The sequence below is a fragment of the Mesorhizobium sp. M0751 genome (assembly GCF_040320265.1).
GTDB lineage: Bacteria > Pseudomonadota > Alphaproteobacteria > Rhizobiales > Rhizobiaceae > Mesorhizobium.
In genome coordinates, this window is sequence record NZ_JAMYPH010000026.1 from 1 (window position 1) to 56,305 (window position 56,305).

The window sequence follows — 56,305 nt, forward strand, 5'->3', positions numbered from 1 at the left end:
GTTTGGTTAAAACCCCCCCCCCCCCCCCGGGGGGCCCCCCCCCGCCGCGCGGGGGGGTCGGGGGGGCCGCCACGCGCCCGGAGAGGGGGCCTTTTGTAGGGCGCAGTCCCCCTCTCCGTCTCGGCTTCGCCGAGCCACCTCTCCCCCACTCTCGTGGGGGCGAGGAACCCAAGATGGAATAAAGCCGCGATTCTTCGCCGAAGGAGCAATTTTGTTCTTGCTTTGTGCCGGCAGCTATGCTATTAACTTCGGTATGGTGCTAATTGGCTCCAACGACCCGCCGCCTGGCGGGCTTTTTGTTTCCGCTCGATCGCGAGCGCAGGTCACGCCAAGACAACAACCACTGCGACCACCCCGAACAGCGCAATCAGCAGTAAGTCGGCGACGCGGTAGAGTTTCAGCGCCCGCCGGATGTCGGTGCTCTCGACGTCGTCGCGGCGGCCGCCTTCGCCCATCAATGCGTCTTCGACCATGACGCCGTCATAGGAACGGGGGCCGGCGAGCGCCAGGCCGAGCGCACCGGCCATCGCTGCTTCCGGCCAGCCGGCATTGGGCGAGCGGTGCTTTTTCGCATCGCACCGCACGGCGTGCCAGGCGGCTTTGGCGTCGGCGCCCTTGACCAGGAAAGCGGCGAGTACGATCAGCAGCGCCGATAGCCGCGACGCCGGCAGGTTGATCCAGTCGTCGAAGCGCGCCGTCGCCCAGCCGAAGGCTTCGTGGCGCGGGGTGCGGTGGCCGATCATCGAATCGGCGGTGTTGGCGGCCTTGTAGGCGACGCCGCCGGCGAGCCCGCCGATACCGACCCAGAAGGCCGGCGCAACGACGCCGTCGGAGAAATTCTCGGCCAGGCTCTCGATCGCGGCGCGGCAGACAGCGGCCCTGTCGAGCTTTTCCGGGTCGCGGCCGACGATCCTGGAGACGGCAATGCGGCCCATGTCCAGTCCGCCGCTGTCGAGTGCGTCGGCGACCGCTTCGACATGTTCGGCCAGGCTCTTCTGCGACAGCAGCGACGTCGCCAGGATTGCGGTAACCAACAAGCCGAGGGGAATGCTCCAAAGCACGATCTCGAGCCAGAGGGCGACGGCGGCCGGCACCAGCACGATCACCAACAGCGCGACGACGCCCCAGCGGCGACGGTCGGCGTCGGAATCAGTGGCGCGGTTGAGCCTGCGGTCGAGAAAGGATATCAGCCTGCCGAACCAGGTGACGGGATGGCCAATGGCATCGAAGAGCCGGGCCGGGTAGCCGAGTACAAGTTCGATGGCCAGCGACAGGAAAGCGATCAGGATCGACATGAAGTCTCTTGATGGAGTGACGGCGGCAGTGGACCACGGCGGAAGCCTTGGCCGGGCGAGGGCGCTTTTCCCTCACGCGCCACTGCCTTTCGTCGACCTCTCGACCGGGATCAATCCGCACTCCTACCCGCTTTTCGATTTGCCCGCCACCGCCCTGTCACGATTGCCGGAAGCCGCGCGTACCCATGAATTGGCTGCGGTCGCGGCAAGCGCCTATGGCGCGCCGTCGGCGGCGAATGTCGCAGCTGCGCCCGGCACGCAGATCCTGTTGCCGCGCGTCGCTTCGCTGGTCAGCCCGGGCACGGCGCTGGTGCTCGGGCCAACTTATGCCGAGCATCGGCGGGCAGCGGCGATCGCCGGCCATGCGGCGGCTGAAGTCGATGATTTCGAAGCCTTGGCGGCGGCCGACCTTGCCGTCGTCGTCAATCCCAACAACCCGGACGGGCGCGTCGTCGAGCGCGAAAGATTGCTTCGACTTGCCGGGACATTACGCGCCAGAGGCGGGCTGCTGGTCGTCGACGAGGCATTCATGGATGTCAGCCCGCGCAGCGAAAGCCTGGCCGGCGACGTCGACCAGGGCGGCATCGTCGTGCTGCGCTCGTTCGGCAAGTTCTTCGGCCTGGCCGGCCTGCGGCTTGGCTTTGCACTGGCCGATGCGCTGACGGTCGAGCGGCTGGAGGCGCAATTCGGGCCATGGGCGGTTGCCGGGCCAGCGCTCGAATATGGCATAAGGGCGCTTGCCGACAGCGGCTGGCAGACCGCAATGCGGCGCCGTCTGGTCGAGGACGCCGCACGGCTCGATACGTTGTTCGGCCGCTTCGGCGTGCCTGTCGCCGGTGGCACCACGCTGTTCCGCTATCTCAGGCTGGCGAACGCCGCCGGCCTGTTTTCGGCGCTTGGCCAGCGCGGCATCCTGCTTCGGCATTTCGCCGACCGGGCGGATGTGCTGCGCGCCGGCCTGCCGGGAGCCGACGAAGAATGGCGGCGGCTCGAATCGGCGCTTGCCGGCTGGGCCTCGCGGCGCGACGATGATGCCAAGGGAGAAACGACCCAATGATCCACGTCTGTTCGCTGTCCAAAGTCGAGGAAACGGTAACGAGGACCGGGGCCGGGCGGCTGCTTTCGCTGCTCGCCGCCGGAACGGAGGTGGTGCGACCGGCCTCGATCACCAGGGAAAACCATCTGCATCTGGTCATGCACGACATTGCGGTAGCGCAGGAGGGCATGACCATGCCGGGCGAGGAGCACGTTGTGACCCTGCTCGATTTCGCCCGCCAATGGGACCGCTCGCGGCCGCTGGTGGTGCATTGCTATGCCGGCATCAGCCGCTCGACCGCCTCGGCCTATATCATCGCGGCAGCGCTGGCGCCGAAGCGCGACGAAGCCGAATTGGCCGAGACTCTGCGCGCGCTGTCGCCCACCGCGACGCCCAATCCGCGGCTGATTGCAATTGCCGACGCACTGCTCGAGCGCAACGGCCGCATGAGCCGCGCCATCGAGGCGATCGGGCGCGGTGCCGAAGCGTTTGAGGGCACGCCTTTTGCGTTGAAGATCGAGGGGTGATTCCTAGGCGGTAATTGGAGCCATCAAGCCAGCAAACAATCGAGCCGCAATTGCGCTGCGGTGGCGGCAAGGTATTTGCCTACGTCGGCGCTGCCCCTCATCCGCCTGCCGGCACCTTCTCCCCGTCTAGAGACGGGGAGAAGGGACTTGTCGCGACCCTCGGCGCGCCTTTTCTGCAGTGGTGGCGATTGGCGAAAGTTTCAGTGCAGCTTCTTTCTCCCCGTCACTATACGGGGAGAAATGCCCGGCAGGGCAATGAGGGGCGGCGCGGCGCTGCGGATAGCCTCTTACGCCAGCCAGTCCGCCAGCTTTGCCTTGCGCACGTCCCTCAGCAGGCCGATGAAGCCGTCGGCCTGATGTTCGGCGGTGAGCCGGCCCTTTTCGGCGGTGGCAATGCTGGCTTCGCCGACCACGCCATTCGGGTTGAGGTCGCTGGCGATCCAGGCGAAGGCGTGCGTTCCGGTGTGGCGCAGCAGCGAAAATTCCTTTTCGGCGCGCGCGACCTTGGACACGAAATTGTCGGCCTTGCCCATATCGACGAGGTCGGGCCGGAAATGCAGCATCAGCGAGGTCTCGACGTCGCCGCCATGGATGCCGTGACGGTCTTCGAGGTCGGTGTACATGCCGGCCGGCCGGCCAAAGCGCTGCCAGCTGGTCTTTACCGCCAGCATCTTTGCCCGCACGCGCAATTCGCGGGTGACGATGCCCATGATCTCTTCATTGCCGCCATGCGAGTTGACGACGACCAGTTTTCGGATGCCGGCGCGCGCGACCGACAGGCCGAGTTCGGTCCACGCCTCCACCAGGGTCGTTGCCGGCAAAGTGAGGGTGCCGGGCGCATGCAAATGCTCGTTCGACTTGCCTACCGCCTGCACCGGCAGGATGCGGATGTCGAGATCGCCCGGCAGGCGGGCGATCACCGTTTCCAGCATGCCGTTCATGATCGAGGTGTCGGTCGAAACCGGCAGATGCGGACCGTGCTGCTCGATCGCCGCAAGCGGCAGAACGGCAATGGTCGCCTCCGGATCGACGGTCGCGTATTCGGTGGTCCGGTAGTCACCCCACCATGCGCGTTTTTGTGTTGCGGCCATTTGAACCTCGAGGAACTGGATGCGCGTTTGCGCCGCCCCTCACCCTTACCCTCTCCCCGTATAGAGACGGGGAGAGGGGAGATCGCCGGCGTTGCGGCAGTGTCCCTTCTCCCCGTCTCTATACGGGGAGAAGGTGCCGGCAGGCGGATGAGGGGCGGCGCCAACCTTTGTGGTGTAACTTGAGATCATCTGCCTGTCGATTCCGACCCCCTCGATCATCCCGCCGCGATGACCTCGATCTCGACCTTGAATTCCGGCCGGGCAAAACCGGACACGATCATCAGCGTCGAGGCCGGCGCCGGGCTGGCGAACAGCCGGTCGCGAACCTCCATATAGGGCCGCAGGAACGCGCGGTCGGTGACGTAGGCGTTGATGCGGACGATGTCGGACAGGCCGAGGCCGGCCTCACCGAGAATCGCCGCTACGTTCTGGAAACAGAGCTCGGCCTGGGCGCCGGCCTCATCCGGGATCTGGTCGTCTGCTGTGATCGCGACCTGGCCCGAACACAGCACCAGCCGCTTTCCGGGCGGCAATTCGACGCCATGGCTGTAGCGGGCGAAGGGCGGCTTGATCGACTTCGGCGTGAGAAATTTGAACATGGCAATCTCCGGTTCTCGGCAGCGTAAAGCTGGATGTAGGCCGGCATCAAGATGGCGGTGCATGTCACGAGGGCGATTGTGGACAGGCGATCAAAAAATAGGCACGATGCCTTTCGTACAGCATGACCCGTCCGGCCATCGCGCCGCCATTGCACAGGCGGGCATTGCACAAGCGGGCGGTCCCGGGGCAACGCGCCGGTGGCATGTGTCTTGCTTCTTGAAACAATGGTGTCGAGCCCGGCGCGTGACGCGCCGGAGCGAACAAAGGGTGGTGTGGATGTACGGAAAACTCAAGATTTCAGCCAGCGCGATCGTGCTGCTTGGCGCAGGCACGCTTGCCGCGGCGGCGAACGAAAAAGTCACCTTCGGCACCAACTGGCTGGCCGAGCCGGAACATGGCGGTTACTACCAGGCCGTGGTGGATGGCACCTATGCCGCCTGCGGCATCGACGTGACGATCATGCAGGGCGGCCCACAGGTCAGCGGCCGGCCGCTGCTGCTCGCAGGTAAGATCGATTTCTACATGGGCGGCAATCTGCTGTCGGCCTTCGATGCCGTGCAGCAAGGCATACCGATGCGCGTCGTGGCTGCGGACTTCCAGAAGGACCCGCAGGTCATCATGTCCCATCCCGGGCAGGGGCTGGACAAATGGGAAGACCTGAAGAACGCCGACCAGTACATCCTCGGCGACGAAGGTGCGCAGACCTTCTTCCAGTGGATGGTCACCGACCTCGGCTTCGATGCCGCCAAGCGCGTGCCGTACACCTTCAACCCGGCGCCGTTCATCGCCAACAAGAAGTCGATCCAGCAGGGCTACGTCACCTCGGAGCCATTCGCCGTCCAGAAGCAGGGCGGTTTCACGCCGAACCAGTTCCTGCTGGCCGACTATGGCTGGGACACATATGCAACGACGGTCGAGACCATGCAGGAGACGATCGACAAGCGTCCCGAGGTGGTCCAGTGCTTCGTCGATGGCTCGGCCAAGGGCTGGTACAATTATCTCTACGGTGACAACAAGGCCGCCAACGAGATGATCAAAAAGGAAAATCCGGACATGACGGATGAGCAGATCGCCTTCTCGATCGAGCAGCTGAAGAAGTTCGGCGTGGTCGATTCCGGCGACAGCGAAAAGCTCGGCATCGGCGCCATGAGCGACGCACGCGTCCAGAGTTTTTACGACAAGATGGTGAAGGCCAAGGTCGCGCCGGCGGGCGTCGACATCAAGAAGGCCTACACGCTGGCCTTCGTCAACAAGGGCGTCGGGCTCGACCTGAAGAAGTAGGCCGTGAAGCTGGAGAAAGTGGCGCAACAGCCAGGAAGCGTATCGGGGCAGACGCTGTTGGCGCTGCGTGGCGTCGGCAAGGTGTTTTCCAACGGCGTCACCGCGCTCAGCAATGTCGAGCTGACGATCCGGGAAGGCGATTTCCTCAGCCTGCTCGGGCCGTCTGGCTGCGGCAAATCGACGGCGCTGCGGCTGATCGCCGGCCTGTCGACGCCGACTTCCGGCGTGCTCGACTGGCGCGGCAGCGGCGCCCTCGATCGTTCGACTATCGGCGACCGTTCGAATATCGGCTTCGTCTTCCAGGAGCCGACGCTGCTGCCCTGGGCCGATGTCTTCGACAATGTCTGGCTGCCGTTGCGGCTGAAGGGCGTGTCGCGGGCCAAGGCGGCGCCGGCGGTGATGGAGATGCTGGCGCGGGTTCACCTGACCGGCTTCGAGAATGCGGTGCCGCGCGAACTGTCGGGCGGCATGAAGATGCGCGTCTCGATCGCCCGCGCCATGGTAACCAAGCCGCGCATTCTGTTGATGGACGAGCCGTTTGCGGCACTCGATGAGATCACCCGCTTCAAGCTCAACAACGATCTGCTGGAGCTATGGCAGGATGAGCGCTTTACCGTCGTTTTCGTCACCCACAGCGTCTTCGAAAGCGTATTCCTCTCCAACCGCGTCGTCGTCATGGCGGCGCGGCCGGGCCGGGTGTTTGCCGAGCTTGCCGTCGATGCGCCCTATCCGCGCGACGAGGCGTTTCGCACCTCGCGCGACTATGCCGCGCTCTGCCGCCAGGCGTCCGACGTGCTGATCGGCGCCATCAACTCAACTGCCGGACCGCATCATGACGGCCATTGAAGAACCAGTCCTGGCACTCGACCCGGAGGAGGCGCGCCGCGTCCGCCAGGAGCGCTTCGAGCGCATCGGCAGATGGCTGCTGCCGCTGGCCATCATGATCCTGGCGATCTGGCTGTGGGACCGCATCTGTGTCTGGAACGACATCCCGAAATACATCCTGCCGCGTCCCGGCGTGGTGCTGCAGACGCTGCACGACGATGCCGGGCTGCTGTTCTCCTCACTGCTGGTGACGCTCAGGATCACCTTCTTGAGCCTGCTTCTCGCCGTAGTCGGCGGTGTCGGGCTGGCGGTGCTGTTCGCGCAGTCGAAATGGGTGGAGATGTCGTTCTTTCCGTTTGCCATCGTGCTGCAGGTGACGCCGATCGTCGCGATTTTTCCGCTGATCAACATCTATGTCGACAACCAGACGACAAAGCTTTTGCTTTGCGCCTGGATCGTCGCCTTCTTCCCGATCCTCTCCAACACCACGCTCGGCCTCAATTCCGTCGACCGCAATCTGCGCGACATGTTCAAGCTCAATGGCGCGACCCGCTGGCAGCAATTGCGCTACCTGCGGCTGCCGGCGGCGATGCCCTATTTCCTCGGCGGGCTGAAGATCGCCGGCGGCCTGTCGCTGATCGGCGCGGTGGTGGCCGAGTTCGTCGCCGGCGCTACCGGCCAGTCGTCCGGCCTCGCCTCGCGCATCATCGAGGCCGGCTACCGGCTCAACGCACCAAGGCTGTTCGCGGCGCTGATCCTGATCTCGCTCACCGGCATCCTGATCTTCCTGGTGCTGTCGCTGATATCGCATCTCATTTTGCGGCGCTGGCACGAGAGCGCGCTGAGGCAGGAGCGGTGATGGAGTTGTTCTCGCAGGCAGGCGCTGCCCCTCACCCTTACCCTCTCCCCGTGGAGAACGGGGAGAGGGGGGCGCCAGCGTTTCGGCCAATCCCTTCTCCCCGTCACTATACGGGGAGAAGGTGGCGGCAGCCGGATGAGGGGCAGCGATGACCTCAACGATGATCCCTCAGTCCGGTCAATTCGTACTCACCAACGTCCGGCTTCACGCGTCACTGACACCAGGGCTCGCCGCTCCGTTCGACGCCGACGGCTTTGCGCTCGCCGATATCGCCGTCGCAGACGGCAGAATCTCCAATATTGTCAGACAGAGCCGATCCAACGCACCGGCAGACGCAATCGACCTCGGCGGCCGCATCGTCTTGCCCTGCTTCGTCGACTGCCACACCCATATCGACAAGGGCCATATCTGGCCTCGAAAGCCCAACCCGGACGGCACCTTCATGGGCGCGCTGAATGCGACCGGCGCCGACCGGGCGGCGCGCTGGAGCGCCGACGACGTTGCCCGCCGCATGGATTTTTCGCTGCGCTCGGCCTATGCGCACGGCACCAGGGCGCTGCGCACGCATCTCGACAGCGTCGCGCCGCAGGAAGAAATCTCCTGGCCGGTGTTCGAGACGATGCGGGAGAAATGGCGCGGCCGCATTGAGCTGCAGGCGGCCTGCCTGCTCGGCATCGAGGGCGTGCGCGACAGGAAGTGGTTCGAGAGACTGGCCAAGCGGGTGGCTGCCGCCAAGGGCGTGCTCGGCGTCGTCACCTACATGGTGCCAGACCTCGAAGAACTGCTCGACCAGGTGTTTGAGCAGGCGATCAAGCATGGCCTCGACCTCGATTTCCATGCCGACGAGACCGACGATGTCTCGGCGATCTCGCTGAAGAAGATTGCCGAAGCAGCCCTTTGGAACGGTTTTGACGGGAACATCCTTGTCGGCCATTGCTGCTCGCTGGCGCGCCAGCCCGACCTCGACGTGCTCGACACGCTGGACAAGGTCGCCAAGGCCGGCCTGGCGGTGGTGTCGCTGCCGATGTGCAATCTCTATCTGCAGGACCGGCGCGGCGACAACACCACGCCGCGCTGGCGCGGGGTGACGCTGCTGCACGAGATGAAGGCGCGCGGCATTGCCGTCGCTGTCGCCTCCGACAATACCCGCGACCCGTTCTACGCCTATGGCGATCTCGACATGCTGGAGGTCTATCGCATGGCGACGCGGATCCTGCATCTCGACCATCCCGTCGCCGACTGGCCGCAAGCGGTGACCGCGACGCCCGCCAAGGTGATGCGGCTCGATGGTTTCGGCACGCTTGCCGCCGGAGGGGCGGCCGATTTCGTCGTCTTCAGGGGACGGAGCTGGACGGAATTGCTGTCGCGGCCCGAATCGGATCGCATCGTTGTGCGCCACGGCCGGGCGATCGAGCGCCAGCTGCCCGATTATGCCGAACTCGATGATCTGATGGTGGAATGATGGATATTGTGGCGCTCAAGCGCGACCTGGACGGCCTCAAGGTTGACGACCATCCGGCGATCGTCCAGCAGAAGAGCCGCGACTTCTACTGGTACAGTCCGGTGCTGAAGCAGCAGCTCGAGCATGTCACCGGTGACCTGATCGTGACGCCGAAAACCGAAGACGAGGTCGTCCGCATTCTCGCCGCCTGCCATCGGCATGGCGTGCCGGTGACGCCGCGCGGCAGTGGCACCGGCAATTACGGACAGGCGATGCCCCTATCCGGCGGCGTGGTGCTTAATCTCGCCGAGATGAACGCGGTCAAGACGATCGCGCCGGGCCGTGTCGTCAGCGGCCCCGGCGCCGTGCTCGCCGACATCGACAGAGCGACGCGGGCGCATTCCGGCCAGGAGCTCCGCATGTCGCCGTCGACCTACAACACCGCATCGATCGGCGGATTCGTTGCCGGCGGCTCCGGCGGTATCGGCTCGATCCGCTGGGGCGGACTGCGCGACCTCGGCAACGTCATCCGGCTGAGGACCGTGACGATGGAGGCTGAGCCGCGTGTCATGGAACTCACCGGCGAGGATGTGCTGAAGGTGATGCACGCCTATGGCACCAACGGCATCATCACCGAAGTCGAGATGCCGCTGACCGCCAGCTATGACTGGATCGACGTCATCGTCGGCTTCGACGATTTCATGGATGCGGCCGGCTTCGGCAACGACCTCGCCATCCAGGATGGCATATTGGCGAAACTGATCACGCCGATCGCAGCACCCATCCCCTACGATTACTTCAAACGCCACCAGCGGTTCTTCCGGCGCGGCCAAAGCATCGTCGTCCTGATGATCGCGCCGCATGCGATGGATGCTTTCCTTGCCTTCACGGCGCGCAGCAAGGGCGAGATCGTCTTCCGCGCCGACAAGGAGGCCGATCTCAAAGGGTTGCCGCCGGCCTATGAGCTGACCTGGAACCACACCACGCTACGCGCCATCCGGGTCGATCCGACGATCACCTATCTGCAGACCCGCTATCCGTCGCCGGACCACCTCGGCCACGTCAAGGCGATGGTCGACCGCTTCGGCGACGAGGTGCCGGCGCATCTCGAATTCATCCGCTTCGACGGAGCCATCGGCATCGCCGGATTGCCGCTGGTGCGATTCACCACGGCCGAGCGGCTGGACGAGATCATCCGCATCCACGAGGACAATGGCTGCTGGATCTTCAACCCGCACCGCTACACGCTGGAAGAAGGCGGCATGAAGCGGACGGATGAGGTGCAACTGGCCTTCAAGCGCGAGACCGACCCGCAAGGGCTGCTCAATCCCGGCAAGATGATCGCCTGGGAAAACCCAAACTATGATTATCGCTCCGGCAAGTCGTTCCTGTTCAAGGGGCTGGAGAACACGGGTTGAATATCCTCGTCCTCTTCGCTCATCCGGTCGAGACCAGCTTCAATGCCGGTCTGCACCGGACCATCGTCGAGCGGCTGAAAGCGGCCGGCCATGTCGTCGACGACTGCGATCTCTATGCTGAGGGTTTCGATCCCAGGCTGACGCGGGCCGAACGGTTGTCCTATCACGACGAACGCAGCGCCGGCTATCCGGCGTCGACTTATGTCGAGCGCCTGCTGCGAGCCGAGGCGCTGGTGCTGTCGTTTCCGGTGTGGAACTTCGGCTATCCGGCCATTCTGAAAGGCTTTTTCGATCGCGTCTTCCTGCCCGGCGTGTCGTTCAAGCTGGTCGACGGCAAGGTGCGGCCGTCGCTGCACAACATCCGCAAGGTGGCCGCGGTCACCACCTATGGCGGCAGCCGGTTCCGCGCCATGCTGATGGGCGACCCGCCGCGCAAGCTGGTCAAGCGGGTGCTGCGTGCGACCATCAAGCCCGGCGGGTCGGTTTCCTACCTCGCGCATTATTCGATGAACCTATCGACCGACGAGAGTCGGACGAGGTTCGTGGCGAAGGTCGCGGCCAGGATGGACGCGTTCTGATGCGGGAGCTGAGTTGGGAGACTTCCCTTCTCCCCTTGTGGGAGAAGGTGGATCCGCGCGTAGCGCCGAGCCGGATGAGGGGTGCTGGAAGAAACGCGGCGTGGAAAGATCAGGGATGGAGGCGCTAAATTAGCGAGACGGAAGCGCTAGTTTAATCTTCGAGATAGCGATCCTTCCAACACCCCTCATCCGACCGAGCTTCGCTCGGCCACCTTCTCTCACAAGGGAGAAGGGAAGCGCGCTACATTCGCACCCGCTCCGCCTTCGGATCGTACATCGGCTTGAGCGAGGCCTCGGCGACAAAGCGCTCGCCGGCGATCTCGATCTCGTAGGACGACGACAGCACATCCGCCTCGCTCTCGCCCTTGCAAGGCACGTAACCAAGCCCGATCGCTCCGCCGAGATGATGACCGTAATTGCCCGAGGTGATCGGGCCGACGATCTTGCCGTTGCGCAGGATCGCCTCGTTATGGAAGAGCAGGGGTTGCGTGTCTTTCAGACGGAACTGCACCAGCCGCCGGTTCAATCCGCTTTCCTTTTTCCTCAGCACGGCATCGCGGCCAAGAAAATCGCCCTTGGCAGTCTTCACCGCAAAGCCGAGGCCGGCCTCCAGCACATTGTCCTCGTCGGTGATGTCGTGGCCGAAATGCCGGAACGCCTTCTCGATGCGGCAGGAATCCAGCGTGTGCACGCCGCATAGTTTTAGCCCGACATCGGTGCCTGCCTCCGCGATTGCCTCGAAAACATGGGCAGCCTGGTCGGTCGAGACATAAAGCTCCCAGCCGAGCTCGCCGACATAAGTGACGCGGTGGGCGCGGGCCAGGCCCATGCCGATCTCGATCTCCTGAAACGTTCCGAACGGATTGTTGTCATTGGAGAAATCATTCGGGCTGACCTTTTGGATCAGCTTCCTCGAATCCGGGCCCATCAGGCAAAGCACGGCTTCGGCAGCGGTCACATCGGTGATGATGACGAACTCGTCGGCAAGATGTTTTCGCAGCCAGGCCAGGTCGCGCTGCAGCGTGGCACCGGGCACGACGAGGAAGAAGGCGGTTTCGGACAGCCGCGAGACGGTGAGATCGCTCTCGATGCCGCCGCGCTGGTTAAGCATCTGGGTGTAGACGATCTTGCCCGGCGCCACGTCCATGTCGTTGGCGCAGAGCCTTTGCAGGAAGGCGCAGGCGTCGCGGCCTTCGACGCGGATCTTGCCGAACGAGGTCATGTCGAACAGGCTGACGCCGTTCCTGACCGCCAGATGCTCCTCGCGCTGGTTGTCGAACCAGTTCTGCCGTTTCCAGGAATAGCGGTATTCGCGCTCCTGGCCCTCCCGCGCAAACCAGTTGGCCCGCTCCCAGCCGGCGACCTCGCCGAACACCGCGCCGCGCGTCTTCAGATGTTCGTGCAGCGGCGAACGGCGGACGTTTCGCGAGGTTGCCATCTGCCGGTAGGGAAAATGATCGGCATAGAGCAGGCCGAGCGTTTCGGAGACGCGCTCCTTGAGATAGCGGCGGTTCTTCTGGAACGGCTGGGCGCGGCGGATGTCGACCTCCCAGAGGTCGAAAGGCGCTTCGCCATCATTGATCCATTGCGCCAGCGCCATGCCGGCGCCGCCGGAGGACACGATACCGATCGAATTGTAGCCGGTCGCCATCCAGTAGCCGGAAAGCTCCGGCGCCTCGCCGAGATAATAGCGGTCATCGGGGGTAAAACTCTCGGGGCCGTTGAAGAAGGTGTGGATGCCGGCGGTGGCCAGCATCGGCATGCGGTTGACGCCCATTTCCAGGATCGGCTCGAAATGGTCCATGTCCTGCGGCAACTGGTCGAAGCAAAACTCCTCGCTTATGCCGTTCATGCCCCAGGGCCTCGCCACCGGCTCGAAAGCGCCGAGCATCATCTTGCCGGCATCTTCCTTGTAGTAGGCGCACTCGTCCGGCACGCGCAGCACCGGCAACCGGGAAAGCCCGGGGATCGGCTCGGTGACGAGATAGAAATGTTCGCAGGCGTGCAGCGGAATGGTGACGCCGTTCTGGGCGCCAAGTTCGCGTGCCCACATGCCGGCGCAGTTGACGACGACATCGGCTTCAATCGTGCCTTGCTCGTCGCCTTGCGCCCAGGAAACGCCGGTGACGCGGCCGGCCTTGGTATGCACCTTGGTGACCTTGACGTTTTCGACGATCGTCGCACCGCGCTGGCGCGCGCCCTTGGCCAAGGCCATGGCGATGTTGGCCGGGTCGCACTGGCCGTCGAGCGGCAGATGCACGGCGCCGACAACATCGGACACATTGAGATGCGGGTACATCTCCTTGACTTCACTAGGCGAAATCTCGCGTACGTCGACATCGAAGGCGCGGGCGAGAGATGCCTGCCGATAGATCTCGTGCTTGCGCTCCTCCGTCAGCGCCACGGTGATCGAGCCGACCTGCCGCATGCCGGTGCCGACATCGGTCTCTGCCTCCAGCTTGACGTAGAGGTCGGCCGAGTACTTCGCCAGCCGCGTCATGTTCTGCGAGCCGCGCAATTGGCCGATCAGGCCGGCGGCGTGCCATGTCGTGCCCGACGTCAGCTGCTTGCGCTCGAGCAGCACGATATCGGTCCAGCCGAGCTTGGCCAGATGATAGGCGACCGAGCAGCCGGAGACGCCGCCGCCGATGATCACCGCCCTCGCTTTGGTGGGGATGGCTTTCGGGGGCAGGGCGTTCATGCGGCCTCGCGGCGATAGAAGGAGGCGAAGCGGCGCAGGCGCGTGGCAGCTTCCATCAGAACCGGCTCAGGCTGGCAGAGGCTGAAGCGGATGTGGCCGGCTGCAGCCTCGCCGAAGCTCGAGCCGGGCATGACGCCGACCTTCTCCTGGTCGAGGAAAGCCCAGGCGAATTTCTCGTCGTCCGGCTCGATCGCCGATATGTCGAGCATCACGTACATGCCGCCTTCGGAGCCGCGCACGGTGATGTTGTTCATACCGCGCATGGCATCGAGAACGACGGCGCGCCTTGCGGCATAGCGCTCGGCGATTTCCTTGACGCCGTAGCCATTTTCGAGCGCCTCGGCGCAAGCCAGGCTGATGAAGGCCGGCAGGCCGTAGGTCATCACCAGATTGAGGTCAGTCAGCAGCGAGACCATCGGTTCCGGCCCGGTCAGCCAACCCATGCGCCAGCCGGTCATGCCGTGGCTCTTCGACATCGAATTGATGACCAGCGTGCGTTCCGCCATGCCGGGCAGCGAGCGTGGTGAGACGTGTTCGCCGCCGCCAAGCGTCCAGTAGACTTCGTCCGACAGCAGCCAGAGGTCATGCTCGCGGCAGATCTGCGCTAGCTCTTCCAGGCGCTCGCGCGAATAGACGGCACCGGTCGGGTTGTTGGGCGTGTTGATCAGGATGGCGCGGGTGTTCGGCCGAAGTGCGGCGCGAATGTCGGCGGCGCGCGGCTGAAAGCCATCCTCGGCGGGGGTCTCGACGACGCTGAACTCGGCGCCCGCCGCACTGAAGGTATTGGGATAGGTGGCGTAATAGGGTGCGACGACGATGGCATGGTCGCCCTGGTCGAGAACCGCTTGAATGGCCGCGTAGAGAGCGGCCTGCCCGCCCGGCGTGGCGATGACCTGGTCGGGATTTGTCGCAACGCCGGTGCACAGCGTCGAAGCCGCCGCCATCGCCTTGCGCAGGCGCGGAACGCCGGCAAGCGGGGTATAGTGGTGATTGCTGGCGCGAACCGCCGTCACGCAGGCTTCGATCGTCTCGTTCGGCGTGTCGAAATCGTGGTCGCCGACCGACAGCATGATGATGTCCTCGCCGGCCTGCTTGCGCGCCCAGGCAGCGGAATGAACCTCCCAGCCATCCTTGCCCGAAGGCACGATGCCGGAAATGCGCGATGATGGCCTGGGCATTATGCTACTCCCGAAATTTCATAACCGGCCTGTTCGAGCCGGTGGCGCAGCGCGGCGATATGGGCCGGTCCGACTTCGCAGCAGCCGCCGACGATGCCGGCGCCGGCCTCGACCCAGCCGACCGCCTGGCCGGCATAGGCATCCGGATCGAGGTCGTGGCGGGCGTGCAGCACTTCCACTGTGCCGCCATGCTTGAGCGCCTCGACCGAGGTGAAGCCGTTGGCATAGGCGCCGACCGGACCGCCGAGAGCGATCAGTTCGGGCAGCGCTGCAGCGATCGCTTCGGGCCGGCAGCAATTGACCAGCCGGGCCGCGACGGGCAGACCGTCAAGAGCGCCCAACGCCGCCGCAATGGCTTCGCCGCTGCGCAGGCGCGGCGTGCCGTGGTCGGCAAGCGTCCACGACACCCATACGGGCTTGCCGCTTTCCGACGCCGCGGTGACGGCGGCGCGCGCCTCTTCGGCCGACGCCATGGTTTCGCACAGAAACAGATCGACGCCGTCCGCCTGCTCGGCAACGATACGGCGATAGATGTCGAGCGTATCCTGGAAGGATATCGTCAGCGCCGGCGCATAGCTGCCGAACAGCGGCGACAGGCAGCCGGCGATCGCCGCGTCGCCGGCCTGGTCGCGCGCTTGCCTTGCCAGTTCGATGCCGCGCTTCTGCAGCGGCTTGAACAGCTCTTCCGCGCCTTCGCGCGCCAGCCGCTCCGGCGTGGCAGAATAGGTGTTGATGGTGATGACGCGGGCGCCGGCGCGGATGAATTCCGCATGCAGGTCGCGCACCAGATCCGGTTCGTCGATCAGCACCCTGGCCGACCACAGCGGCGTCGGCTCGGAACTGCTGCGGCGGACCAGCTCCTGGCCCATGCCGCCATCGGTGAGGATCACTTTCTTCATGCTCTGAGCCTCTCGTTCTTTGGATCCCATAACGGCTCATCCTTCTGCACGACCGCCTTGAAACGTTCGCCGAAGATCTCGACCTCAACCGCGGTTCCCGGCTCGGTGAGGTCGGCGCGCAGCATGCCGAGCGCGATCGACTTGTCGATGCGATGACCCCAGCCGCCGGACGTTGTCTCGCCGACGATCCGGCCGTCATGCCAAAGCGTCGACATGTAGGGCGCATCGCAGTCGCCGGGGTTTTCGACGACCAGCGTGACGAAGCGCTTCTTGATGCCCTGCTGCTTTTCGTTCTGCAGTGCCGCCTTGCCGCGGAAGTCGGGCTTGTCCCATCTGACGAAACGCTCCAGCCCGCCCTGCAGGATCGAATAGTCGCTCGACAGGTCGCCCTTCCACGTACGGTAGCCTTTTTCGAGCCGGAGCGAATCCAGCGCGTACATGCCGAACGGTTTTAGGTCATGCCTCTGCCCGGCCGCCCAGACGGCGTCGAAGATGGCTGCGGTATCGTCGACCTTGCTGTGGATTTCCCAGCCGAGCTCGCCCGCGAAGGACACGCGCACCAGCTTTGCCCAACGTCCGGCGATACTGGTTTCCTGATGCGTCAGCCAGGGCAGGGTGAGGTCGGCCGCGCAGAGTTCGGCGAGGATGTTTCGCGAGTTGGGGCCGGCGAGGATCTGGGTGGAGTACTCCTCCGTCCTGTCGACCAGCTTGAACATGGCGTCCTTCGGGATGCGCGACTTCAGCCATTCGAAATCATGCCACTGCGCCACAGCGGCGGTGATCAGCGTCATCAGGTTCTCGTCGTGGCGGACCACCGACATTTCGGTGACGATGCGGCCCTTGTCGTCGGCAAAATAGACGAGGCCGATGCGGCCGGGTTTCGGCACCAGGCCTGTCACCTGGAGGCTCAGCCATTCGGCGGCACCCGGACCGTCGAGATTGAAACGGGAAAACCCCGGCAGGTCCAAAATGCCGGCGGCATCGCGGACGGCGAGGCATTCCTCGCGCACGCGATGCTGCCACGGCCCGTCGCGGCGGAAGGTCAGCGTGGATTCTTCGGAGATGTCGTCGCCTGCCTTCGCATACCAGGTGGCGCGTTCCCAGCCATTATAAGCGTCGAACCGGGCGCCGAGTGCCTTGATGCGGCCGTGGAGCGGCGACAGCTTGCGGTCGCGCCCGGCCGGCCAGGCATGGCGCGGGAACTGGATGGCATATTCGTTGCCGTAGATCTCCATGCCCTTGGCGACGCAATAATCCGGGGCCGAGGCAAAGGCGGTGAAACGGCGCGGATCGCACGACCACATGTCCCATTCGGTCTGGCCCTCGGTCACCCATTCGGCCAGCACTTTGCCGGCGCCGCCGCCCTGGGCGATGCCGAAGGTGAAGACGCAGGCCTCGAAGGCGTTGGGCACGCCGGGCATCGGGCCGATCAGCGGGTTGCCGTCCGGCGCATAGGGGATCGGCCCGTTGATGACCTTGGACAGCCCGGCGGTGCCGAGGATCGGCACGCGGGCGACAGCATCGGCCAGGTAATGTTCCAGCCGGTCGAGATCGTCGGGAAACAGCTGGAAGGAAAAATCGTCGGGCATCGGGTCGTTGTGGCCGACCCAGTGGGCGCGGCAATTGCGCTCATAGGGCCCGAGGTTCATGCCGTTCTTTTCCTGGCGCAGATAATAGGACGTATCGACGTCGCGCAGCAGCGGCAGTTTCTTGCCTTGTTCCTTCGACCACGCCGCCAGTTCGGGGATTTCCTCGAATAGGATATATTGATGGCTCATCACCATCATCGGCACCTCGCGGCCGAACATCCTGCCGACTTCGGCGGCACGGTAGCCAGCCGCGTTAACGACGATCTCGCAGCGGATCTCGCCTTGCGTCGTCCCGACCACCCACTCGTCGTTGTCGCGGCGCACGCCGGTGACCGGACAGAAGCGGATGATTTTCGCGCCCATGTCGCGGGCACCTTTAGCCAGCGCCTGGGTCAATTGCGCCGGGTCGATATCGCCGTCGCTCGGATCGTAGAGCGCGCCTTTCAGCTCATGCGTCTCGATGAAGGGGTAACGGCGCTTGATCTCGTCGAGCCCGACCACGTCGATGTCCATGCCCTGGTAGCGGCCCATGCCCTTGGCGCGCTGGAATTCCTGCATACGCTCGGTCGTATGGGCGAGCCTGAGCGAGCCGGTGACGTGGTAGTTCATGGGATAGCCGACCTCGTCGGCCAGCCGGCGATAGAGCTCGGTCGAATAGCGCTGCATGTTCATCAGCGACCATGACGAGGAGAAGGTCGGCACGTTGCCGGCGGCATGCCAGGTCGAGCCGGAAGTCAGCTCGTTCTTCTCCAGAAGCACGCAGTCGGTCCAGCCCGCCTTGGCGAGATGGTAGAGCGAGGAGGCGCCGACGGCACCGCCTCCGATGATCACCACGCGTGCCGTGGTCGGCAAACCGGCCATGTTCTTCTCCAGATCAATAGACGGGCGGCGAAACCACCCAGATCACCACAGCCGGTTCCGCTCCAGGGTTGCGCCAGCGGAACGGCTTGCCGTCGAAGCGGAAGGAGTCGCCTTCTCCAAGCCGGTGCCAGACGCCGGCAATTTCGATGTCGAAGCTGCCGGACGCGACGTAGCCGGCTTCCTCGGTCGGCCGGCGCGCCTCGGCCTTCAGCTCGGCACCCGGGGCGAAGACCGAACGCAGCATCTCGAAGCTACCGCCGAGATCGGGCGACAGAAGCTCCTCCACGAGGCCGGAATCGCTTGTGCCAAGCGTGCGCCGGTTGCCGGCGCGCACGACCACGCCGCGCTCGGTCTCGACAGGCACGTCATGGCTGAAGAACAGGCTGACCGGCACGCCGAACAATTCGGCGAAGGCCCTGAGATCGCCGAGCGACGGGACCGACAGACCGCGCTCGACCTGGCTGACCCAGCCGACGGAACGGCCGAGCTTCAGTGCGATTTCAGCAAGCGTCAAGCCGCGCGCCTTGCGCAACGCGCGAATGTCGCCGGCCAGCAGCCGTTCGCCGCTGTCCTGTTCCGATCTGGCGGCGGTTGAGGGCAAAGCCATCCCTGTTTCGATGAAAAATTCCCAGCGGATTTCATGTGATGGCAGGCTCATGAAAAAATCAAGAGGATTTTCACGCGCCCACAAGATTTACTTGCGCCATTTTGACGGTTCGGGCAAAGGCTCGGCGCACGAGCGGCGAGTGGGGGCGTCCGGTCGAGGCGGATAGGCTTATCGGGCGTTCAAAAGACGCACAAGGATGCTCCATCACTTCTAGTCGGCGCTTGATCCTTCCGGAAGGCCGGGTTCGGGATCAGACGCAAAGGGACGGCCATGCTGGAAAACAACTCCCGGATTGCGGCGGCGATCGTCGATGACGCGATCACCTCGCGGCGGTCGGTACGCGCCTTCTTGCCCGATATGGTCGACGACGAGACCATCCGCGATATTCTCGCCGTTGCCGCACGCGCGCCCTCAGGCACCAATATGCAACCCTGGAAAGTCTATGTGACCAAGGGCGAGGTCAAGCAGCGCATCACTGACGCTATCCTCAGCTCGGGTATTCGCGCCGAAAAGGCCGAGTGGGACGAGTACCGCTACTATCCCGACCAGTTCTTCGAACCTTATCTGACGCGACGGCGGGCCAACGGCTTCGGCCTCTACGGCGTGCTCGGCATCGGCCGGCGCGAGGTCGACAGGATGCGTGCACAGCACGACCGCAACTTCGTCTTCTTCGATGCGCCGGTCGGCATGATTTTCACCGTCGACCGGCGGCTGAACAAGGGGTCATGGATCGACTACGGCATGTTCCTGCAAAATATCATGGTCGCGGCGCGGGGCAGGGGCCTGCACACCTGTCCGCAAGCTGCCTTCGCGCCTTATCACCGGCAGATCAGGCCGGTGCTCAATATTCCCGACGAGGAGATCGTCGTCTGCGGCATGGCGCTCGGCCATGAGGATACGTCCAAGCCCGAAAACGCATTCCGCACCGACCGCGCGCCGCTGGAAGAGTGGGTGACGTTCGCGGAGTAAGGCTGGCGACGCGCCGTCTAGCTACTGCACTTCGTAACCGACTTCCTCGCTGGCGTGGCAGAGCGCCTTCCAGAACGAGCGTGCGAACGAGCGGAACACATAGATGTCGAACTGATCGGCGCCGGTGCGCTGGATCTGCGCGAAGACGTCGTGATGCATGGTCGAGCGGCCGGCGCCGATCGGGAAAGCCGGCAGCGCGAAGTCGATAGCGAAGAATTTCGCCAGCACCCACTCGGCCTTCGGCCCGGCGATACGGATCGCGGTGCGGCCGTGCGAAAGGTCGGTCACCGTGCCGATGGCCGCAGTGACGACATCGGCAAAGGCCGTCGCCAATCCCTCGGCTTCATCGACAACCGTAAATTTTCCCGGCGCAAAGCCGAACACCGACCTGACGCCGTCCGAGACACCGCCGCCGGCGCCGTCGGGCAATGCCAGGCCGGTGACCGCATGGATGCCGGCCATCAACTTCTTCTCCTCGCCGGGCCAGGCGGCGAGCTGCAGGATCGACCCCGGCCCGATTTCGGAGAGGATGATTTCGACGCCGTGCTCGAAATTGCCATGCGAGCCCGGATGCAGCACAGGCTCAAGCGGCGATTGGCGTTCAACCATGCATGCGGCTCCCGTCCGGATCGAAGAAATGGTTGGAGACGATCTCGACCGGCCCGAACCGGTTGCGCAACGGGTCGGAAACATAGGCACGCGAGCCGCGCCGCGCCTTGCCGCCCTTGACCAGGGCAAGCGCGATATATTTGCCGAGCGCCGGCGAATAGCAGCAAGCGGTGATGTGGCCGAGCGAGCCGCGCGGATTGGCTTCGTCAAGCTCCTCGACGATGTGCGCGCCGCCATTGAGCGGCTGGTTGTCGAGTGTAACAATACCGACAAGCTCCAGGCGGTCGGGTGCGATCAGCCCCTCGCGGTCCATCATCGCCGAACCGATGAACGGCTTCTTCTTCGACAGCATCCAGTCGAGATGCAGGTCGCGTGCCGTGGTGCGGCCGTCGATCTCGGCGCCGGTGACGTGGCCCTTCTCGATGCGCATGGTGCCCAGCGCCTCCAGTCCGTAGGTCACCAGCCCGAATGGCTTGCCGGCTTCGATCAGCGCCTCCCAGACATGGGTGCCGTAGCCGGCGCCGGAATAGACCTCGAAGGCCATTTCGCCGGAGAAGGACAGCCGGCAGATCATCACCGGCACGCCGGCGATTTCGCCGTGGACGATGCCCATGAAGGGCAGGGCGGCATTGTCGACGGCGGTGCCGCTGACGCACGCGGCCAATATCTGCCTGGCCCTCGGCCCGCCGATGGCGGCACCGGCCCATTGGTCGGTGACCGAGGTGACGTGGACCTTCAGCTCCGGCCAGATCACGTCGAGGAAATACTCCAGATGCTGCATTACCTTGCCGGCATTGGCAGTGGTGGTGGTCATCAGGAAATCCTGCTCGCCAAGCCGCCACGTGGTGCCGTCGTCGAAGGCGAGGCCGTCCTCGCGCAGCATCAGTCCATAACGCGCCTTGCCGACGGCCAGCGTCGAAAACATGTTGGTGTAGACGCGGTCGAGGAATTCCGCCGCGTCCGGGCCTTGTACCGCGATCTTGCCCAGTGTCGAGACGTCGACAATGCCGGCGCTCTCGCGCGTGGCTCTCGCTTCGCGCACATAGGCCTGCTCGATCGTCTCGCCGGGATGGCCGTAGATCATCGGCCGGTACCACAGGCCGGCCGAATACATGGTGGCGCCGTTGGCGACGTGCCAGTCATGCATCGGCGTCAGCCGCTCGGGCTTCAGATCGCCGAAGCGTTCGGCGGCAAGCGAGCCGATCGACACCGCAGAAAAGGGCGGGCGAAAGCGCGTCGTGCCGACCTCTGGGATCGGCTTGCCGAGCGCCTCCGCCATGATGGCGAGGCCTGGTATATTGGAGCTCTTGCCCTGGTCGGTCGCCATGCCGAGCGTGGTGTAGCGCTTCAGATGCTCGACCGAGACGAAGCCTTCGCGATGCGCCAGCCGCACGTCGTCGGCCGTCACGTCATGCTGGAAGTCGACGAAGCTCTTCCCTTCGGCCTTGATCTCGAACACGGGCGCCGGATCGGGATCACCAGGTGCTGCCTCAACGGCAGGCAAGGCCGCCGGCGTGGCGGTTGCGCCCGCAGCGGAAAGACCGGCGGCGCGGCCTTCGGCGATCGCCTCGGCGGTGGAGAAACTGCCGGTGAAGGCGCCGGCGCCGATCCATTGCCGTGTCGTCGGCTTGGGCGGCAGGAAAGCTTGCAATGCTTCGTTCCATTCCGCTCTGGCGCCGGCCTGGCTGGCCAGATGGATGGTCGGCGACCAGCCGCCCGACATCAGCAGGCAATCCGCGTGGATGCTGCGCGCATCACCGGAAAGCGCGCTGTTGACCATGTCGAAGCGCTGCACCTTGAAGCCGGAAAGCGCCTTGCCGCCCTCGGTGGCGATCACGGCGTGGCCGGAAAAGATCTCGGCCTCCGCTTCGCCGGCCAGCTTGCGCATTTCGCTCGAAAGCTCCGGGCGCACGTCGACGATGGCGACGACGACGGCACCGGCCTTCTTCAGCGCAAGCGCGGAGCGATAGGCGCTGTCATTGTTGGTGAACAGCGCGATCCTGTCGCCCGGCAGCAGGCCATATTCATTGGCATAACGCTCGGCAGCATGCGCCAGCATTACCCCTGGCCGATCATTGCCTGGAAAGACCAGCGGACGCTCCAGGGACCCGTTGGCCAACACCACCGATTTGGCGCGGATCGTCCAGTAGCGATGGCGCGGCTCGCCCCTGCCGGGCGTTTCCTTGTGGTCGGTGACACGTTCGAGCGCGGCAAGCGTGTTGCCGTCATAATAGCCCCAGACGGTGGTGCGCGGCAGCAGGCGGACATTGTCACGGCCTTCGAGCTGGCCAGCGGCGCGCGCCGCCCAGTCGGCGGCCGGCATACCATCGATCGTCTCGCCCGACCAATTGGCCGAGCCGCCGAAATGCGGCTCGAGCTCGGCCAGGACGATGCGTGCACCCTGATCGGCAGCCGCCTTGGCGGCCATCAGCCCGGCCGGGCCGGAGCCGACCACCAGCACATCGCAAAACGCATTCATACGTTCGTAGCGCGCCGTATCGGGAGCCGTGCCTGCCTTGCCCAGGCCGGCGGCACGGCGGATGAAATGCTCGCAGAACATCCAGAAGCGCGTGCCCTTCAGCGGACCGATCACCGGTCCCATGAAAGTCTTGTAATAGAAGCCGGCCGACAAAAGCTTGCCGCCGAGCTGGTTTACGGCACTGACGTCCCAGGCAAGCGAGGGGAAGCGGTTCTGGCTGATTGCTGCCAGCCCGTCATAGATCTCGACCATGGTGGCGGGAATGTTCGGCTCACGAACCTCGCCCCTCAACACGGTGACCAGCGCGTTTGGTTCCTCGACACCGGCGGTCAGCAAGCCGCGCGGGCGGTGATATTTGAACGAACGCCCAAACAGGGTGACGCCGTTGGCCAGCAGCGCCGAAGCCAGTGTGTCGCCGGCGTGGCCGGTATAGGGCGCGCCGTCGAAGGTGAAACGGATGGTCCGCAGCCGGTCGATGCGGCCGCCGGCCTCGGTACGGCGCGGGCTCATGGCTTGTCCTCGGCCCGGTGCCGCGCAACCGAGTTGTGGTCGCCGCGCGCGAACGCGGTGCTGGAGATCTCGTGCGTCAGCGTGTTGCGCACGACCCTGAGATGGGCGCGGCAGCCGCCGGAATGCTGCCAGATCTCATTGTGGTCGCCGGCCGGGTTAAGCCGGTCGTAGACATAGGCGTTCCAGGCGTCGAGGTTCTGCGAGGCGGGCTGTGGGCGCTGGCGGTTGCCGTCGCCCTGATAGGTGAATTCGATCACGTCGCGCGGGCCGCAATAGGGGCAAGTGATGAGCATGGATCTCTTAAACTTCTCGTTTGACCATGATCTGGTCCGAAAACCGGTTTCCACTTTTCGCTGACGTGGACCTGCGGTTCGGGATCATGGCCTAATGCAGCCGGGGCGTGGCGCCCTGGCCCTTGTCGTCGATCACCAGGCCACGGTAGAAGCGGTCGAGCGTGAAGGCCGCGTTGAGATCGTGTGGCTCGTCCTTGGCAATGGTCCAGGCAAAGCACCAGCCGGAAGCCGGCGTCGCCTTGAAGCCGCCGTAGCACCAGCCGCAGTTGAGATACATGCCCGGCAGCGGACCGGTGGTGATGATTGGCGAGCCGTCCATCGACATGTCGCAGACGCCGCCCCATGAGCGCAGCATGCGGACACGGGCCAGCCCAGGGAACAGCGCCAGCATCTCGCTCATCACCTCATCGACGATCGGCAGGCTGCCGCGTTGGGCGTAACTGTTGTAGCCGTCGAGATCGCCGCCATAGACAAGGCCGCCCTTGTCCGATTGCGACATATAGAAATGGCCCATGCCGAAGGTCAGGACCGTGTCGATGAACGGCTTTAGCGATTCCGTGACGAAGGCCTGCAGCACGTGGCTCTCGATTGGCATCGTCTCGATGCCGGCAAGCCGCATGACCCGCCCGGTGCTGCCGGCAACCGCGACCGCTACCTTCTTGGCGCGGATTTCGCCGCGCGTCGTCGTGACGCCGGTTATGTGGTCGCCGTCGCGCAGGAAGCCGGTGACCTCGCAATTTTCGATGATGTCGACGCCGCGGCGATCTGCGCCGCGCGCATAGCCCCAGGCGACGGCGTCGTGGCGCGCGGTGCCGGCGCGCCGCTGCATCAGGCCACCGACGATCGGGAAACGCGCGGTGGCCGAGACGTCGAGCGCCGGCACCAGGCGCGCGATCTCGGCCGTGGTCATCAGTTCGGCATCGACGCCGAGATGGCGCATGGCGTTGCCACGCCGGGCATAATCGTCGAGCTGGGCAGGTGTGTGGGCGAGGTTCAGGCAGCCGCGCTGCGAGAACATGACGTTGTAGTTGAGGTCATGGGCCAGGTTCTCCCACAGCTTCATCGAATGCTCGTAAAAGCGCGTGTTGGCCGGCAGGAGATAGTTGGAACGGACCGCCGTGGTGTTGCGGCCGACATTGCCGGAGCCGAGCCAGCCCTTCTCCAGCACCGCGACATTGGTGATGCCGTGCTCCTTGGCGAGATAGTAAGCGGTCGACAGGCCATGGCCGCCGCCGCCGATGACGATCACGTCGTAGGACGCCTTCGGGTCGGGCTTGCGCCAGGCCGGCCTCCAGTCCTTGTTTCCGGTCAGCGCGTTCTTGAGAAGCGAAAAGGCCGAATATTCCGCCATTCTTATTGTCATCCATTTCAGACTTGGCGGCAGACTATAGAGCAGGCCATCGATGCAAAGCCAAGATTGCGCCATCGCTTTTCGACTCCCCGACTTCGATTGGCCGACTTCGAATTGGATTGGCCGACTTCGATTGGCGGGACTTCGAAAAAACGAGCCGCCTGGGGTGACTTGCCCCGTGATATGAGCCTCTTTATCAAGGACGTGCTTCAAAACTGCCGATGCCGCCCGCGAGTCGCCAGAAAAATCATGTTCTTTCGTTTACTCCGCCTGGTCTTGATTCTTGCGCTTGTCGTTTCGGCGCCGCCGTCGTTCGTTGCCATGGCGCAGGCACTCGGGCAGGGCGCCGCCGGGCTGGTCGCAGACCAGCAGAAGGTCATCCAGAGTCTGACGACCAAAACCGACGATCTCGAGAAGAAGATACAGCAGGACGGCCAAGACGATGCCACCCTCGTGGAAATCCGTCTGCAATTGGAGGATCTGTCGCGGGCGGCGCTCACCAGCGCGCTAGCGTTCCGCTCGCGTCTCGGCGACATCAACGATCGGATTGAGATGCTGGGACCTCCGCCGGCCGCGGGCCAGCCGGCCGAGCCAGACATCGTAACCCGTGAACGCCAGGCCTTGGCTTCCGAAAAAGCCGAGATCAACGCCGTTATTGCCAGCGCGCAGAACCTGTCGATCCGCATCAGTGGGCTGATCGAGAAGATCGGCAACATGCGCAGCGAGCTGTTCCGCAATGTACTTACTAAGCGCTACGTGCTGTCCGATGCGCTTAGCCCTGAAGTCTTTTCCGACGCCAACGCTGAGTTTTCCGGCTTCTATAAGGCGGTGTCGTCGTGGCTGCGCTTCGCCTTCAAGTTCAAGTTCCAGGCCATTCTTGCCGCGACTTTGATGGCGCTCGCATTCGCTGCAGTGCTTTTTATCGGCGGCCGACGCCTGTTCGGCCGCGTCTTCGAAGCCGATCCCTCCGTCGAGGATCCCTCCTATCTCAGCCGCCTGTCGGTGGCGTTCTGGTCGACATTGCTGCCGACGCTGGCGGTCGGCGCCTTCCTTGTCTCGACGATCTTCTTCTTCAATTATTACAACGTTTTACGTGGTGACATCGGCATCTTCCTGAATTCGCTGGTTGCCGTTATCGCGGTGGTGTTCTGCGTCAACCGCCTGACCAACGCAGCGCTCGAACCCCGACTGCCGAACTGGCGTCTGATCCCGGTCGAAACCGGCCCGGCGCGCTGGCTGGTGCGGCTGACGACCGCCATGGCTGTCGTCATCGGCAGCAACAACTTCCTGTCTGTCGTCAACGACAAAATGGGCTCGCCACTGTCGCTGACCATCGCCAGAAGCTTCATCGCCACCATCATCGTCGGCATCATCCTGATCCTTATGGGCCTGTTGAAGCCGTTCAAGGCCCTCGACGGAAGCTGGCGCCCGTGGCCGGCGTGGCTGCGCTACACCGCCGTCGCGCTAGGCCTATTCACCATCGCATCGGCACTGCTCGGCTATATCGGCCTTGCAATTTTCGTCTCGCTGCAGGTCGTGGTCACCGGCACCATCCTGGTCACCGCCTATATCGGCTTCCTGTCGGCGCGGGCGATCGGCGAGGAAGGTGGTTTCGCCAAAACGTCGATCGGGCGCTGGCTAGCGGCCAATTCAAGCTACGAAGAGACCGCCCTCGACCAGCTCGGGCTTGTCGTCAGCGCCGCCATCAACATCATGATCGTGCTGGTGTTCCTGCCGCTGATCCTGTTGATGTGGGGCTTCCAGCCCGGCGACATCCAGGCCTGGGCCTACAAGCTGGCGACCGGCCTCACCATCGGTTCGGTGACGATCTCGGTCATCGGCATTCTCACCGGCGTCGTCGTCTTCATCATCGGCTATTTCCTGACGCGCTGGTTCCAGGGCTGGCTCGACGGCTCGGTGATGGCGCGCGGCCGGGTCGACACCGGCGTGCGCAATTCGATCCGGCTGGCGGTCGGTTATGCCGGCGTCGCGGTCGCGGCACTGGTCGGCATCTCGGCGGCCGGTATCGACCTCTCCAATCTCGCGCTGGTCGCCGGCGCCCTGTCCCTCGGCATCGGTTTCGGCTTGCAGAATGTCGTCTCGAATTTCGTGTCGGGCCTGATCCTGTTGGCCGAGCGGCCGTTCAAGGTCGGCGACTGGATCGTCGCCGGCGACATCAGCGGCACGGTCAAAAAGATCAGCGTGCGCGCCACCGAGATCGAGACGTTCCAACGGCAATCGGTGATCCTGCCCAATTCAAACCTGATCAACAATGCGGTCGGCAACTGGACGCACCGCAACAAGCTCGGCCGCATCGACATCAAGGTCGGCGTTGCCTATGGCAGCGACGTCAAGCACGTGCATGGCGTCCTGTTGGAGATCGCACGCAGCCATCCCCTGGTGCTGAAGAACCCGGAACCCTTTGTGCTGTTTTCCAATTTCGGCCCGGCCGCACTCGAATTCGAGATCCGCGTATTCCTGGCGGATGTTCTTAGTGGCAATATCGTCCAGAACGACATCCGCTTTACCATCTTCGATGTGTTCGCCGACCAGCATATCGAAATTCCGTCGACGCCTCGCGCTGTCGTCGAGACCAAAAAGCACGTGGCGTGGCCGATCGACGACGACAAGATCGAAGTCGAATTCGCCGAGCGGGAACAAGCAAAAGCCCTAGCGGCGGTCGAGGCGAAACGTCTCGCCAAGTCGGGACGCAAGGTGCGGAAGCCGGACCCCGACTAGCTGTTTGGAGCTTGCCTTCAAGCCTTCGGAAACCAATTGCGGCATGAATGCGGCATTCAGTTGCTGTTCAGCTTGCATCTCATATAAGCTCACCTGCAAACGGCGAGAATGCCTTGCGAAATGCAACAGAGGCGGTGGCAACACCGATACTGCAAAATGTGGAAGTCTCTCGTCGCCGCCATCGCTTTTCTGGCCGTGGGCGGTTCGGCCCATGCCGCCAGCGCGGTCAACAAGGACGCGGAGACCCGCACGCTAATCGTGACGGAAGGCGGCGGCAAGACCGAGCTGGCGCTGGCCGCCGGCGAAACCGTGGAATTTTGCCCGAGCGGCTGTTTCGTTACCTTGCCGAATGGCGACCTCGAGGCGCTGACCGGTTCGGAAACGATCGAGATCTCGGGCGGCGTCGCCCGTATCAAGTAAGGTCGACGTCGTGACCTTCGAAGGCCGGGCAAAATGCCCGGCCTTTGTTTGCTTCCAGTAATAGGCGATGAAGGGATGCACTTTTCTTCGAAGCTGCGCAGAACGGGCTCTAGCAGGGCCTTCGTACCGAGCGGGGCGAAGGCGTAGCTCTAGCTGCATTCGACGAGCTGGTGGCGCGGGCTTTTTTGGCGATGTCGCAAACAGGCTGCAAGCACGCCGCCGCGCCGCCCTATAGTCTGCTCGCAATAGCATCTTGGAGTCGCGGGCAATGGCAGGGTTTCCGGAAAAGGCGAAGGTCGTCATCGTCGGGCTGGGCGGCATCGTCGGCGCATCGGTCGCCCATCACCTGATCGAGCGCGGATGGGACGATATTGTCGGCATCGACAAATCGGGCATCCCGACGGATATCGGCTCGACGGCGCATGCTTCCGACTTCTGCTACACGACCAGCCACGATTTCCTGTCGTGCTGGACGACGCTCTATTCCATCGATTTCTACGAAAAGATGGGGCATTACGCGCGCATCGGCGGCCTCGAGGTCGCCCGCGTCGGCGACGACGACCGCATGGCGGAGATCAAGCGCAAGATCGCCTCGGCGAAGGCCTTCGGCACACGCGCCCGCCTGATCGATCCGGCCGAGATCAAGGAAAAATTCCCGCTGATCGAAGAACAGATGGTACAGGGCGGCCTGTGGGATCCCGACGCCGGCCTCGTCATCCCGCGCTCGCAAACGGTCGCCGGCAAGCTGGTCGATCAGGCGGAAGCCTCCGGCAAGCTCAAGGCGTTTGCCAACACCTCGGCCAGGTCACTCGTCATCGAAAACGGCCGCATCAAGGGCGTGGTGACCGACCGCGGCACCATCGAGGCCGACTATGTCGTGGTCTGCACCGGCATCTGGGGACGGCTGATTGCGGAAATGGCGGGCGAGGACCTGCCGGTCATGCCGATCGACCATCCGCTTACCTTCTTCGGTCCGTACACTGAGTTCGCCGGCACCGGCAAGGAGATCGGCTGGCCGCTGCTGCGCGACCAGGGCAACTCGGCTTACATGCGCGACACCGGCGACCCCAAGACCGCCGAAGGCGGGCAGATCGAATGGGGTTATTACGAAGAGACCAATCCCCGCCTTTGCCATCCGCGCGATATTCTCGAGAAAAACGAGGCACGGCTTTCGCCGTCGCAACGCGATCTCGACATGGAGCAGATCCTGGCGCCGCTCGAGCGCGCCATGGAACTGACGCCGATCCTGGGCGAGCTGGGCTACAATGAGAGCCATTCCTTCAACGGCCTGCTGCAGGTGACGGCGGACGGCGGCCCCTCGATGGGCGAAAGCCAGAAGGTGAGGGGCCTCTGGTATGCCGTGGCGATCTGGGTCAAGGACGGCCCCGGCATGGGCAAGCTCATCGCCGACTGGATGACGGACGGCCGCACGGCGATCGACCACCACGCCATCGACTATTCGCGCTTCTATCCGCACCAGACGAAAGAGCAGTTCATCTGGGACCGCTGCACCGAAACGGCGATGAAGGTCTACAACCCGGCCGTCCATCCGCGCGAACCCTTCTCCAAGGCCCGCAATGTCCGCCGTTCGCCCTTCTGGGAGCGCGAGAAGGAACTCGGCGGCTATTTCATGGAGCTCGGCGGCTGGGAGCGCGCCCACGGCTACGCCGCCAACGCGCACTTGCTCGAGAAATACGGCAACCGGGTGCCGGTGCGCCAAAACGAATGGGATAACCGCCACTTCTGGCGCGTCTCGAATGCCGAGCATCTCGCCATGAGCGAGGATTGCGGCATCGTCAACCTCTCGCATTTCGCCATGTACGACGTGGAAGGCCCGGATCATGTCGCGCTGATGGAATGGCTGTGCGCGGCAAAAATCGGCGGCGACGGCAATATCGGCAAGGGCATCTATACCCATTTCCTCGACGAGGAAGGTATGGTGCGCGCCGACCTGACCGTCATCCGCATGGCCGACCGCTGCCGCGTCATCGACGGCGCCGATGCCGGACCGCGCGACTTCCAGTACATGCGCCGGACGGCAGAAGACAAAGGCTTCGACGTTACCGTCACCGACGTGACCGAGAAGTACGTGACCGTCGGCATCTGGGGTCCGAACGCGCGGGCGACATTGAGCAAGTGCGTGGAAAACCCCGACGGGCTGACGCCGGAGAATTTTCCCTTTGCCGCGATCAAGCCAGTCAGGATCGGCGGCAAGGACGTGACCGCCTTCCGCATCTCCTATGTCGGCGAGCAAGGCTGGGAACTGCACATGCGCTACGAGGACGGCCTCGCTGTCTGGGACGCGCTGCGCTCGACCGGCGTGATGGCCTTTGGCGTCGAGACCTATGCCAACAGCCGCCGGATGGAGAAGAGCCTGCGCCTGCAGAACGCGGATCTGTTGACCGAATACAATCTGCTGGAAGCCGACCTTGCCCGCCCGAAGGTCAAGGAGGCCGATTTCTGCGGCAAGGCAAAGCATCTGGAATATCGCGCCCGGGCGCATCAGCCGGCCATGCTTTGCACCCTTATCATGACCGACAATACCGATTCCGACGGTGTTCCCCGCTATCCGGTCGGCACGATGCCGGTGATGGACCCGCAAACCGGTGAGACGCTGGTCGACGAGCTCGGCCGCCGCTCCTTCACGACCTCGGTGGCCTACGGTCCGACCATCGGCAAGAATATCGCGCTCGCCTACCTGCCCTGGGCTTATTGTCAGGAGGGCCGTAAACTGAGCGTCGAATATTTCGGCGAGAAATACCCGGTCGAAGTGGCTGCCGTCGGTTACAGGCCGCTCTACGACCCGGAGAACCTCAATCCGCGCAGCTGACGTTAGAGACGCGCTCGCAAAAACGTGACTGGAACAGCCGCGCTCTCGGCGGGGCTTTTCTCTTTGTCGATCGACTATTTTCGCTTACCGTGCGGCATGTCTGGTTTTGCCTGTGCAAGACATCTCGTCTCGGGTGCCGCCGCGCTGGCCTCGGTGCTATGGCCGACGGCGATATCCCGAGCTGCCGAACCCGTCGACATCGAACTGGTGCTGGCAGTCGACGTTTCGCTTTCCATGTCGCCCGACGAGCTCGAAATCCAGCGTCACGGCTATGCGGCGGCGCTGACGCATGACGATGTGCTGCAGGCAATCGGCGAAGGCGCTCACGGCAAGATTGCCGTCACCTATGTCGAATGGGCTGGCGCGACCTGGCAGCAGGTCGTCGTTCCGTGGACGGTGATCGCCAATCGTGCCGACGCCGAGCGGCTGGCAGCGCAGCTTTCCGCGCATCCGCCGGCCAGTGCCAGGCGCACCTCTATCTCCGGCGCCTTAGAATTCGCCAGCGATCTCTTTGCTGAAAGCGGCTTCCAGGGCGTCAAGCGGGTGATCGACATTTCGGGTGACGGCCCCAACAACCAGGGCGCACCTGTCGATGTCACCCGCGACGCCGTGATCAAGCAGGGCATCACCGTCAACGGCCTGCCGCTGATGACCAGGGGCGGGTTCAGCAGCGCTTACGATGTCAACAATCTCGACCGTTACTACAGCGACTGCGTCATCGGCGGGCCGGGCTCCTTCATGATCCCGGTCAATGACTGGACGCAGTTTCCGGAGGCCATCCGCCGCAAGCTGGTGCTGGAGCTTGCCGGTCCGGCCTCGCCCCAGCGAGCGGCGGAAGAGGCGGCGCACCCGCCATTGGTGCTGGCACAAGACAGCCCCGTCACCGACTGCTTGGTCGGGGAAAAAATGTGGCGCGACCGCAGCTGGATGTACAACAGCCGCTAATGCCGAACTCGCTGTCCGCGATGACATACCGCAGTGCAGCATATGCTTCATTGACAAGCCTGTGGGCGTCTGTGACACAATTCCCCATCCGAACACATAAAAGGGGAACCGACATGAACAGGATCGGAATTCTTGCAGCAAGCTTGACGCTTGCCATTGGATTGTGCGCGCCGGCGATGGCTGCCACATCGGTCAGCATCGGCATCAGTGGATGGACCGGCTTTGCGCCGCTGACGCTCGCCAAGCAAGCCGGCATCTTCGAAAAGCACGGGCTCGACGTCACCTTGAAGAAGGTGCCGCAAGCCAGCCGGCCGCTCGCCATCGCCAGCGGCGACCTGCAATGCGCCGCCACCACGGTCGAGACGTGGCTGGTCTGGAACGCTAACGGCGTGACGACCAAGCAAATATTCCAGCTCGACAAATCCTACGGCGCCGACGGCATTGTCGCCCGCAACGACATCAAGACTGTCGCCGATCTCAAGGGTAAGTCGGTCGCGTCTTCGGCGCCGGGCACGTCGCCCTATTTCATGCTGGCCTGGGTGCTCAACAAGAACGGCATGTCGACCAAGGACGTGACGGTCGTCAACCTGGAGCCGGATGCGGCGGCGCAGGCGTTTCTCGCCGGCCAGAACGATGCGGCGGTCACCTATGAGCCGTTCATCTCGGCAGTGCGGGAAAAGTCCGACCAGGGCCATATCCTTGTGACCACTCTCGACTATCCGATGGTGCTCGACACGGTCGGCTGCACGCCGGAGTTCCTCAAGGCCAATCCGGATGCGGCCAAGGCGCTCGCCGACAGCTATTTCGAGGCACTCGACCTGATCAAGAGCGATCCGGCGAAATCCTACGAGACGATGGGCGCCGACGTGAAGCAGTCGGCCAAGGAGTTCGAAGAGTCGGCCAAATACCTGAAATGGGCCGACAGGGCCGAGAACAAGCAGTTCTTCACCAAGGAATTCCAGGACTTTTCCAAGACCGCCGGCGAGCTTCTGCTGCAGATGGGCTTGATCAAGGAAGCGCCCGACGTCTCGACATTGGCCGACACCAGCGCCGTCGCCGACTAACCGGCAGGATTGTCCCCCGGCGGCGGCGCGTGCGCCGCCGCTTTTTCATTCAGATCCAAAGGACGGTCGAAGATGCCGCGCCCCTTGCATCCGGTCTCGCCGGGCACTCGAACCGTGCTCGGCATCTCGTTCTTCGTGCTATTCGTGGCGTTCTGGGCGTGGATCACGCTTGGCGGCCACGTCAATCGCATTTTCCTTGCCGATCCGCTGTCGATGGTGAGAGACGGCTGGCGGCTGCTGGTCGAGGACCGCTTCTGGCTCGACATCCTCATCACCATCTGGCGCGTCTTCGGCGGGTTTCTGATGGCGGCCATCGTTGCCGTGCCGCTCGGCATCGTGATGGGCGCCTGGAAGCCGGTGGAGGCGTTCCTGGAGCCGTTCGTCTCCTTCGCCCGCTACCTGCCGGCATCGGCCTTCATCCCGCTGCTCATCCTGTGGGCGGGCGTCGGCGAGCTCGAAAAACTGCTGGTGATCTTCGTCGGCTCGGTGTTCCAGATCATCCTGATCATCGCGGTCAAGGTCGGCGGCACACGGCGCGACCTGGTCGAGGCCGCCTATACGCTTGGCTCGTCCGACAACGGCATCGTGCGGCGCGTGATCATGCCGGCCAATGCGCCCGAGATCGCCGAAACCCTGCGACTGGTGCTCGGCTGGGCCTGGACCTATGTCATCGTCGCCGAGCTGATCGGCTCGTCGTCGGGCATCGGCTACATGATCATCAACAGCCAATCGCGGCTGGCGACGGGGCAGATCATCTTCGGCATCATCGTAATCGGCCTGATCGGGCTGCTGTCGGACTTCGCCTTCAAAGCGCTCAACCGCTGGCTGTTTCCGTGGAGCCTGGCGTGAGCAAGCTTCTCATCGAAGGCGTCTCGCGCACCTTCGCCGGTGTCGGCGGCGGGCAGCCGGTCAAGGCGCTGATGCCGATCGATCTGGCGGTTGCCGCCAACGACTTCATCACCATCCTGGGGCCATCCGGCTGTGGAAAGTCGACGCTGCTCAGGATCGTCGCCGGCCTCGAAGCGCCGAGTAGGGGACGTGTTCTGCTCGACGGCAGGGTGGTGGACCGGCCGGGTCCAGACCGTGGAATGGTTTTCCAGTCGTACACGCTGTTCCCGTGGCTGACCGTCGCCGAGAACATCGCCTTCGGCCTGCGCGAACGCGGAATGGCCGAGCACGAGCGCAGCGAAATCGTCGCCTCCTATGTCGATCTCGTCGGGCTGAAGGGCTTCGAGAACCATTGGCCGAAGCAACTTTCAGGCGGCATGCAGCAGCGCACGGCAATTGCCCGGGCACTGGCCAACGATCCGGAGATCCTGCTGCTCGACGAGCCGTTCGGCGCACTCGACAACCAGACCCGCGGGCTGATGCAGGAACTGCTCCTCGGCATCTGGGAGCGCCGGCAAAAGACGGTGCTATTCGTCACCCACGACATCGAGGAGGCTATCTTCATGGCGTCGCGCGTCGTGGTGATGACGGCGCGGCCCGGCCGCATCAAATCGGACGTTGCCGTCGACCTGCCGCATCCGCGCCACTACACGCTGAAGACCAGCCCGGAGTTTTCGGCACTGAAGGCGCGGTTGACGGAAGACATCCGCGTCGAGGCGATGCGCACGGCGCAGATATAGTCGGGTCAGCAAGGCGCCTGAACGGCTCAGAGACTTCGTAAGTCCTTGATAAGCACGTAAAGATGCAGCGGGTCTGTCGGCGATTGCGCGAATCCGTAGCGCTCGTAAAACGTGCGGGCGCCGTCGTTCTTGGCGTGGACGACGACCGCGCGGATACCTGCAATATCGGCCGCCTGCAAACTGCGCAGGACGGCATCGCGCAACAGTCCGCCGCCGACGCCTTTGCCTTGCCAGTCCAGACTGACCGCAAGACGCGCCAGCAGCATTGCAGGCACCGGATGGCGTGCGAGACCTTTCGTCAATCGCTCGGGCGCACCCTCATATGCGACTTCACCAACGACCAGGGTATAAAAGCCGATCACGTCTTCGCCAGAGAGACCAATGTAGGTTTGCGAAGCATTGGCTTGCTGGTTTTGGAATGCATAGCGGACGAGAAAGCGATTGAGCGGTTCTTCACCGCAGTCGAACATGTCCACCACATGCTTGCGGGCCAGTTTCTCGATCTGGAATTCGCTCACGCCGGATCGCGACGGGAAAAGATGCTTGGTTCATTCAATAGGCGCTTGAGGCGGGGGAGATCACGCGTTGGCGCGTCGAGCGCTGCCATGAACGCGACCCATTTTTCGGCGTCGAGATGGAAGCTGCGCCGGTCGGCTAATGTTTCTTCGGCTCGCGCAAGCGCGCTTTCAAGCACGAAATCGCTGAGCGAACGGCGTTCAGTCGCGGCGGCGCTTGCGAGTGTACGCTTTGCCTGGGGGCTAAGGCGCAAGTCCAGTTTTTCCGATCTGATGGTTCTGGTCGTCATTGGTACCTCTCGATGGAAGGATACCACATTTCGCCAGACAATGTCATGACAATTTTCGGCTGCGCCCGCGAAACGTGCCGGATCAAGCCGCCAGAAGCTGTTTGCGGTCGACGCGTTCTTGTTGCGGCGAGCGGGCATAGAGTTCGCGATAGCATTTGGAGAAATGCGAGGCGGAAACAAAGCCGCAGGCGACCGCCACTTCGACCACCGGCAACGACGACTGGATCAGCAGGTGCCGAGCGCGGTCGAGGCGGATCTCCAGATAGTAACGGGCAGGGGAGCGCCCCATCTCGGTGCGGAACAGGCGCTCGATCTGCCGGCGCGACAGGTCGACATGGTCAGCGATCTCGATCAGCGAGAGCGGCTCGGAGAGATTGGCCTCCATCAGCTCGATAATGGTCAGCACCTTGGAATTCTGCACGCCAAGGCGGGCGCGCAGCGGCAGGCGCTGGCGGTCGGTTGGGCTGCGCACGCGATCGGTCAGCACCTGCTCGCAGACGCGGTTGACGAGGCTTTCGTCGAAATCGTCGCCGATCAGCTTCAGCATCATGTCGAGCGCGGCGGTGCCGCCGGCGCAGGTGTAGATGTTCTGGTCGATCTCGAAGAGGTCGGCGAAGACATTGGCCTTGGGGAACGCCTCGGAAAAGCCCGGCAGGTTCTCCCAATGGATGGCGCAGCGCTTGTTGGACAGCAGGCCGGCGGCGGCCAGGATATGCGCGCCGGTGCACAGGCCGCCGACGGCAACGCCGCGATTGTACTCCTCGCGCAACCAGGCAAAGGCAGATTTGTTCTGGTAGCGCTCGACATTGATGCCGCTGCAGACGATGGCCATGTTCGGCCGGTCCGGTCCGGACATTTTCTTGCGCTCTTCCTCCAGCGAGGTGTTGACGGCGCATTCGACGCCGTTCGAGGCCCGAACCGGCTTGCCGTCGATGCTGGCGAGCCGCCAGCGATAGGCTTCATAGCCGAGCATTCGGTTGGCCGAACGCAACGGATCGAGCGCCGTCGCGAAGGCGATCATGGTGAAATCGGGGACCAGGAAGAATACGAACGATCGCCGGATCGGGTGCTTTACGACGTTCACGGGTAGATCCTCACGCTGCAATGGCGCGAACAGGATGTCGCGATCAGCATAGCGACATCAGGAAAAACGTTTCCTGTCAATTGGCTAGATGGCAACGGAAAGACTTTATTTGCGACATGGGTCGCAAATGGGCAATCGCTATGCGGCGAAGGACACGATGTGCCGCCGGATTGACCAAACGAGCCGACGCAGTCTGCGCACACGAAAACGCCGCCTCGGCAAAACGAGGCGGCGCTGGATCGACTTCGAAGCAGTGCTAGGCTGCTTCCGTCAGGATCGCTGTCTCAGGCGACAAAGCCGAGGCGCGCGGCAGCCATGGCGCCGGTCTGGCCAGGCATGGTGTTGGCCAGGCGCTGGCGCTCGAGCGCGGTCGTCAGGTTCATTTCGCGGCGGGCAAAGAGGCGGGCAAAAAGCTTCATGATCATCTCCATTCGGTTGCTCAGACGGGTCGCCTTCGCTTGATGGAGTGGGGCAGCTCGTTTGTTGATGATGATATAGGCTTAGGTGAGGGGAAACTAAATCGCAAAAGCGAAGCACTTGATATGAAAAGCGACACGGAATGCGACAAATTTAGGCATTCTGCCCAGGATTTTCGATTATTTACAATGTGTTGATTGCCAATGCAGGCTGCTATGCGACTTGCTCATATGCGGCATGCGACGGCGACATGGCTCGGGAAAATCATTGGAATACAAACAAAAAGGCCTGCCGGGCTGATCTGCGCGGCAGGCCTTCAGCTGTTGATACACACGGTTTACTTTGCTCCAGCCCAGGATCCCACACCATGGCGAGTGCCGGTCTTGGCATCGGCAGCGTCGGGCCAGCCGATATCCTTCTGCAGTTCAATCGGCAGCGCGCGGATGGCGCGTTCCGTCTGGTAGCGGGCGCGGGCCTCACTGAATTCGGTCGCGATCCGACCGATGGATGACAGGATAGACATCTCATTCTCCTTCGCGTTGGGCCGGGATTGTCCCGGCGCTTGCAGCGTCAGGCGGTACACCGGGTTTGTTTCAGCTTCATTTCGTGTCGATTGCAGGTCCGTGTCATGGTTGTTTCGGGACCACTTCTATGCGTCCTGTCTTCGATGGAGTTGACTATCCTCCCAAACTGATGTTCAATCAAACGAAATGGAATGATGGTTTGCATCAGAAAAATTGAAGGTCGCTTCCCATGAACGCCCCACTCAATCATCCGCTGCCGCTGCTCGATCTCGATGTTCTGCGCACTTTCGTCGCAATCGCCGAGACCGGCAGTTTCACCACTGCGGCCAATGCGGTCTTCCGCACGCCGTCGGCCGTCTCCATGCAGATCAAGAAGCTGGAGGACATTCTCGGCCGCTCGGTGTTCGCGCGCGACGCCCGTTCGGTGACGCTGACCACCGATGGCGAGATGCTGCTCGGCTATGCGCGCCGGCTGCTGTCGATCAATCGCGAGGTGGTGTCGAAGTTCATCATTCCAGACATTGTCGGGGTGGTGCGGCTCGGCTCGCCGGACGATTACGGCGAACGTGTGCTGCCGCATGTGCTGAAGCGGTTCGCACAATCGCATCCATCAATCGCGGTCGACGTCACCATCGACCAGAGCGTCAATTTGCGCCGGCGCATGGACGACCGGGCGCTCGACATCACGCTGCTAACCAACTCCTACAAGACCAGCGCGATTGGCGCCGAAGTGCTGCTCACAGAGCCGATCGTCTGGGCCGGTGCCAAGGGCGGTTGCGCGCATCTGCGTGAGCCGCTGCCGGTCTCATTGTGGGAAGAGGGCTGTGCCTGGCGGGCAGGGGCATTGGAGGCGCTTGGCCGCGAGGGCCGCAACTACCGTATCGCCTATATGAGCGCACACACGGCCGGCCAGCGCGCCGCGATCATGGCGGATCTTGCAGTCGCGCCGCTGCCGAAATCGTTCCTCGGCAGCGACATGGTCGAGCTCTGCCCGAAGGACGGCATGCCTGACATCGGCACCTACAATCTCGCCATGGTGGTGACGCCGGACGCCAGCGCTCCGGTGAAGGCAGTCGCCGACCACATCCGCGCGACGTTTGAGATGTTCAGGGAAACCGGGAAGTTCTGACCCAAACTACGACCTGAGCGGCGCAACCAGATCGCGAGGGGTTCCGTCCCGATCTTTCTTTTGCAGCGCGAGCTCGCCTGCCTTGGCATGATAGCTGTCGGTTTCGTTGGTCAAGAACGCCACGATGCTGTCCCGCGCGCGCCGCGCCTCCGGCATGTCGATCAACGGCCAGACATGGAACATGCCTTGTTCGTGGACGACCTCAATTTCGACGCCCGCCGCGCGCGCCTTTTCCGCGAAGATCAGATTGTCGGGGGTGAGCAGATCACGTGAGCCGGTCAGCAGCAGCGTTTTGGGCAGCACCGACAGGTCGCCGTAAACCGGGCTGATGCGCCAGTCGGTGGGATCTATGCCGGCGCTGTAAAGCCGGATCGCCTCGCGGCCGCCGGCAATGCCCAGCCATGGGTCGTTGCGTTCAGCCTCATACATTTCTGGGTTGGCGAGAGACACGTCGAGGCCGGGCGAAATCAGCACGTGGCGTGATGGCAAGGGCAGGCCGTCTTGCGCAGCCATCATGGTCAGCACGACGGCCATGTTTCCGCCGGCGGAATCGCCCATGAAGATGATGTCATTTGCCCTGGTTTCGCCGAACATCTGGCGGTAGACGGCGCCGACCATACCGAACATGGCGTGGAAATCGTGTTCAGGAGCAATGGGATAGATCGGCACGGTAATACCGAACCCCAGACGGTCGGCCATGTCGGCGATCAGCCGCCAATGATAGGGTGTAATTTCAAAGACGTAAGCGCCGCCGTGCAGGTAGAGAATTCGCCTCCGCTCACCAGCCTGGGGAGCGATCTCATAGACGGGAAAGCCGTTGATCGTGCGGGTTGTGATCTCCAGGTGCGACCGCAGCGACGCAGGCGGCTGATGGTTTTCCGTCTTGCGCGCATAGGCGATCCAGCGCTGCAGGTTCTCCGGGCTGGAAAACGCCTTCTTGCGACTGTACCTGAGGACAAACGACACGACGTGGCTTTTGAGACTGGGCATGCAGATACACGGACTTCGGCTGAGCCGACTAAGAGAACCCCCGACTATTTCGAAGATTGTGTCGCCACCAAAAAAGTCAAGATTGATGCAATCTCAACACGGTCGTTTGATCCCAGCTGTCGACAAAGCGTCCGGCCATGAAGTCTCTGGCCTATTGGCGCAGCTCAACGCCGGGGCAGTAATGCGGCGCGCAGCCAATTGCTGGGTGCAGCCGGAGCCGCATTGCGGCCCCGGCGAATACCGAGCAGCTTGCATTTGTCGAGGAATTTCATCCGCGCTGCATGCCCCATCCGACCGAAAGCGGCGACACCGGCCAGCCAATGTCCTTCTGGATCTCAGGCGGCAAGCTGTTCAGGATGCGCAGCGACTTGCGCGCTTCGCGTGATTTCTTGAAGGCCGCACCATAGCGGCCGAGGCTTTCGAACATCGACATCGTGATCTCCTTGGAGCGTTGCGGCGGGACAAGGGATGTCCTCTCCGGCCATCGATGCCGGTTAAATGCGCCGCATATGTATCTGGCGGATTTCACGAAAACGCGATTTCGTTTCCAGATCGGCGCGATCTGGAAACATTTGCATACAAATGAAAATGGAAGGTCTGACAGCCTAGCGGGGGCGAGTCATCCCCGCCCGCGCCGCGCGGCGTGGCCCTCGCGCGAACGCCGCCGCGGGGCGGCGTCGCCGGCAATGCCGTCTTCGCTCACCGTCTTGCGTGGCGGCAGTTTCACCGCCGCCGACAGCTTGGGGAACGGGTCGACCTTGTTCGGGAGTGCCATGGCATAAACGAAATGTTCCTGGAATTTCGGCTCCAGCGCCGTCTCGATCTTCTCGATCTTGCTGACGGTTTCCTCGATCTCGCGGCGATAGCCACGGTTCAAGAGCGCCATGCGGGCGCCGGCGCCGGCCGCATTGCCAACGGCCGAGACCTTGTCGAGGTCGCAATCCGGGATCAGGCCCAGCACCATTGCGTATTTCGGGTCGATGAACGAGCCGAATGCGCCGGCAAAGTGGATGCGGTCGACATGATCGGTGTGCTGCTTTTCCATCAAAAGCTTGGTGCCGGCATAAAGGGCGGCCTTGGCAAGCTGGATGGCGCGCACATCGGTCTGGGTGATGGTGATCTTGGGCTCGCCTTCCTTCAGCACATAGGAGAAGGTGCGGCCGTTGGCGACGACGCGAGACGAGTTGGCGCTCAGCGATCCATCGACGACGCCGTCCTCGGAGATGATTCCGGCGAGATACATCTCGGCGACCACCTCGATGATGCCGGAGCCGCAAATGCCGGTGACGCCGGTCGCCTGCACGCTGTCGAGGAAGCCCGGCTCGTCGGACCAGAGTTCCGAGCCGATGACGCGGTATTTCGGCTCCAGCGTTTCGGGATCGATGCGGACGCGCTCGATGGCACCCGGTGCGGCACGCTGGCCACCGGAGATTTCCGCACCCTCGAAGGCTGGGCCGGTTGGCGAGGAGGCCGCCACGACCCGCTGGCGATTGCCGAGCACGATCTCGGCATTGGTGCCGACATCGACGATCAGCATCATCTCGTCCTGGCGGTGCGGGCCTTCCGACAGCGTCACCGCGGCCGCATCGGCGCCAACATGGCCGGCAATGCAAGGCAGCATGTAAAGCCTGGCGCCCTGGTTGAGCTTCAAGCCGATATCCGATGCCTTGATGTGCACGGCGCCCGAGACGGCTAGCGCGAAGGGAGCGCCGCCGAGCTCGGTCGGATCGATGCCGAGGAACAGATGGTGCATGATAGGATTGCCGACGAAGACGGAATCCAGGATGTCGTTGCGCTGAACGTTGCCTTCGGTGCAGACCTTGTCCACAAGCCCCGAAATGGCCTCGCGCACGGCGACCGTCATGCCTTCGCGGCCGTCCGGGTTCATCATTACGTATGAGACACGGCTCATCAGATCCTCGCCGAAGCGGATCTGTGGATTGGATGTGCCCGACGAGGCGGCGACGCGGCCCGACAGCAACGACACCAGATGCATGGCGATGGTGGTCGAGCCGATATCGCAGGCAAGCCCGTACGCCTCGTTCTTGAGGCCGGGCCACAAAGCGATGACCCGCGCGGTCTCGCTGTCGGTGTCCTTGTGGATGGCGGCGGTCGCGGTCCAGTTGCCTTTGCGCAAAATGCCTTGCACCTGCGGCAACAGATGGAAATCGAAATCCAGGCTCTTGAGGCCCCAGTCCTTCATCAGCGCGATCTTCAGGCGGTCGAGGTCGCCGAGCGGCTTGTGCATGTCGGGTTCTTCGATCTCGACATAGCACATGCGGATTGCTGCATCGCGGGCGATGACCCTGGTGTCGGCATCCTTGCGGATGGTCTGCGCGTTGATGACGGTGTCCTGCGGGACGTCGACGACGAGATCGCCGAGGATCTGCGCCGAACAGGACAGGCGCCGGTGCTCGGGCAGCCCGCGTACGCGCTCGTAGCGCTCTTCCTTGGCGCCCTTGGGCGAGATGTGGTCGTTGGAGGAAACGATCTTGTGCTTGGCGAAATTGCCTTCCTGCACCTCGATCTGGCAACGCCCGCAAGTGGCACGCCCGCCGCACACGCTCTCGACATAGACACCGAGCTGGCGCGCGGCATCCAGCACCGGCGTGCCGACCGGAAACCGCCCGCGCTTGCCCGACGGCATGAACAGCACGAGCGGATCGGTGATGTTGACGGGAGAGTTCATACGTTCCAGTCTTTACTTTCTACGCTGCTAGGGTCTTGGCAGCGGCAGCTATGCCGCTGTGTTTCGGTTCCTCCCCAGTCCTAGGCCCCATATCGTGTCGGCCAAGCCATGGCTCAACCCCGGGCCATCCGCGCTTCGCGGCCGCCGCGCCTGCGTCCGCCATTGCCATTGCCGTCGCCCGGCGCGTTGACCTGTGTCCGGGCGGCAACGGCCTGGCCGCCTTCAGCAGGCTTGTAGTCCTTGTAGGTCCTGATCCAGTTGGTGCAGTTCTCGTCGGTGCCGTTCAGCACGTTGGCGCCGCGCACCGCTTCCATTTCCTGCGGCCGCACCGGGTTCATGATCGCCGAGGTCATGCCGGCGCCGATTACCATCGGGATGAAGGCGGCGTTGATGCCGTGACGGTGCGGCAGGCCGAACGAGATGTTGGAGAGGCCGCAGGTGGTGTTGACCTTGAGTTCCTCGCGCAGCCGGCGTAGCAGGGCAAATACCTGGCGGCCGGCATCGCCCAGCGCGCCGATCGGCATGACCAGCGGGTCGACGACCACGTCATGCGCCGGAATACCGAAATCGGCGCAGCGCTGAACGATCTTCTTGGCGACGGCAAAGCGCACATCGGGATCCATCGAAATACCGGTCTCGTCGTTGGAAATGGCGACGACCGGAACGTTGTATTTCTTGATCAGCGGCAGGATAGCTTCGAGCTTTTCCTCCTCGCCGGTGACAGAATTGACCAGTGGCCGGCCCTTGGCAACCTTCAGCGCCGCTTCGATTGCCGCAGTCACCGAGGAGTCGATCGACAACGGCAGGTCGACCAGGCCTTGCACGATCTCCAGCGTCTGCACCAGCAGCGCCGGCTCGGTGGCGTTGGGATCGACTGCGGTGACGCCGGCATTGACGTCGAGCATGGTCGCCCCACAGGCGGCCTGCTCCAGCGCATCCTTGATGACGGTCTCAAAATTGCCGGCGATCATTTCGGCGGCCAGTTTCTTACGGCCGGTCGGGTTGATGCGCTCACCGATCACGCAGAAGGGCTGATCGAAGCCGATGATGATTTCTCGTGTCGCCGAGGCGACGATGGTCCGGGTCATGAAATCTCTCCACCGTGATATAAAGAGTTCTTTATATCGTTATCTGTTTCTGATCAAGCGAATGCTGACGATTCGCGCCGTCAATGCGCGGTCTTGACCATGTCGACCTGGGTTTCGGTGAGGTCGTCATGCAGTATGTGGTCGAGCCGGTCGGCAACGAGCTGGTCGTCGCGGCGGATTTCGCGCTTCCACGGCCGGCGGCCCTTCAGCACGCCGGATTCGTCGACGATCTCGGCGACATACTCTTCCTGGCGGTAGGCCATCACATGGACACCGGACACACCGGGAATTTCCTTCACCTCATTGATGATGTCGATGCAGAGCTGCTTGCCTTCCTTTTTCTGATCCAGAGCGCCTTCCAGGCGCTTGACGATCTGATCGGGAATGTGAATGCCCGGCACGTTGGAGCGGATCCATTTGGCCGTCTTGGCCGAGGCCAGCGGCCCGACGCCGCACAGGATGAAACATTTTTCGGTATAGCCGAGATCGCGGACCTTCTGCATGTAGGTGCGGAACATCGGTACGTCGAAGCAGTACTGGCTCTGCACGAACTGCGCGCCGGCGGCGATCTTCTTGCCCAGCCGATAGGGCCGGAAATCGATCGGCGGCGCGAACGGGTTGATGGCCGCGCCAAGGAAAAGCTGCGGCGGCGTCGTGAGTTTGCGGCCGGACAGGAATTTGCCGTTGTCGCGCATGATGCGGCAGGTTTCGAGCAGCGACATGCAGTCGAGATCGAACACCGGCTTGGCGCCGGGCTGGTCGCCGGCCTGCACGCCGTCGCCGGTCAGGCACAGCATGTTGGCGACACCCATCGCAGCACCCCCAAGCACGTCGCCCTGGATGGCGATGCGGTTCCGGTCGCGGCAGGCGATCTGCATGATCGGGGCATAGCCCATGCGGGTCAGCAGCGCGCAGATGCCGACCGACGACATGTGGCAGTTGGCGCCGGAAGCGTCGACGGCATTGATGGCGTCGACCCAGCCGTCGAAAATCCTGGCGCGGTTGTAGACGTCTTCCGGATCGGCGCTGTCGGGCGGATTGAGCTCGGTCGTCACTGCGAACTCGCCGCGTCGCAGAACCCGCTCAAGCCGGCCGCGGGAGGTGTGGCCGGGCAGGGGATCGAGCGGCAAATGGATGCCGGCCGGATTCTCGTCTGGCTGGCGGCCGATCATGCCGACGCTCCGGTGTTAGTAGTGTTCTGGGCCGCATTGCGGGCGGCCGCGGCCTGCGCGGTCACCCGCAGCCAGGCGGAAGTTTCGCGCAAGGACTGATCCACCGGCTTCTGCACGTCCAAAATCTTGTCGCCATGCACCATGTTCCGCGAGCCTTCCCAGGCCTTGACCCAGACGCAAGGCATGTCTGGCTCGACCTCGCAATTGCCGTTGGCGCGGACACCGCCGCAAGGGCCGTTGCGCAATTGCTTGGGGCAGTTCATCGGGCACGACATGCCGGTCGAGGATAGGATGCACTGGCCGCACATGCGGCAGTCGAACATGAATCCCTTGACGCGCTTCTCGACGAATTTCACCGGCCCTTCGACACGGCTGTAGCCGATGCCCTTCCATAGCGGGTGGAGAGTCAGGAACATGTCGGCAAACCTGGCGTAGAACCATTCGAGCAGCCGCGAATGCCGCACCGACCAAAGCCGCACCGCAAACGAGCGCTGCACGCGCCGCTGCGGCGACACGTCGGCCGGCTTGTAGTCGGATTTCGGCGCCGCGTTCTTGACGATGGTCGCCTGGGTCACGCCGGCTTGAGCCGTCGTCACCGGCATTGATTGGGGATCAGACATTTTCTTTGCCGCCCGCCTTGACCAGAGCGACCAGCCGCTCACGGTCGTATTTCGCATCAAGTTCCTGAAGGGCTTTCTCGGCCTCGGCTTCAAGATCGTCACCGACCGGGATGGGCTCTGCCTTGCGCCATTCGGCAAGATAGTCGTCGGTGCCGCCGGCGCCGGTGCGCATGGCGCACATGTCGATCGCCTCGGTGAAGCGCAATGGCAGTTCGCGCTTGGCGTTCTGCCGGCCCTTCTTGACGATGACCTGGGCGGGGATGTCGCGCCAGTAGACGACGATAAGATCGGCCATGAATTCCTGCTCCTGTAGAACGCCGCGCGTCCAATCGAACGCATAAACGATGCTCTACCACCTAACTCAGCTGCATCGTGCCCTCCGAAGATCGATTCCGATGTTTTGGGCCGATGCAGTGGTTTCGAGCATTGCCGGAAGCGCTGTTGGGCTGCTTGTTATGGGACGACGCGGGGGCCTTCAAAAGCGACGCAATCGACGGCCGCGGCTGAAAGCGGAGTTTCTTCCAGCACTGGTCAGCCGGCGCGGCCATCGAAGCTGCCGACCAGCTTCCTGTGGAAGCGCACGTAACCTCGTTCGGTCGTGCGTAGATGCCCCGCGACGATCTCATGGAAGCGCGGCAGGCGGTGGAAGGGAACGGCCGGATAGGAATGGTGCTCCGAATGGTACGGCATGTTCCAAGCGACGAAGCGCACCAGCCTTGTGGTGAAGGTGGTGCGGGTGTTCTCGAGCATGTTGGCGACATGCGGGCACAACGCGTGCTCGGCCAGCAGGTAGGCCCGCAAAAACGGCTGTCCTACCAGCACCGGCACGATCCAGACCCACAACACCAGTGCGGATTGCACGGGCAGAGATGAGGCCAGCAACGCCGCATAGCCAGTCAGGAACAGCCGTGCTTCGGCAACCACCTTGCCGCGACCCTTTTCCGGTACGAAGCCGTCGCGATTGCGGCCAGCCGCGTTGGTCGCGACCACGCGGGCCATGCCTATCCAATAGGGGCCGCCGGACAGATAGCGCAGATATTGACCGACCGTCTCCGGCTTCGGCGCCATCAGTTCGGGGTCGTTTTCTGGGTCGTGCGTATGGCGGTGATGGGCGAAATGGAAATAGCGGAACCATGTCGGCGGCAGCAGGATCAGGAAGCCGGCCACGGCGGCAACAGCGCGATTGAGCCACGCCGTCCTGAACGCCGTTTCATGGATGGTCTCGTGCAACGGCGTGAAGAAGAAGACGATCAGGATTCCCTGCGGCAAGATCAGAAGCGGCCAGAACGGGATGCCTGCGGCGATCAGCGCGCCCAGCAGGATAACCATCCCGCCATGGACGGCCAGCCGGACAATGCCTGGCCGGTCAAGCCTGGCGGTGAGGTCGCGACGGTCCTCGACCGAAAGGCCGGCAATGATGGTGCGGTGGTCGATGTCGCTCATGACGCAATGTTAGTGGCGGGTGGCTGTCCGGTAAATCGGCGCGTCACCAGACGCCGTTCTTTATCCCGGTATAGAGATAAAACCAGACCGTCGGATGATACCATTGTTTCGAAGGCAGGCCGGGATCGACCGTGCCGAGCTTGCCGGCCAGCGCATCCCTGACCGCTTCGACGCAGATGTCGCGCGAGAACGCCGCCTGCCGCAACGCGTAGCTTGAAATCGTGTCGCCCGGCTGCGGTTTGCCACGCGCCTGCCGCAGCACGCCGCCAGTGTCGCCGCCGGCGTCGACGAGATGCACTGTGGTGCCGAAGTTCTCCGCATCGCCTGAAGCCAGCGCCCAGTAGCCGCCGTTCATGCCACGATATTTCGGGGCGATACCGGCATGGTAGTTGAGGACCGGGCAAGGGATTTTTGCCAGCGTCTGCCGCGACAGCAAGCGGCAGCCGGCGAGCAGAACCACACCCGGCTGGATTTCCGCGATCGCCTGCAGGCATTCCGGCGCGTTGGCCGACGGGACATGGATGATCGTTTGCCCAGGCTTCGGTTCGGTTTGCAGCTTCTCCCCGACGGCGAGCCGTGCTGCGTGGCCGGCGAAGAAGCGCTTGCCGAGGCGCGTCAGCATCATCGTGCCGAGTTGACCGATGGCCGAGGCCCAGCCTTGCCCCCGCGCCCGGGCGAGAAGCAATTGCTTTTTGGATTCAGGAGCTTCGAGGATGACGCTGACCGGGCCGAGTTGATCGGCGACGGCGTTGACGATCGCCCAAATATGCGGGCCGCCTTCGGTGACGACGACGATCGGCCGTTGGTTTGGTTTCGACCGTGCCATACTTCGCGACCCCACAAAGACCTGTTCTTTGCGCGCGAATGCTAGGCTGACCGGGTTAACCCTTGGTGATCGGAGGGCTCAGCGCTTGAATTCGAGGATGTCGAGCTTCGATTCGTAATAGGGCGCCGGGAACTCGATGCGCCATTCACTGACGCTGTTGCGGAAGGTGTAGCCGACCTGGTCGCTTTGCGGGCCGCTGCCATAGGGCTTCGCCGGATCGTTGTTGACGTAGAAGGAACCGAGATAGATCGCGCGTTTCTCGCCATCGTCGAAGAAACGGCCCTTGGTGCGTTGCGAGCCGCTGATTTTTTCCAGCATCCAGCCCGAACCATCGTCGCTCACCTTGCATTTGAACCAGCCATAGATGACCAGCGCGCCGGGACCGCCGGCCTTGATGGTGCGGCATTGCCAGTTGCCCGTTAGATCCTTGTCGGAAAAGGCGACCAGCGGCTTCGCCAGAAGCGCGTCGAGCTGTTTGACCTCGGCGGGATCGCCCGCCTTGGCTTCCTCAAGGGCTGCCTTGCGCGTCTCGTCATATTTGTCGAGCCGCGCCTTGTCCGCGGCGGTGATCAGCTTCTGCACCTCGCCATCGGCGAGCGCGGGCAGGGCGAAGCAGACAATTCCTGCGGCAATCAAGAGACGAGCGATCATCGGTGCGTTTCCCGTGAATGGCTGGAACAGCCTGTTTTCTTGTCTGGCGCATAACTTACCGGTTCGCGGCGACCTGTCATCCGTGCTTAACAGCGTCAGGTCAAAAATCGTGGTTTCATCGATGCGGATCTTGCTGACGGGATCGTCAGGCTGGCTGGGCAGCGCGCTGGCGCCGCGCCTGCGGGCGCTTGACCATGACGTCATCGGCCTCGATCCCGTTGCGTCGGCGCAAACGCAGATTGTCGGCTCGATTGCCGACCGCGATCTGGTCATGCAAGCGGTCAGCGAAAACCGTATCGAGGCGATCATCCATAGCGGTGCGCTGCACAAGCCTAACATCGAGAACCACTGCAACAGCGATTTCGTGGCGACGAACGTGCAGGGCACGCTCAATCTTCTCGACGCGGCGGTGGCATCAGGCGTTCAACGCTTCGTCTTTACCTCGACGACGTCACTGATGATCTCGCAAGCCATTCGCGCCGGCTTCACCGGCGGCGCGCGCAAAGCCGCCTGGCTGACGGAAGAGATGTCGCCGGAACCGCGCAACATCTACGGCGTCACCAAGCTTTCGGCCGAACATCTCTGCCGTCTCTATCATTTGCAGTTCGGCCTGCGGGTGATCGTGTTGCGCACCGCCCGGTTCTTTCCCGAGGCGGACGACATGGCTCATGTGATCGAACAGTCGGATGCCAACACCAAGGCCAATGAGCTGTTGTTCCGCCGGCTGACGGTGGAGGACGCAGCCGACGCCCACATCGCTGCTCTGGAGAAAGCGCCGCAAATGGGCTTCGACATCTTCATCATTTCGGCGCCAACACCGTTCCAGCCCGACGATTGCGCGGCATTGATCGCCGACGCACCGTCGGTTATCGCACGCTATTTTCCGGATTATCCGGCGCTCTACGCGAAGAAAGGCTGGACGATGTTTTCGTCGATCGACCGGGTCTACGACGCGTCGCGGGCGAGGGACCGGCTGGGTTTCGTCTGCAAGACGAGCTTTGCCGATGTGCTCGCCGGCATCGAAGCTGAAGAAGGCTTTGCCTAGAAGTATCGTCAAGCCAGGATTGCGGCGCTGGCCAGTTCCTTCGTCAGGTCACCGTAGCCGGTCGAGCGGCGCTCATAGGCGAGGCCGAGCATTTTCGCCGCCTTTTCGGCGACCTTGTCGAGTTCCGGGTCGTCGGTCTGAGCGATATAGATCAGCTTCTCGTAGTTGCCGAAATAGTCCTTGATCAGCTCCGGGTGCTTGTCCAGGCCGAGCGGCTTCATGAAGAATGCATCGAATTGCCGGCAGAGGAAATCGGTCATGTAGAACGACATCATGTCGTCATCGGCGACCTTCGCATAGGCATCCATGCCCTGGTAGAAGGCAAAGCAATGCGGCCCGGCCATACGCCCGACGCCGTGCTTCTCGCAGATCCGATCGAGCAGGCCACCCGTGCCGCAATCGGCATAGCCGACGAAGATGTGTCGGTAGCCGTCGGTCTTGGCCTTCTCGATAGCCTTGTCCATGGCCGGCGCGATGCGGTCCGGATAGAAATGAAACTCCGCCGGCAGGCAGGTCAGGTCGAGATGGTCGAGCCCGAGCTGTTCCTTGACCGCCAAAATTTCGCGCGCAATCATCCCGCAGGCGATGACGAGCAGCCTGTCGCCTTGATCGGATTGTTGTTTTCGCGCGGTAGTCATGGAACCAGTCTAATCCATCTTCGTTGCTGTCCAGCGAATTTATATCCTGAGGGAGACACCATTCATGAAACTGTTCCGCGTTGCGCCAATCGCTATTCTCGCCTGCGTCCTGGCTGTTTCAGCCTGCGCCAACACGGTGCGCGGCGTCGGCAAGGATCTCAAATCCACTGCGAAGGCGGTTGACGATACCGTCAAGAAACCCTGATCTGCACGATTTCAAACATTTGGGAATAAAAAAGCCGCACTGCAAGGCGCGGCTTTTCTCGTCGGTGCCGATTTTGTTGGCTCAAGCCGAAGCGCGGACGTTGTGCTTACGCTTCATGAAGTCCTTGGCGGTCTCGACCGCCACCGCGGCGTCGCGGCAATAGGCGTCGGCGCCGACGGCTTTGCCGAATTCCTCGTTGAGCGGTGCGCCGCCGACCAGCACGACATAGTCATCGCGAATGCCCTTTTCCTTCATCGTATCGATGACGACTTTCATGTAAGGCATGGTCGTCGTCAGCAGCGCCGACATGCCGATGATGTCGGGCTGGTGCTTTTCGATGGCATCGAGATATTTTTCGACCGCATTGTTGATGCCGAGGTCGATGACATCGAAGCCGGCACCTTCCATCATCATGCCGACCAGGTTCTTGCCGATGTCATGGATGTCGCCCTTGACGGTGCCGATCACCATCTTGCCCTGCTTCGGCGCGCCGGTGGCGACAAGCAGCGGACGCAGGATGAACATGCCGGCCTTCATCGCGTTCGCCGACAGCAGCACTTCGGGAACGAACAGGATGCCGTCGCGGAAATCCTCACCGACGATGCGCATGCCTTCGACCAGAGCCTCGGTCAGCACCTTGTAAGGCGCCCAGCCGCGCTCGAGAAGGATATTGGTGCCTTCCTCGATTTCTTCCTTCAACCCGTCATAAAGATCGTCGTGCATCTGCTGCACCAATTCGTCGTCGGAGAGTTCCGAAAGGATGATCTCGTCGTCGGCCATTTTTTCTCAGGCTCCTTGCCGGCTACAACTATCGCGGCAGCTTAAAAATATCGCGTCAATACCTAACCCGCACGGGCCGGTTGTCCATAGCTGATTTGCGACTTCCCGCAAAACGAAAGCGACCGTAAATCTCTTGGAATTCTTGTCGATTTTGCGACAGGCGTTGGCGCTGGCGGGCCGTTTCGAATAGGGTGCATGGCTACGATCCGGCCAGAGACCGCAATATGCGGCCGCAAACGGATTTCAGGCCGGTACAAGAGCCCGGCCGGAGTAAATCAGGCCAGAACGAAAGCCAGGGAAGAACGATTATGAGTGAGAACGCGCCGGTCGACCAGGAAGCGTCAAACGCACGGCGCGGGCGCGCTGCCAGCGGTGGCGCCGCAGCCCGACGGGCTGCGCGTTCGGGCGGCGGCCCCGGCACGCAGCTCACCTATATCAAGCGCAAGATCAACGTCTATGAAGTGCTGGACGAGGAAGGGCTGGCGCTGATCGAAAAGAACACCGACACGGTGCTGGAAGAGATCGGCATCATCTTCCGCGACGACGCCGAGGCGCTGCAGCTTTGGAAAGAGGCGGGCGCCGACGTCAAGGGCGAGCGGGTGCATTTCCCCAAGGGCCTCTGCCGCTCGCTCCTGAAGACCGCTCCGTCCGTCTATACCCAACACGCCCGCAATGGCGAGCGCTCGGTGCAGATCGGCGGCAACGCGACAGTGTTCGCGCCGGTCTATGGACCGCCCTTCGTGCGCGATCTCGACGGCGTCAGGCGCTATGCGACGATCGAGGATTTCCGGAATTTCGTGAAACTCGCCTATATGGCGCCGTCGATCCACCATTCCGGCGGCACGGTGTGCGAGCCGGTCGACGTGCCGGTCAACAAACGCCATCTCGACATGGTCTACAGCCACATCAAATATTCGGATAAACCGTTCATGGGCTCGGTGACCGCGCCCGAGCGCGCCGAAGACACGGTGGCAATGGCCAAGATCGTGTTCGGTGACGATTTCGTCGAGAACAACACTGTGCTGACCAGCCTGATCAACGCCAACTCGCCGATGGTCTTCGACGAGACCATGCTGGGGGCGCTGAAGGTTTATTCGCGCCATAACCAGGCCTGCATCGTCACGCCGTTCATCCTTGCCGGTGCGATGAGCCCGGTAACGGTCGCCGGCACGCTGACCCAGGTTTTGGCCGAAGTGCTGGCCGGCGCCTCGTTCACGCAGCTTATCCGGCCGGGCGCACCTGTGCTGTTCGGCACCTTCGCCTCATCGATCTCGATGCAGTCGGGCGCGCCGACCTTCGGCACGCCGGAGCCGTCGCTGGTCTCGTATGGCGCCGCACAGCTTGCCCGCAGGCTTGGCCTGCCGTTCCGCACCGGCGGTTCGCTCTGTGCTTCAAAAATCCCCGATGCGCAGGCTGCCTACGAGAGCGCCAACACGCTGAACTCGACGATCCTCGCCGGCACCAATTTCGTGCTGCATTCGGCCGGCTGGCTCGAGGGCGGTCTCGCCTCCTGCTACGAAAAGTTCATGATGGACATCGACCAGCTCGGCATGACGCAGAAGTTCTCCGAGGGTGTCGACCTGTCGGAAAACGGTCAAGCGATGGATGCTATCCGCCAGGTCGGCCCGGGCAGCCACTATCTTGGCTGCGATCACACCCAGGCGAATTTCCAGACCGCGTTCTACCGTTCCAACATCGCCGACAACAATTCTTACGAGCAATGGCTGGCCGAAGGCGAAAAAACCGCGCCGCAGCGCGCCAACGAGCTCGCCCGCCGCTGGCTGGAGAGCTACGAGGCGCCGTATCTCGACCCGGGCATCGACGACGGGCTGAAGGACTTCATCGCGAAGAAGAAGGCGTCGATGGCCGACGCCTTCACCTGAAAGGAGCCCGAATCAGGCGGGGCTAAAGTCGCCAACATCATCCACAAGGAAGTCTGGCGGAGTGCCTTCTCCGACCCGGACAAGAAGGGATGATCCCGAGCGCAGCATGACTGAAACCATCGCGGCTGCGCTTTCCGCCCACGGCCTCTCCGGCGCTGCCGGCGCCTGGCGGCCAGCATCTTGGTGGCCGCCGCGATCCCGTGCTATTCCGCTCGCCTAGCCTAACGACGTTCGCCTTCGATGGGCGAGCGGCTATTGAGGACTGTGCGAATGCCTTTCAATCCAGTCAGGCGAAACCGGAATATCGGCACGCCAAAGCAGGGCCATGGGCAAAACAACCGCATGGTCATTCCTCGACTATCGACATATGCCAGATGGTGCACGGCGCAACTCAATCCCGGCCAAAGGCTCTGCAGGAACGTGAATGGCAGGGATATAACATTCATTGTCGAAAAGACGTCTGGCGGGTGTGTTCACGCATGTACGGTTGAAGATGTCGTTTTCGTGCTTTCTCAGATTCCGCACGCTGACTGGGCCGGGTTGGAAACATTTGTCTTCCGTCAATCGACGCGAAAGACCCGCATTCTCAGACCTGCGTGGGGTCGGATGTTCTACCATGCCGCTCTTGGTTTTCGCGGAACTCCCATCGTAATAAGTGGTCCGACAATATTTTTGGAAGCTACGGACGTTGGCGAGACTATCGAGTGGTCCACTGCGCTAGACCCCGAGGATTCGGCAGAGTTGAATAGACTTCGCCTGGACGGCCATAATGTCAGTCGAGTTGGAAGCAAGTATGTAGTTGCCTCTTCATCCGTTTCCGTGCGAGCAACGCAGCTGTACCGGACGCTTCTACATGAGATCGGCCATTGGGTTGATTGGCTTGAAAAGGTGGAAACTCCTTCCGACCAAGGTGAGTATTCCTCTAAATTTGCCGACCTTTATTTTGCTCGACCCAAAAGTGAGCTGGAGGCTTTTGCCCATCGCTACGCCGACAATTTGCGTGAAACGCTTGAGAAAAAGGGAGTAATCCCGTTTCCAAGGATCGAAGGGTGAGAGAAACCCTCGAACGCAGTATGATCGAAACCATCGCGGCAGCGCTTTCCGCTCATGGCCTCATCCTGCGCGGCGGTTTCAATTTTGCAGGCGGTGAGGAAACACCTGGCGGTGTCTCCGGCGCTGCTGCCAGATCCGTTCTGCTGGTCGGGCAGGCGGGTGCCGCACCTTGGCCGCACTTCCTGCGCTGGCTGGAGAGACAGTCACAGCCGATCGACGATCCGCTCGACAGATGGTCTCGCGAAGTGATCGGCGCCGTGGCCGAAAGATTCGCGGCACGCGCAGTGTCGCCGTCCGACAGGCCTTATCTGCCGTTCCAGCAATGGGCGATGCGTGCAGAGGGGCTGAAGCCGTCGCCGCTCGGCATTCTCATGCATCCGCAATACGGGCTCTGGCATGCCTATCGCGGCGCGCTGCTGTTCGAAGACGAAATCGCGCTCCAAGAACCCCGCGACGTGATTCACCTTTGCGATACATGTCTGGAAAAACCTTGCCTGAAATCCTGTCCGGTCGAGGCTTATTCTGCGGATGGGTTTGCACATGAAACCTGTCTCGCCCATGTGCGCGGGCAGAACGGCGCGCCTTGCCGGACCGGCGGCTGCCTCGATCGCAACGCCTGTCCTTACGGTGCCGATTATCGCTATTGGGCCGAGGTTCAGGCCTTTCACATGGCAGCATTCGCGCGTCTTTAGCGTCGCCGAATGCCGCACGAAATCTTGAAGCAGATCGCCTCATTACAGCTTGCGGCGACGGTCGCCGCGGGTATCTATCGCACGTCAGATCGACGGAGCGGATGATGGCCACGCAAGCGATGCAGATCAAGACAAGCGACGGCATTGCCAAGGCACGGCTGTTCCGTTCGGCGGCCCCGGCCGGGGCAGCGATCATCCTCTACATGGACGTTTTCGGTCCGCGACCGGCGCTTGATCAGATGGCGGAGCGGCTTACTGGCGAGGGCTATGCGGTGCTTGTGCCGGACCTCTTTTACCGCAATGCGCCCTACGGTCCGTTCGATCCCAAGACTGCGTTCGGCGACGAGAGGAGCAAGGCCGCCATCACTGGTCTCCTGGGCGGCACGACCCAGGAGATGACGATCCGCGACAGCGGCGCTTTCCTCGATGCACTTGCTGCGCAAGGCCTGGCCGGGCCGGTTGGCATTGTCGGCTACTGCATGGGCGGAGCGCGGGCGCTGAACGCGGCGGCCAGCTATCCCGACCGCATCGCCGCCGCGGCCAGTTTTCACGGCGGCAATCTGGCTGGTGACGCAGCCGACAGTCCGCACCGGAAGGCCACCTCGCTCAAGGCAAGGATCTATATCGGCACCGCCGGTGTGGACCGCAGCTTTCCGCCGGAGCAATCGGCGCGGCTGGCCGAAGCACTGCGCGCCGCCGAGGTCGATCATGTCCTAGAGAACTATGCCGGCATGGCGCATGGCTGGTGCATGCCGGACCATAGTGCCTTCGATGCAGCCGGCGCCGAACGCCACTGGAAGCGGCTGACGATGCTGTTCGCGGAGACGCTCGGCCACGGCGCGCCAACCATTACGACGTGACTGCCCGCCAAAAAATTCTTTCCATCGCCCCAAGGAACCGCCATTAGCCTTCGTCCAACAGGCAAATGATGGCGATGATGCTGGACGAAAGCGAAGCCTCCGACGCCGATCTGATCGGACGGGCGAAGGGCGGAGACAGGGGTGCTTTCGGCAAATTGCTCGAAAGGCACTATGGTTTCGTCTATCGCGCCGCCTATCGTTGGTGCGGGAAAAAGGCCGACGCCGAAGATATCGCCCAGGAAGTCTGCGTCCGGCTCGGCCGCGCGATCCGCGACTATCACGGCAGTGGTGCCTTCACGACGTGGCTCTACACCATGACGCTGAATGCGGCGCGCGACATGATGCGCAAGACCGCCCGCGACACTGCCAAGACCGAGGCCTATGGTGCCTATGCGCTGATTTCGGGGGAAATCTCGGCAGAGCCGGAAGACCCAGCCGAGGCGCTCTGGTCAGCGGTGCGCAAGCTGCCGGACAAGCAGCGCGATGCGGTGCTGCTGGTTTATGGCGAGGGGCTGAGCCACGCCGCCGCCGCCGAGGCGATGGCAATCTCGGAGGCAACGGTTTCCTGGCACATCCATGAAGCAAAGAAACGGTTGAAGACGCTAATGCGTTCAGCCGGGGAAGTGTGACCATGGTCGACGACAATCAACTGAACAGGCTGCGCGACATCGCAGCACCGGCGCCCGGCGCGGATGCAAAGGCGCGTGCCCTCCAGGCCGCGCTGCGCGCCTATGACATGGAAGAAAAAACTTTGCCGGCCGCCCAAGGATCGGTGAGCGGGCTTCGTCTCACAGAGCGAGCACAAAGGCTCTGGAGCGAAATCATGCAAAAGAAACTCTTCGCCACGCCGGCTATTGCCGGGCTCGTTGCCCTGCCGATCGCCGGCTATGCCACCATCTACATGTTGGGGGAATCCAAATTCGGCGGGCCCAAATTCGGCGGGGACGATAAGATCACCGAAACGCTGGCTGACAAGCCGGCGACCGTCAAACCGCCGGTCGTGGCCGACGCGGACAAGCAGAAGAAGGCGGACGCCGACAGTGAAAGCCGCGACACCGGCGAGGCGCTTGTGGCGCCGACATCGCCGC

Annotated in this window: 54 protein-coding genes (1 of these 54 cut by a window edge); 25 read left to right on the top strand and 29 right to left on the bottom strand. The window is 63.0% G+C overall.

Annotated features, from left to right (window positions below):
* Window positions 1-323: 323 nt before the first annotated feature.
* Complete coding sequence (cbiB, locus tag NKI19_RS28390) at window positions 324-1,295, bottom strand: adenosylcobinamide-phosphate synthase CbiB (protein ID WP_352490750.1); 972 nt, start codon at window positions 1,293-1,295, stop codon at window positions 324-326.
* Here cbiB and cobD point away from each other — a divergent pair.
* Together cobD and NKI19_RS28400 are read left to right on the top strand one after the other, a co-directional pair.
* Complete coding sequence (cobD, locus tag NKI19_RS28395) at window positions 1,294-2,352, top strand: threonine-phosphate decarboxylase CobD (RefSeq protein ID WP_352490749.1); 1,059 nt, start codon at window positions 1,294-1,296, stop codon at window positions 2,350-2,352. The two genes, cbiB and cobD, sit on opposite strands and share 2 nt — an antisense overlap.
* Entirely contained in the window at window positions 2,349-2,858 is a 510-nt protein-coding gene (locus tag NKI19_RS28400; RefSeq protein WP_352490748.1) for a tyrosine phosphatase family protein, read from the top strand. Before cobD ends, NKI19_RS28400 begins: the two co-directional genes overlap by 4 nt.
* Before the next feature lie 287 nt (window positions 2,859-3,145).
* Here the strand turns inward: NKI19_RS28400 and NKI19_RS28405 are convergent, their stop codons facing one another.
* Window positions 3,146-3,949, bottom strand: a complete 804-nt coding sequence (locus NKI19_RS28405) for a creatininase family protein (protein ID WP_352490747.1) — start codon at window positions 3,947-3,949, stop codon at window positions 3,146-3,148.
* A gap of 215 nt (window positions 3,950-4,164) precedes the next feature.
* Entirely contained in the window at window positions 4,165-4,548 is a 384-nt protein-coding gene (locus NKI19_RS28410; protein WP_352490746.1) for a RidA family protein, read from the bottom strand.
* Between the two features lie 277 nt (window positions 4,549-4,825).
* Here NKI19_RS28410 and NKI19_RS28415 point away from each other — a divergent pair, with 277 nt between their 5' ends.
* The 6 genes from NKI19_RS28415 to NKI19_RS28440 all read left to right on the top strand — a co-directional run bounded on the left by NKI19_RS28415 (window position 4,826) and on the right by NKI19_RS28440 (window position 10,951).
* Window positions 4,826-5,830, top strand: a complete 1,005-nt coding sequence (locus tag NKI19_RS28415) for an ABC transporter substrate-binding protein (RefSeq protein WP_352490745.1) — start codon at window positions 4,826-4,828, stop codon at window positions 5,828-5,830.
* 3 nt (window positions 5,831-5,833) lie between these two features.
* Window positions 5,834-6,676, top strand: coding sequence for an ABC transporter ATP-binding protein (locus tag NKI19_RS28420; protein ID WP_352490744.1), 843 nt, complete (start codon window positions 5,834-5,836; stop codon window positions 6,674-6,676).
* Window positions 6,663-7,514, top strand: a complete 852-nt coding sequence (locus NKI19_RS28425) for an ABC transporter permease (protein WP_352490743.1) — start codon at window positions 6,663-6,665, stop codon at window positions 7,512-7,514. Before NKI19_RS28420 ends, NKI19_RS28425 begins: the two co-directional genes overlap by 14 nt.
* A gap of 160 nt (window positions 7,515-7,674) precedes the next feature.
* Complete coding sequence (locus tag NKI19_RS28430) at window positions 7,675-8,976, top strand: cytosine deaminase (protein WP_352490762.1); 1,302 nt, start codon at window positions 7,675-7,677, stop codon at window positions 8,974-8,976.
* Window positions 8,976-10,373 (top strand): FAD-binding oxidoreductase, encoded by a 1,398-nt coding sequence (locus NKI19_RS28435; protein WP_352490761.1) that lies wholly within the window; start codon window positions 8,976-8,978, stop codon window positions 10,371-10,373. The genes NKI19_RS28430 and NKI19_RS28435 overlap by 1 nt, the downstream gene beginning before the upstream one ends.
* Window positions 10,370-10,951, top strand: coding sequence for an NAD(P)H-dependent oxidoreductase (locus NKI19_RS28440; protein WP_352490742.1), 582 nt, complete (start codon window positions 10,370-10,372; stop codon window positions 10,949-10,951). Before NKI19_RS28435 ends, NKI19_RS28440 begins: the two co-directional genes overlap by 4 nt.
* 241 nt (window positions 10,952-11,192) lie before the next feature.
* On the opposite strand, the gene NKI19_RS28445 is transcribed toward NKI19_RS28440, so the two are convergent.
* From NKI19_RS28445 to NKI19_RS28465, 5 genes are read right to left on the bottom strand one after another with little or no spacing between them, the layout of a single operon-like run.
* Window positions 11,193-13,652: a GcvT family protein gene (locus NKI19_RS28445; protein ID WP_352490741.1), complete on the bottom strand. Its 2,460-nt coding sequence runs from the start codon at window positions 13,650-13,652 to the stop codon at window positions 11,193-11,195.
* On the bottom strand, window positions 13,649-14,830 hold the full coding sequence (locus NKI19_RS28450; RefSeq protein ID WP_352565459.1) for a pyridoxal phosphate-dependent aminotransferase: 1,182 nt from the start codon (window positions 14,828-14,830) through the stop codon (window positions 13,649-13,651). Before NKI19_RS28450 ends, NKI19_RS28445 begins: the two co-directional genes overlap by 4 nt.
* Window positions 14,830-15,729 (bottom strand): homocysteine S-methyltransferase family protein, encoded by a 900-nt coding sequence (locus tag NKI19_RS28455; RefSeq protein ID WP_352565457.1) that lies wholly within the window; start codon window positions 15,727-15,729, stop codon window positions 14,830-14,832. The genes NKI19_RS28450 and NKI19_RS28455 overlap by 1 nt, the downstream gene beginning before the upstream one ends.
* Complete coding sequence (locus tag NKI19_RS28460) at window positions 15,726-18,179, bottom strand: GcvT family protein (RefSeq protein WP_352490738.1); 2,454 nt, start codon at window positions 18,177-18,179, stop codon at window positions 15,726-15,728. Before NKI19_RS28460 ends, NKI19_RS28455 begins: the two co-directional genes overlap by 4 nt.
* 13 nt (window positions 18,180-18,192) lie before the next feature.
* Complete coding sequence (locus NKI19_RS28465; protein ID WP_352490737.1) at window positions 18,193-18,786, bottom strand: helix-turn-helix domain-containing protein; 594 nt, start codon at window positions 18,784-18,786, stop codon at window positions 18,193-18,195.
* A gap of 270 nt (window positions 18,787-19,056) precedes the next feature.
* Between NKI19_RS28465 and NKI19_RS28470 the strand changes: the two genes are divergently transcribed.
* The gene (locus NKI19_RS28470) at window positions 19,057-19,755 is read left to right on the top strand and encodes a nitroreductase (RefSeq protein WP_352452121.1); all 699 of its coding nucleotides are present in this window, start codon (window positions 19,057-19,059) and stop codon (window positions 19,753-19,755) included.
* A 21-nt stretch (window positions 19,756-19,776) separates the two neighbouring features.
* Here NKI19_RS28470 and NKI19_RS28475 read toward each other — a convergent pair whose 3' ends face one another.
* The 4 genes from NKI19_RS28475 to NKI19_RS28490 form a co-directional block, all read right to left on the bottom strand.
* Window positions 19,777-20,364: a sarcosine oxidase subunit gamma gene (locus NKI19_RS28475; protein ID WP_352490736.1), complete on the bottom strand. Its 588-nt coding sequence runs from the start codon at window positions 20,362-20,364 to the stop codon at window positions 19,777-19,779.
* Window positions 20,357-23,353, bottom strand: coding sequence for a sarcosine oxidase subunit alpha (locus NKI19_RS28480; protein WP_352490735.1), 2,997 nt, complete (start codon window positions 23,351-23,353; stop codon window positions 20,357-20,359). The genes NKI19_RS28475 and NKI19_RS28480 overlap by 8 nt, the downstream gene beginning before the upstream one ends.
* The gene (locus tag NKI19_RS28485) at window positions 23,350-23,646 is read right to left on the bottom strand and encodes a sarcosine oxidase subunit delta (protein ID WP_023676536.1); all 297 of its coding nucleotides are present in this window, start codon (window positions 23,644-23,646) and stop codon (window positions 23,350-23,352) included. The genes NKI19_RS28480 and NKI19_RS28485 overlap by 4 nt, the downstream gene beginning before the upstream one ends.
* Window positions 23,647-23,737: 91 nt before the next feature.
* Window positions 23,738-24,997, bottom strand: coding sequence for a sarcosine oxidase subunit beta (locus NKI19_RS28490; protein WP_352490734.1), 1,260 nt, complete (start codon window positions 24,995-24,997; stop codon window positions 23,738-23,740).
* 249 nt (window positions 24,998-25,246) lie between these two features.
* Here NKI19_RS28490 and NKI19_RS28495 point away from each other — a divergent pair, with 249 nt between their 5' ends.
* From NKI19_RS28495 to NKI19_RS28525, 7 genes are all read left to right on the top strand, one after another.
* Window positions 25,247-27,736 carry a mechanosensitive ion channel family protein gene (locus NKI19_RS28495; RefSeq protein ID WP_352490733.1) on the top strand — a complete coding sequence of 830 codons (2,490 nt, stop codon included), beginning with the start codon at window positions 25,247-25,249 and terminating at the stop codon, window positions 27,734-27,736.
* Between the two features lie 156 nt (window positions 27,737-27,892).
* The gene (locus NKI19_RS28500) at window positions 27,893-28,156 is read left to right on the top strand and encodes a hypothetical protein (protein ID WP_023676533.1); all 264 of its coding nucleotides are present in this window, start codon (window positions 27,893-27,895) and stop codon (window positions 28,154-28,156) included.
* Window positions 28,157-28,424: 268 nt separating this feature from the next.
* Window positions 28,425-30,986: a GcvT family protein gene (locus tag NKI19_RS28505; protein ID WP_352490732.1), complete on the top strand. Its 2,562-nt coding sequence runs from the start codon at window positions 28,425-28,427 to the stop codon at window positions 30,984-30,986.
* 96 nt (window positions 30,987-31,082) lie between these two features.
* Window positions 31,083-31,931, top strand: coding sequence for a DUF1194 domain-containing protein (locus NKI19_RS28510; protein ID WP_352490731.1), 849 nt, complete (start codon window positions 31,083-31,085; stop codon window positions 31,929-31,931).
* 113 nt (window positions 31,932-32,044) lie between these two features.
* Complete coding sequence (locus tag NKI19_RS28515) at window positions 32,045-32,995, top strand: ABC transporter substrate-binding protein (protein WP_352490730.1); 951 nt, start codon at window positions 32,045-32,047, stop codon at window positions 32,993-32,995.
* Window positions 32,996-33,067: 72 nt separating this feature from the next.
* Window positions 33,068-33,844, top strand: a complete 777-nt coding sequence (locus NKI19_RS28520) for an ABC transporter permease (RefSeq protein WP_292654712.1) — start codon at window positions 33,068-33,070, stop codon at window positions 33,842-33,844.
* Complete coding sequence (locus tag NKI19_RS28525) at window positions 33,841-34,623, top strand: ABC transporter ATP-binding protein (protein ID WP_352490729.1); 783 nt, start codon at window positions 33,841-33,843, stop codon at window positions 34,621-34,623. Before NKI19_RS28520 ends, NKI19_RS28525 begins: the two co-directional genes overlap by 4 nt.
* Window positions 34,624-34,649: 26 nt before the next feature.
* Here the strand turns inward: NKI19_RS28525 and NKI19_RS28530 are convergent, their stop codons facing one another.
* From NKI19_RS28530 to NKI19_RS28550, 5 genes are all read right to left on the bottom strand, one after another.
* On the bottom strand, window positions 34,650-35,141 hold the full coding sequence (locus tag NKI19_RS28530; protein ID WP_352490728.1) for a GNAT family N-acetyltransferase: 492 nt from the start codon (window positions 35,139-35,141) through the stop codon (window positions 34,650-34,652).
* Window positions 35,138-35,428 carry a type II toxin-antitoxin system TacA family antitoxin gene (locus NKI19_RS28535; protein WP_352565456.1) on the bottom strand — a complete coding sequence of 97 codons (291 nt, stop codon included), beginning with the start codon at window positions 35,426-35,428 and terminating at the stop codon, window positions 35,138-35,140. The genes NKI19_RS28530 and NKI19_RS28535 overlap by 4 nt, the downstream gene beginning before the upstream one ends.
* An 82-nt stretch (window positions 35,429-35,510) precedes the next feature.
* Complete coding sequence (locus tag NKI19_RS28540; RefSeq protein ID WP_302895626.1) at window positions 35,511-36,449, bottom strand: GlxA family transcriptional regulator; 939 nt, start codon at window positions 36,447-36,449, stop codon at window positions 35,511-35,513.
* Window positions 36,450-36,796: 347 nt separating this feature from the next.
* Window positions 36,797-36,931: a hypothetical protein gene (locus NKI19_RS28545; protein ID WP_013894968.1), complete on the bottom strand. Its 135-nt coding sequence runs from the start codon at window positions 36,929-36,931 to the stop codon at window positions 36,797-36,799.
* Window positions 36,932-37,266: 335 nt separating this feature from the next.
* On the bottom strand, window positions 37,267-37,452 hold the full coding sequence (locus tag NKI19_RS28550; protein WP_292654847.1) for a hypothetical protein: 186 nt from the start codon (window positions 37,450-37,452) through the stop codon (window positions 37,267-37,269).
* 230 nt (window positions 37,453-37,682) lie between these two features.
* On the opposite strand from NKI19_RS28550, the gene NKI19_RS28555 reads away from it, so the two are divergent.
* Window positions 37,683-38,582 carry a LysR substrate-binding domain-containing protein gene (locus tag NKI19_RS28555; protein WP_023676521.1) on the top strand — a complete coding sequence of 300 codons (900 nt, stop codon included), beginning with the start codon at window positions 37,683-37,685 and terminating at the stop codon, window positions 38,580-38,582.
* 6 nt (window positions 38,583-38,588) lie between these two features.
* Here the strand turns inward: NKI19_RS28555 and NKI19_RS28560 are convergent, their stop codons facing one another.
* From NKI19_RS28560 to NKI19_RS28605, 10 genes are all read right to left on the bottom strand, one after another.
* Window positions 38,589-39,572, bottom strand: a complete 984-nt coding sequence (locus tag NKI19_RS28560) for an alpha/beta hydrolase (RefSeq protein WP_352490726.1) — start codon at window positions 39,570-39,572, stop codon at window positions 38,589-38,591.
* A gap of 268 nt (window positions 39,573-39,840) precedes the next feature.
* Window positions 39,841-40,005 (bottom strand): hypothetical protein, encoded by a 165-nt coding sequence (locus tag NKI19_RS28565; protein WP_352490725.1) that lies wholly within the window; start codon window positions 40,003-40,005, stop codon window positions 39,841-39,843.
* 186 nt (window positions 40,006-40,191) lie between these two features.
* Entirely contained in the window at window positions 40,192-42,261 is a 2,070-nt protein-coding gene (locus tag NKI19_RS28570; RefSeq protein ID WP_352490724.1) for an ASKHA domain-containing protein, read from the bottom strand.
* A gap of 113 nt (window positions 42,262-42,374) precedes the next feature.
* Complete coding sequence (locus tag NKI19_RS28575; protein ID WP_023676516.1) at window positions 42,375-43,349, bottom strand: methyltetrahydrofolate cobalamin methyltransferase; 975 nt, start codon at window positions 43,347-43,349, stop codon at window positions 42,375-42,377.
* 80 nt (window positions 43,350-43,429) lie between these two features.
* Window positions 43,430-44,521 carry a methylenetetrahydrofolate reductase gene (locus NKI19_RS28580; RefSeq protein ID WP_352490723.1) on the bottom strand — a complete coding sequence of 364 codons (1,092 nt, stop codon included), beginning with the start codon at window positions 44,519-44,521 and terminating at the stop codon, window positions 43,430-43,432.
* Window positions 44,518-45,141: a methylenetetrahydrofolate reductase C-terminal domain-containing protein gene (locus tag NKI19_RS28585; RefSeq protein ID WP_352490722.1), complete on the bottom strand. Its 624-nt coding sequence runs from the start codon at window positions 45,139-45,141 to the stop codon at window positions 44,518-44,520. Before NKI19_RS28585 ends, NKI19_RS28580 begins: the two co-directional genes overlap by 4 nt.
* Entirely contained in the window at window positions 45,134-45,436 is a 303-nt protein-coding gene (locus tag NKI19_RS28590) for a virulence factor (protein ID WP_352490721.1), read from the bottom strand. The genes NKI19_RS28585 and NKI19_RS28590 overlap by 8 nt, the downstream gene beginning before the upstream one ends.
* A 236-nt stretch (window positions 45,437-45,672) precedes the next feature.
* The gene (locus tag NKI19_RS28595) at window positions 45,673-46,584 is read right to left on the bottom strand and encodes a fatty acid desaturase family protein (protein ID WP_352490720.1); all 912 of its coding nucleotides are present in this window, start codon (window positions 46,582-46,584) and stop codon (window positions 45,673-45,675) included.
* Between the two features lie 43 nt (window positions 46,585-46,627).
* Window positions 46,628-47,410, bottom strand: coding sequence for a formyl transferase (locus NKI19_RS28600; protein WP_352951262.1), 783 nt, complete (start codon window positions 47,408-47,410; stop codon window positions 46,628-46,630).
* Window positions 47,411-47,488: 78 nt separating this feature from the next.
* A complete protein-coding gene (locus NKI19_RS28605; RefSeq protein WP_352490719.1) occupies window positions 47,489-48,061 on the bottom strand; it encodes a DUF4893 domain-containing protein in 573 nt (190 codons plus the stop codon).
* 121 nt (window positions 48,062-48,182) lie between these two features.
* Between NKI19_RS28605 and NKI19_RS28610 the strand changes: the two genes are divergently transcribed.
* Entirely contained in the window at window positions 48,183-49,106 is a 924-nt protein-coding gene (locus NKI19_RS28610) for an NAD-dependent epimerase/dehydratase family protein (RefSeq protein ID WP_352490718.1), read from the top strand.
* A gap of 8 nt (window positions 49,107-49,114) precedes the next feature.
* Here NKI19_RS28610 and NKI19_RS28615 read toward each other — a convergent pair whose 3' ends face one another.
* The gene (locus NKI19_RS28615; RefSeq protein ID WP_352490717.1) at window positions 49,115-49,744 is read right to left on the bottom strand and encodes a DUF1638 domain-containing protein; all 630 of its coding nucleotides are present in this window, start codon (window positions 49,742-49,744) and stop codon (window positions 49,115-49,117) included.
* A 64-nt stretch (window positions 49,745-49,808) separates the two neighbouring features.
* On the opposite strand from NKI19_RS28615, the gene NKI19_RS28620 reads away from it, so the two are divergent.
* Window positions 49,809-49,949, top strand: coding sequence for an EncA/B family entericidin (locus tag NKI19_RS28620; RefSeq protein ID WP_352490716.1), 141 nt, complete (start codon window positions 49,809-49,811; stop codon window positions 49,947-49,949).
* A gap of 81 nt (window positions 49,950-50,030) precedes the next feature.
* Here the strand turns inward: NKI19_RS28620 and NKI19_RS28625 are convergent, their stop codons facing one another.
* Window positions 50,031-50,729 carry a cobalamin B12-binding domain-containing protein gene (locus NKI19_RS28625; RefSeq protein WP_023676506.1) on the bottom strand — a complete coding sequence of 233 codons (699 nt, stop codon included), beginning with the start codon at window positions 50,727-50,729 and terminating at the stop codon, window positions 50,031-50,033.
* A 308-nt stretch (window positions 50,730-51,037) separates the two neighbouring features.
* Between NKI19_RS28625 and NKI19_RS28630 the strand changes: the two genes are divergently transcribed.
* The 6 genes from NKI19_RS28630 to NKI19_RS28655 all read left to right on the top strand — a co-directional run.
* Entirely contained in the window at window positions 51,038-52,612 is a 1,575-nt protein-coding gene (locus tag NKI19_RS28630; protein ID WP_352490715.1) for a trimethylamine methyltransferase family protein, read from the top strand.
* Window positions 52,613-52,882: 270 nt separating this feature from the next.
* Window positions 52,883-53,665, top strand: coding sequence for a hypothetical protein (locus NKI19_RS28635; protein ID WP_352490714.1), 783 nt, complete (start codon window positions 52,883-52,885; stop codon window positions 53,663-53,665).
* 20 nt (window positions 53,666-53,685) lie between these two features.
* The gene (locus NKI19_RS28640; RefSeq protein ID WP_352490760.1) at window positions 53,686-54,357 is read left to right on the top strand and encodes a hypothetical protein; all 672 of its coding nucleotides are present in this window, start codon (window positions 53,686-53,688) and stop codon (window positions 54,355-54,357) included.
* Between the two features lie 104 nt (window positions 54,358-54,461).
* A complete protein-coding gene (locus NKI19_RS28645; RefSeq protein WP_352490713.1) occupies window positions 54,462-55,217 on the top strand; it encodes a dienelactone hydrolase family protein in 756 nt (251 codons plus the stop codon).
* A gap of 68 nt (window positions 55,218-55,285) precedes the next feature.
* Complete coding sequence (locus NKI19_RS28650) at window positions 55,286-55,846, top strand: RNA polymerase sigma factor (RefSeq protein WP_352490712.1); 561 nt, start codon at window positions 55,286-55,288, stop codon at window positions 55,844-55,846.
* Window positions 55,847-55,848: 2 nt separating this feature from the next.
* Window positions 55,849-56,305, top strand: the start of a protein-coding gene (locus NKI19_RS28655) for a vWA domain-containing protein (protein WP_352490711.1). The gene runs 1,664 nt beyond the window's last position; the window shows 457 of its 2,121 coding nt (coding positions 1-457); the start codon lies at window positions 55,849-55,851; the stop codon falls past the right edge of the window.

Bases quoted from the DNA above. Each gene is read 5' to 3' on its own strand.
- cobD (WP_352490749.1), top strand. From the start codon at position 1,294: ATGAAGTCTCTTGATGGAGTGACGGCGGCAGTGGACCACGGCGGAAGC.
- cbiB (WP_352490750.1), bottom strand. From the start codon at position 1,295: ATGTCGATCCTGATCGCTTTCCTGTCGCTGGCCATCGAACTTGTACTC.
- NKI19_RS28400 (WP_352490748.1), top strand. From the start codon at position 2,349: ATGATCCACGTCTGTTCGCTGTCCAAAGTCGAGGAAACGGTAACGAGG.
- NKI19_RS28405 (WP_352490747.1), bottom strand. From the start codon at position 3,949: ATGGCCGCAACACAAAAACGCGCATGGTGGGGTGACTACCGGACCACC.
- NKI19_RS28410 (WP_352490746.1), bottom strand. From the start codon at position 4,548: ATGTTCAAATTTCTCACGCCGAAGTCGATCAAGCCGCCCTTCGCCCGC.
- NKI19_RS28415 (WP_352490745.1), top strand. From the start codon at position 4,826: ATGTACGGAAAACTCAAGATTTCAGCCAGCGCGATCGTGCTGCTTGGC.
- NKI19_RS28425 (WP_352490743.1), top strand. From the start codon at position 6,663: ATGACGGCCATTGAAGAACCAGTCCTGGCACTCGACCCGGAGGAGGCG.
- NKI19_RS28430 (WP_352490762.1), top strand. From the start codon at position 7,675: ATGATCCCTCAGTCCGGTCAATTCGTACTCACCAACGTCCGGCTTCAC.
- NKI19_RS28435 (WP_352490761.1), top strand. From the start codon at position 8,976: ATGGATATTGTGGCGCTCAAGCGCGACCTGGACGGCCTCAAGGTTGAC.
- NKI19_RS28445 (WP_352490741.1), bottom strand. From the start codon at position 13,652: ATGAACGCCCTGCCCCCGAAAGCCATCCCCACCAAAGCGAGGGCGGTG.
- NKI19_RS28450 (WP_352565459.1), bottom strand. From the start codon at position 14,830: ATGCCCAGGCCATCATCGCGCATTTCCGGCATCGTGCCTTCGGGCAAG.
- NKI19_RS28455 (WP_352565457.1), bottom strand. From the start codon at position 15,729: ATGAAGAAAGTGATCCTCACCGATGGCGGCATGGGCCAGGAGCTGGTC.
- NKI19_RS28460 (WP_352490738.1), bottom strand. From the start codon at position 18,179: ATGGCCGGTTTGCCGACCACGGCACGCGTGGTGATCATCGGAGGCGGT.
- NKI19_RS28465 (WP_352490737.1), bottom strand. From the start codon at position 18,786: ATGGCTTTGCCCTCAACCGCCGCCAGATCGGAACAGGACAGCGGCGAA.
- NKI19_RS28470 (WP_352452121.1), top strand. From the start codon at position 19,057: ATGCTGGAAAACAACTCCCGGATTGCGGCGGCGATCGTCGATGACGCG.
- NKI19_RS28475 (WP_352490736.1), bottom strand. From the start codon at position 20,364: ATGGTTGAACGCCAATCGCCGCTTGAGCCTGTGCTGCATCCGGGCTCG.
- NKI19_RS28480 (WP_352490735.1), bottom strand. From the start codon at position 23,353: ATGAGCCCGCGCCGTACCGAGGCCGGCGGCCGCATCGACCGGCTGCGG.
- NKI19_RS28485 (WP_023676536.1), bottom strand. From the start codon at position 23,646: ATGCTCATCACTTGCCCCTATTGCGGCCCGCGCGACGTGATCGAATTC.
- NKI19_RS28490 (WP_352490734.1), bottom strand. From the start codon at position 24,997: ATGGCGGAATATTCGGCCTTTTCGCTTCTCAAGAACGCGCTGACCGGA.
- NKI19_RS28495 (WP_352490733.1), top strand. From the start codon at position 25,247: ATGTTCTTTCGTTTACTCCGCCTGGTCTTGATTCTTGCGCTTGTCGTT.
- NKI19_RS28500 (WP_023676533.1), top strand. From the start codon at position 27,893: ATGTGGAAGTCTCTCGTCGCCGCCATCGCTTTTCTGGCCGTGGGCGGT.
- NKI19_RS28505 (WP_352490732.1), top strand. From the start codon at position 28,425: ATGGCAGGGTTTCCGGAAAAGGCGAAGGTCGTCATCGTCGGGCTGGGC.
- NKI19_RS28510 (WP_352490731.1), top strand. From the start codon at position 31,083: ATGTCTGGTTTTGCCTGTGCAAGACATCTCGTCTCGGGTGCCGCCGCG.
- NKI19_RS28515 (WP_352490730.1), top strand. From the start codon at position 32,045: ATGAACAGGATCGGAATTCTTGCAGCAAGCTTGACGCTTGCCATTGGA.
- NKI19_RS28520 (WP_292654712.1), top strand. From the start codon at position 33,068: ATGCCGCGCCCCTTGCATCCGGTCTCGCCGGGCACTCGAACCGTGCTC.
- NKI19_RS28535 (WP_352565456.1), bottom strand. From the start codon at position 35,428: ATGACGACCAGAACCATCAGATCGGAAAAACTGGACTTGCGCCTTAGC.
- NKI19_RS28540 (WP_302895626.1), bottom strand. From the start codon at position 36,449: ATGATCGCCTTCGCGACGGCGCTCGATCCGTTGCGTTCGGCCAACCGA.
- NKI19_RS28545 (WP_013894968.1), bottom strand. From the start codon at position 36,931: ATGAAGCTTTTTGCCCGCCTCTTTGCCCGCCGCGAAATGAACCTGACG.
- NKI19_RS28550 (WP_292654847.1), bottom strand. From the start codon at position 37,452: ATGTCTATCCTGTCATCCATCGGTCGGATCGCGACCGAATTCAGTGAG.
- NKI19_RS28555 (WP_023676521.1), top strand. From the start codon at position 37,683: ATGAACGCCCCACTCAATCATCCGCTGCCGCTGCTCGATCTCGATGTT.
- NKI19_RS28560 (WP_352490726.1), bottom strand. From the start codon at position 39,572: ATGCCCAGTCTCAAAAGCCACGTCGTGTCGTTTGTCCTCAGGTACAGT.
- NKI19_RS28565 (WP_352490725.1), bottom strand. From the start codon at position 40,005: ATGTCGATGTTCGAAAGCCTCGGCCGCTATGGTGCGGCCTTCAAGAAA.
- NKI19_RS28570 (WP_352490724.1), bottom strand. From the start codon at position 42,261: ATGAACTCTCCCGTCAACATCACCGATCCGCTCGTGCTGTTCATGCCG.
- NKI19_RS28575 (WP_023676516.1), bottom strand. From the start codon at position 43,349: ATGACCCGGACCATCGTCGCCTCGGCGACACGAGAAATCATCATCGGC.
- NKI19_RS28580 (WP_352490723.1), bottom strand. From the start codon at position 44,521: ATGATCGGCCGCCAGCCAGACGAGAATCCGGCCGGCATCCATTTGCCG.
- NKI19_RS28585 (WP_352490722.1), bottom strand. From the start codon at position 45,141: ATGTCTGATCCCCAATCAATGCCGGTGACGACGGCTCAAGCCGGCGTG.
- NKI19_RS28590 (WP_352490721.1), bottom strand. From the start codon at position 45,436: ATGGCCGATCTTATCGTCGTCTACTGGCGCGACATCCCCGCCCAGGTC.
- NKI19_RS28595 (WP_352490720.1), bottom strand. From the start codon at position 46,584: ATGAGCGACATCGACCACCGCACCATCATTGCCGGCCTTTCGGTCGAG.
- NKI19_RS28600 (WP_352951262.1), bottom strand. From the start codon at position 47,410: ATGGCACGGTCGAAACCAAACCAACGGCCGATCGTCGTCGTCACCGAA.
- NKI19_RS28605 (WP_352490719.1), bottom strand. From the start codon at position 48,061: ATGATCGCTCGTCTCTTGATTGCCGCAGGAATTGTCTGCTTCGCCCTG.
- NKI19_RS28610 (WP_352490718.1), top strand. From the start codon at position 48,183: ATGCGGATCTTGCTGACGGGATCGTCAGGCTGGCTGGGCAGCGCGCTG.
- NKI19_RS28615 (WP_352490717.1), bottom strand. From the start codon at position 49,744: ATGACTACCGCGCGAAAACAACAATCCGATCAAGGCGACAGGCTGCTC.
- NKI19_RS28620 (WP_352490716.1), top strand. From the start codon at position 49,809: ATGAAACTGTTCCGCGTTGCGCCAATCGCTATTCTCGCCTGCGTCCTG.
- NKI19_RS28625 (WP_023676506.1), bottom strand. From the start codon at position 50,729: ATGGCCGACGACGAGATCATCCTTTCGGAACTCTCCGACGACGAATTG.
- NKI19_RS28630 (WP_352490715.1), top strand. From the start codon at position 51,038: ATGAGTGAGAACGCGCCGGTCGACCAGGAAGCGTCAAACGCACGGCGC.
- NKI19_RS28635 (WP_352490714.1), top strand. From the start codon at position 52,883: ATGCCTTTCAATCCAGTCAGGCGAAACCGGAATATCGGCACGCCAAAG.
- NKI19_RS28640 (WP_352490760.1), top strand. From the start codon at position 53,686: ATGATCGAAACCATCGCGGCAGCGCTTTCCGCTCATGGCCTCATCCTG.
- NKI19_RS28645 (WP_352490713.1), top strand. From the start codon at position 54,462: ATGGCCACGCAAGCGATGCAGATCAAGACAAGCGACGGCATTGCCAAG.
- NKI19_RS28650 (WP_352490712.1), top strand. From the start codon at position 55,286: ATGGCGATGATGCTGGACGAAAGCGAAGCCTCCGACGCCGATCTGATC.